Origin of the sequence: Methylobacterium sp. J-076, from assembly GCF_022829405.1 — a bacterium.
Taxonomy (GTDB): Bacteria; Pseudomonadota; Alphaproteobacteria; order Rhizobiales; family Beijerinckiaceae; genus Methylobacterium.
In genome coordinates this window covers 1-51,408 of record NZ_JAKSXW010000064.1, presented here as the reverse complement: position 1 = coordinate 51,408, position 51,408 = coordinate 1, and the positions used below count along the sequence as shown (strand labels likewise).

The 51,408-nt window shown below is 69.9% G+C and carries 45 protein-coding genes and 2 pseudogenes; 20 read left to right on the top strand and 27 right to left on the bottom strand.

The features are described from left to right. A pseudogene (locus MKK53_RS04875) lies at nucleotides 1-322 on the bottom strand (porin family protein); the annotation flags it as partial. A gap of 652 nt (nucleotides 323-974) precedes the next feature. On the opposite strand from MKK53_RS04875, the gene MKK53_RS04870 reads away from it, so the two are divergent. Together MKK53_RS04870 and MKK53_RS04865 are read left to right on the top strand one after the other, a co-directional pair. Further along, nucleotides 975-2,522 (top strand): DEAD/DEAH box helicase, encoded by a 1,548-nt coding sequence (locus tag MKK53_RS04870; RefSeq protein ID WP_243927405.1) that lies wholly within the window; start codon nucleotides 975-977, stop codon nucleotides 2,520-2,522. Between the two features lie 131 nt (nucleotides 2,523-2,653). Next, nucleotides 2,654-3,709: a sensor domain-containing diguanylate cyclase gene (locus tag MKK53_RS04865; RefSeq protein WP_243927404.1), complete on the top strand. Its 1,056-nt coding sequence runs from the start codon at nucleotides 2,654-2,656 to the stop codon at nucleotides 3,707-3,709. Nucleotides 3,710-3,733: 24 nt separating this feature from the next. On the opposite strand, the gene MKK53_RS04860 is transcribed toward MKK53_RS04865, so the two are convergent. Both MKK53_RS04860 and MKK53_RS04855 read right to left on the bottom strand, forming a co-directional pair. Continuing rightward, nucleotides 3,734-4,111, bottom strand: coding sequence for a HesB/IscA family protein (locus MKK53_RS04860; protein ID WP_243927401.1), 378 nt, complete (start codon nucleotides 4,109-4,111; stop codon nucleotides 3,734-3,736). Between the two features lie 100 nt (nucleotides 4,112-4,211). Next, nucleotides 4,212-5,201, bottom strand: a complete 990-nt coding sequence (locus tag MKK53_RS04855) for a threo-3-hydroxy-L-aspartate ammonia-lyase (protein WP_243927399.1) — start codon at nucleotides 5,199-5,201, stop codon at nucleotides 4,212-4,214. A 146-nt stretch (nucleotides 5,202-5,347) separates the two neighbouring features. Between MKK53_RS04855 and MKK53_RS04850 the strand changes: the two genes are divergently transcribed. After that, a complete protein-coding gene (locus MKK53_RS04850; protein ID WP_243927397.1) occupies nucleotides 5,348-5,554 on the top strand; it encodes a hypothetical protein in 207 nt (68 codons plus the stop codon). 464 nt (nucleotides 5,555-6,018) lie between these two features. Further along, entirely contained in the window at nucleotides 6,019-6,300 is a 282-nt protein-coding gene (locus MKK53_RS04845) for a hypothetical protein (protein WP_243927395.1), read from the top strand. 75 nt (nucleotides 6,301-6,375) lie between these two features. Here the strand turns inward: MKK53_RS04845 and lpdA are convergent, their stop codons facing one another. From lpdA to eno, 9 genes are all read right to left on the bottom strand, one after another. Further along, nucleotides 6,376-7,815: a dihydrolipoyl dehydrogenase gene (lpdA, locus tag MKK53_RS04840; protein WP_243927393.1), complete on the bottom strand. Its 1,440-nt coding sequence runs from the start codon at nucleotides 7,813-7,815 to the stop codon at nucleotides 6,376-6,378. 6 nt (nucleotides 7,816-7,821) lie between these two features. Further along, on the bottom strand, nucleotides 7,822-8,301 hold the full coding sequence (locus tag MKK53_RS04835) for an endonuclease domain-containing protein (RefSeq protein WP_243927391.1): 480 nt from the start codon (nucleotides 8,299-8,301) through the stop codon (nucleotides 7,822-7,824). A gap of 213 nt (nucleotides 8,302-8,514) precedes the next feature. Then, entirely contained in the window at nucleotides 8,515-9,948 is a 1,434-nt protein-coding gene (locus MKK53_RS04830) for a pyruvate dehydrogenase complex dihydrolipoamide acetyltransferase (protein ID WP_243927389.1), read from the bottom strand. Nucleotides 9,949-9,953: 5 nt separating this feature from the next. Continuing rightward, nucleotides 9,954-10,547, bottom strand: coding sequence for a Uma2 family endonuclease (locus MKK53_RS04825; RefSeq protein WP_243927387.1), 594 nt, complete (start codon nucleotides 10,545-10,547; stop codon nucleotides 9,954-9,956). 12 nt (nucleotides 10,548-10,559) lie between these two features. Continuing rightward, the gene (locus MKK53_RS04820) at nucleotides 10,560-10,835 is read right to left on the bottom strand and encodes a DUF5076 domain-containing protein (RefSeq protein ID WP_243927385.1); all 276 of its coding nucleotides are present in this window, start codon (nucleotides 10,833-10,835) and stop codon (nucleotides 10,560-10,562) included. A gap of 78 nt (nucleotides 10,836-10,913) precedes the next feature. Next, nucleotides 10,914-12,371, bottom strand: a complete 1,458-nt coding sequence (locus MKK53_RS04815; protein ID WP_243927383.1) for a pyruvate dehydrogenase complex E1 component subunit beta — start codon at nucleotides 12,369-12,371, stop codon at nucleotides 10,914-10,916. Between the two features lie 57 nt (nucleotides 12,372-12,428). Further along, the gene (gene pdhA / locus MKK53_RS04810; RefSeq protein WP_409564273.1) at nucleotides 12,429-13,490 is read right to left on the bottom strand and encodes a pyruvate dehydrogenase (acetyl-transferring) E1 component subunit alpha; all 1,062 of its coding nucleotides are present in this window, start codon (nucleotides 13,488-13,490) and stop codon (nucleotides 12,429-12,431) included. 166 nt (nucleotides 13,491-13,656) lie between these two features. After that, complete coding sequence (locus MKK53_RS04805; protein ID WP_243927381.1) at nucleotides 13,657-13,968, bottom strand: FtsB family cell division protein; 312 nt, start codon at nucleotides 13,966-13,968, stop codon at nucleotides 13,657-13,659. Between the two features lie 288 nt (nucleotides 13,969-14,256). After that, complete coding sequence (eno, locus tag MKK53_RS04800) at nucleotides 14,257-15,546, bottom strand: phosphopyruvate hydratase (protein WP_243927379.1); 1,290 nt, start codon at nucleotides 15,544-15,546, stop codon at nucleotides 14,257-14,259. Nucleotides 15,547-15,748: 202 nt separating this feature from the next. Here eno and queF point away from each other — a divergent pair, with 202 nt between their 5' ends. Continuing rightward, nucleotides 15,749-16,201 (top strand): preQ(1) synthase, encoded by a 453-nt coding sequence (gene queF, locus MKK53_RS04795; protein WP_243927377.1) that lies wholly within the window; start codon nucleotides 15,749-15,751, stop codon nucleotides 16,199-16,201. 70 nt (nucleotides 16,202-16,271) lie between these two features. Here queF and MKK53_RS04790 read toward each other — a convergent pair whose 3' ends face one another. Further along, complete coding sequence (locus MKK53_RS04790; protein WP_243927375.1) at nucleotides 16,272-16,595, bottom strand: hypothetical protein; 324 nt, start codon at nucleotides 16,593-16,595, stop codon at nucleotides 16,272-16,274. A 307-nt stretch (nucleotides 16,596-16,902) separates the two neighbouring features. Between MKK53_RS04790 and MKK53_RS04785 the strand changes: the two genes are divergently transcribed. Further along, nucleotides 16,903-17,145, top strand: coding sequence for a hypothetical protein (locus tag MKK53_RS04785; RefSeq protein ID WP_243927373.1), 243 nt, complete (start codon nucleotides 16,903-16,905; stop codon nucleotides 17,143-17,145). 74 nt (nucleotides 17,146-17,219) lie between these two features. Beyond that, on the top strand, nucleotides 17,220-17,891 hold the full coding sequence (locus MKK53_RS04780; RefSeq protein WP_243927371.1) for a class I SAM-dependent methyltransferase: 672 nt from the start codon (nucleotides 17,220-17,222) through the stop codon (nucleotides 17,889-17,891). A 69-nt stretch (nucleotides 17,892-17,960) separates the two neighbouring features. Here MKK53_RS04780 and kdsA read toward each other — a convergent pair whose 3' ends face one another. Next, the gene (gene kdsA / locus MKK53_RS04775; protein WP_243927369.1) at nucleotides 17,961-18,812 is read right to left on the bottom strand and encodes a 3-deoxy-8-phosphooctulonate synthase; all 852 of its coding nucleotides are present in this window, start codon (nucleotides 18,810-18,812) and stop codon (nucleotides 17,961-17,963) included. 9 nt (nucleotides 18,813-18,821) lie between these two features. Next, entirely contained in the window at nucleotides 18,822-19,316 is a 495-nt protein-coding gene (locus tag MKK53_RS04770) for a hypothetical protein (RefSeq protein WP_243927367.1), read from the bottom strand. A 98-nt stretch (nucleotides 19,317-19,414) separates the two neighbouring features. On the opposite strand from MKK53_RS04770, the gene MKK53_RS04765 reads away from it, so the two are divergent. Continuing rightward, nucleotides 19,415-20,449 (top strand): alpha/beta fold hydrolase, encoded by a 1,035-nt coding sequence (locus tag MKK53_RS04765; RefSeq protein ID WP_243927365.1) that lies wholly within the window; start codon nucleotides 19,415-19,417, stop codon nucleotides 20,447-20,449. 83 nt (nucleotides 20,450-20,532) lie between these two features. Here MKK53_RS04765 and MKK53_RS04760 read toward each other — a convergent pair whose 3' ends face one another. Next, complete coding sequence (locus MKK53_RS04760; protein WP_243927363.1) at nucleotides 20,533-21,708, bottom strand: amidinotransferase; 1,176 nt, start codon at nucleotides 21,706-21,708, stop codon at nucleotides 20,533-20,535. 213 nt (nucleotides 21,709-21,921) lie between these two features. On the opposite strand from MKK53_RS04760, the gene MKK53_RS04755 reads away from it, so the two are divergent. From MKK53_RS04755 to hpnK, 5 genes are all read left to right on the top strand, one after another. Then, nucleotides 21,922-23,043, top strand: a complete 1,122-nt coding sequence (locus MKK53_RS04755) for an HpnL family protein (protein ID WP_243927361.1) — start codon at nucleotides 21,922-21,924, stop codon at nucleotides 23,041-23,043. Then, on the top strand, nucleotides 23,034-23,687 hold the full coding sequence (locus MKK53_RS04750; RefSeq protein ID WP_243927359.1) for a phospholipid-binding protein MlaC: 654 nt from the start codon (nucleotides 23,034-23,036) through the stop codon (nucleotides 23,685-23,687). The genes MKK53_RS04755 and MKK53_RS04750 overlap by 10 nt, the downstream gene beginning before the upstream one ends. Before the next feature lie 53 nt (nucleotides 23,688-23,740). Beyond that, nucleotides 23,741-24,949: a bacteriohopanetetrol glucosamine biosynthesis glycosyltransferase HpnI gene (gene hpnI, locus MKK53_RS04745; protein WP_243927357.1), complete on the top strand. Its 1,209-nt coding sequence runs from the start codon at nucleotides 23,741-23,743 to the stop codon at nucleotides 24,947-24,949. A 47-nt stretch (nucleotides 24,950-24,996) separates the two neighbouring features. Further along, on the top strand, nucleotides 24,997-26,430 hold the full coding sequence (hpnJ, locus tag MKK53_RS04740) for a hopanoid biosynthesis associated radical SAM protein HpnJ (protein WP_243927355.1): 1,434 nt from the start codon (nucleotides 24,997-24,999) through the stop codon (nucleotides 26,428-26,430). Nucleotides 26,431-26,551: 121 nt separating this feature from the next. Beyond that, the gene (gene hpnK / locus MKK53_RS04735; protein WP_243927353.1) at nucleotides 26,552-27,388 is read left to right on the top strand and encodes a hopanoid biosynthesis-associated protein HpnK; all 837 of its coding nucleotides are present in this window, start codon (nucleotides 26,552-26,554) and stop codon (nucleotides 27,386-27,388) included. Here hpnK and MKK53_RS04730 read toward each other — a convergent pair. From MKK53_RS04730 to MKK53_RS04720, 3 genes are read right to left on the bottom strand one after another with little or no spacing between them, the layout of a single operon-like run. Next, the gene (locus MKK53_RS04730; protein WP_243927351.1) at nucleotides 27,378-27,779 is read right to left on the bottom strand and encodes a type II toxin-antitoxin system VapC family toxin; all 402 of its coding nucleotides are present in this window, start codon (nucleotides 27,777-27,779) and stop codon (nucleotides 27,378-27,380) included. The genes hpnK and MKK53_RS04730 overlap by 11 nt on opposite strands. Further along, a complete protein-coding gene (locus MKK53_RS04725) occupies nucleotides 27,776-28,045 on the bottom strand; it encodes a type II toxin-antitoxin system Phd/YefM family antitoxin (RefSeq protein ID WP_243927349.1) in 270 nt (89 codons plus the stop codon). Before MKK53_RS04725 ends, MKK53_RS04730 begins: the two co-directional genes overlap by 4 nt. A 45-nt stretch (nucleotides 28,046-28,090) precedes the next feature. Beyond that, nucleotides 28,091-30,754 carry an MMPL family transporter gene (locus MKK53_RS04720; RefSeq protein ID WP_243927347.1) on the bottom strand — a complete coding sequence of 888 codons (2,664 nt, stop codon included), beginning with the start codon at nucleotides 30,752-30,754 and terminating at the stop codon, nucleotides 28,091-28,093. Nucleotides 30,755-31,292: 538 nt separating this feature from the next. Here MKK53_RS04720 and hpnH point away from each other — a divergent pair. After that, nucleotides 31,293-32,456 carry an adenosyl-hopene transferase HpnH gene (gene hpnH / locus MKK53_RS04715; protein ID WP_243927345.1) on the top strand — a complete coding sequence of 388 codons (1,164 nt, stop codon included), beginning with the start codon at nucleotides 31,293-31,295 and terminating at the stop codon, nucleotides 32,454-32,456. Between the two features lie 336 nt (nucleotides 32,457-32,792). Here the strand turns inward: hpnH and MKK53_RS04710 are convergent, their stop codons facing one another. After that, nucleotides 32,793-32,993, bottom strand: a complete 201-nt coding sequence (locus MKK53_RS04710) for a hypothetical protein (RefSeq protein ID WP_243927343.1) — start codon at nucleotides 32,991-32,993, stop codon at nucleotides 32,793-32,795. Then, nucleotides 32,990-34,039 (bottom strand): hydantoinase/oxoprolinase family protein, encoded by a 1,050-nt coding sequence (locus tag MKK53_RS04705; RefSeq protein ID WP_243927340.1) that lies wholly within the window; start codon nucleotides 34,037-34,039, stop codon nucleotides 32,990-32,992. The genes MKK53_RS04710 and MKK53_RS04705 overlap by 4 nt, the downstream gene beginning before the upstream one ends. 6 nt (nucleotides 34,040-34,045) lie before the next feature. On the opposite strand from MKK53_RS04705, the gene MKK53_RS04700 reads away from it, so the two are divergent. From MKK53_RS04700 to MKK53_RS04690, 3 genes are all read left to right on the top strand, one after another. Beyond that, nucleotides 34,046-34,783, top strand: coding sequence for a HisA/HisF-related TIM barrel protein (locus MKK53_RS04700; protein ID WP_243927338.1), 738 nt, complete (start codon nucleotides 34,046-34,048; stop codon nucleotides 34,781-34,783). A gap of 71 nt (nucleotides 34,784-34,854) precedes the next feature. Next, nucleotides 34,855-35,457 (top strand): 3-isopropylmalate dehydratase small subunit, encoded by a 603-nt coding sequence (gene leuD / locus MKK53_RS04695; RefSeq protein ID WP_243927335.1) that lies wholly within the window; start codon nucleotides 34,855-34,857, stop codon nucleotides 35,455-35,457. Between the two features lie 139 nt (nucleotides 35,458-35,596). Further along, entirely contained in the window at nucleotides 35,597-36,790 is a 1,194-nt protein-coding gene (locus MKK53_RS04690) for a lytic murein transglycosylase (RefSeq protein WP_243927334.1), read from the top strand. A 13-nt stretch (nucleotides 36,791-36,803) separates the two neighbouring features. Here MKK53_RS04690 and MKK53_RS04685 read toward each other — a convergent pair whose 3' ends face one another. From MKK53_RS04685 to argB, 5 genes are all read right to left on the bottom strand, one after another. Then, the gene (locus MKK53_RS04685; protein WP_243927332.1) at nucleotides 36,804-37,502 is read right to left on the bottom strand and encodes a class I SAM-dependent methyltransferase; all 699 of its coding nucleotides are present in this window, start codon (nucleotides 37,500-37,502) and stop codon (nucleotides 36,804-36,806) included. 238 nt (nucleotides 37,503-37,740) lie between these two features. After that, on the bottom strand, nucleotides 37,741-38,148 hold the full coding sequence (gene rplS / locus MKK53_RS04680) for a 50S ribosomal protein L19 (RefSeq protein ID WP_243927330.1): 408 nt from the start codon (nucleotides 38,146-38,148) through the stop codon (nucleotides 37,741-37,743). A gap of 120 nt (nucleotides 38,149-38,268) precedes the next feature. Continuing rightward, nucleotides 38,269-38,679, bottom strand: coding sequence for a metallopeptidase family protein (locus MKK53_RS04675; protein WP_243927328.1), 411 nt, complete (start codon nucleotides 38,677-38,679; stop codon nucleotides 38,269-38,271). Further along, nucleotides 38,676-39,410 carry a pyrimidine 5'-nucleotidase gene (locus MKK53_RS04670; protein ID WP_243927326.1) on the bottom strand — a complete coding sequence of 245 codons (735 nt, stop codon included), beginning with the start codon at nucleotides 39,408-39,410 and terminating at the stop codon, nucleotides 38,676-38,678. The genes MKK53_RS04675 and MKK53_RS04670 overlap by 4 nt, the downstream gene beginning before the upstream one ends. A 70-nt stretch (nucleotides 39,411-39,480) precedes the next feature. Then, nucleotides 39,481-40,374: an acetylglutamate kinase gene (gene argB / locus MKK53_RS04665; RefSeq protein WP_243927324.1), complete on the bottom strand. Its 894-nt coding sequence runs from the start codon at nucleotides 40,372-40,374 to the stop codon at nucleotides 39,481-39,483. Nucleotides 40,375-40,639: 265 nt separating this feature from the next. Here argB and MKK53_RS04660 point away from each other — a divergent pair, with 265 nt between their 5' ends. From MKK53_RS04660 to MKK53_RS04650, 3 genes are all read left to right on the top strand, one after another. Next, nucleotides 40,640-41,971, top strand: coding sequence for a UDP-glucose dehydrogenase family protein (locus MKK53_RS04660; protein WP_243927322.1), 1,332 nt, complete (start codon nucleotides 40,640-40,642; stop codon nucleotides 41,969-41,971). A gap of 376 nt (nucleotides 41,972-42,347) precedes the next feature. Next, a complete protein-coding gene (locus MKK53_RS04655) occupies nucleotides 42,348-49,790 on the top strand; it encodes a type I polyketide synthase (RefSeq protein ID WP_243927320.1) in 7,443 nt (2,480 codons plus the stop codon). Next, nucleotides 49,787-51,151 carry an aminotransferase class I/II-fold pyridoxal phosphate-dependent enzyme gene (locus tag MKK53_RS04650; protein WP_243927318.1) on the top strand — a complete coding sequence of 455 codons (1,365 nt, stop codon included), beginning with the start codon at nucleotides 49,787-49,789 and terminating at the stop codon, nucleotides 51,149-51,151. Before MKK53_RS04655 ends, MKK53_RS04650 begins: the two co-directional genes overlap by 4 nt. A gap of 109 nt (nucleotides 51,152-51,260) precedes the next feature. Here the strand turns inward: MKK53_RS04650 and MKK53_RS04645 are convergent. Further along, nucleotides 51,261-51,408 (bottom strand): annotated as a pseudogene (locus MKK53_RS04645) (sugar transporter); the annotation flags it as partial.

Below are 51,408 nucleotides of genomic sequence, written 5' to 3'. Positions count from 1 at the left end.
AGTAGTAGTTGTAGCAGATCTGGCCGCCGCCGACGAAGCATTCGTTGTTGTTGCGGTTGGAGAAGAAGAGGAGGACGGTGGTCGGGCGGTCGTCGGCGGCGAAGATGCCGTTGGCCGGGGAGACGCCGACGACGGCCGTGGCGCGGCTGGTGGAGGAATCGAAGCCGTAGCCGGCGTTGAAGCCGGCGTAGAAGCCCGTCCAGGTGAAGAACGCAACAAGCGTGAAGACCGGCGGCGGCGCAGCGCGGCGCGGAAGGTCGGCGGCCGAAGCGGCCACGGTCATGCCGGCGAGAACGGTCGATGCAAGGAGAAGCTTATTCATTGGGGTACCAGATCCTGGAGTTGGCTTAGGCCAGCGGCTTTCTAGGCGCTTGCGGCGAACGGGTCTGTCGCTTTCCTGCAACAAGCAGGGTCAGATTAGCCAGATCGGGTCAACGAAAGGTGAAGGTTATGCCGGCCTAACGGGGTCGGCGGAGCGATGTGCTCTTCCGCACGCCGGCTCCCGGGGAAGTGATAGGGCCTGAACTGGTTTGCCGGGGAAGTCCTAATTGGGGCGAAACCGCGGCGCGACCGAGCGAACATTTGTTAAGTGGCAGGGGGCGGGACAGAGGGGCTGCGTTTTATTTTAGGACGCCGGCCCGCGACCCGGCCGATCGGCGATATCATTCACTTAACCCTGATCGCGGGTTTCCCGGCGGCACCGCCGGCCGAGCCTTCCTCCACGGCGCCACCGACCTGTGGCGCCTATGTCGCGCGGGGGCACATCGCGCCCGGCCGCCCGGCGGGAAAGCGTCGATGACGCCCGTCATCCCGCCCTTCCTGGCTCTGCGAGATTGACAAGCCGCCGCAAGGCTCTAGGTGAAGCGCTAATCGCTCGGCGGCCGCGGTTGCGTCCGTGTGTCCGCTCAATCCCGGATCGTTGCCGCGACGATGTCCATCGCGCCGGCCGGGTGCGTGAATGTTGCCGACACGAAATGCCGTTTTCAGATCTGGGACTGAGCGAGAAAGTCCTGCAGGCCGTCACATCGGCCGGTTACACCGAGCCGACGCCGATCCAGGCGCAGGCCATCCCGCATGTGCTCGCGCGTCAGGATGTCCTGGGCATTGCCCAGACCGGCACCGGCAAGACCGCGGCCTTCACGCTGCCGATGCTCACCCTGCTGGAGACCGGCCGCGCCCGTGCCCGGATGCCGCGGACGCTGATCCTCGAGCCGACCCGCGAACTCGCGGCGCAGGTGGAGGAGAGCTTCGAGCGCTACGGCACGAATCACAAACTCAACGTCGCGCTGATCATCGGCGGCGTCTCCTTCGCCGACCAGGACGCGAAGCTGACCCGCGGCACCGACGTCCTGATCGCCACCCCGGGCCGCCTGCTCGACCATTTCGAGCGCGGCAAGCTGCTGCTCACCGGCGTCGAGCTCCTCGTCATCGACGAGGCGGACCGCATGCTGGACATGGGCTTCATCCCCGACATCGAGCGCATCGTGAAGATGGTGCCGTTCACCCGGCAGACGCTGTTCTTCTCCGCCACCATGCCGCCGGAGATCGAGCGGCTGGCGGACATGTTCCTGCACAACCCGCAGCGGATCGAGGTGGCGCGGGCGTCCTCGGCCGCGACGACCATCACCCAGCGCCTCGTGGCGACGGGCGCGGAGGATCACGCCAAGCGCGACCGGCTGCGCACGCTGATCCGCGGCGAGGAGGCGCTGACCAACGGCATCATCTTCTGCAACCGCAAGCGCGATGTGGCGCTGCTGCAGAAGTCCCTCGTCAGCCACGGCTTCGACGCCGCCGCCCTGCACGGCGACATGGACCAGCGCTCGCGCACGGCCGCCCTCGACGCGTTCCGCAACGGTGAGACGGCCCTGCTCGTGGCGAGCGACGTGGCCGCCCGTGGCCTCGACATCCCGGCCGTGAGCCACGTCTTCAACTTCGACATCCCCCGCCACCCGGAGGATTACGTCCACCGCATCGGCCGCACGGGCCGGGCGGGCCGGGCGGGCGCCGCCTTCACCCTCGTCACCCCCGAGGACGAGCGCTCCCTCGGTGCCATCGAGGCGCTGCTCGGCCAGCCGATCCAGTGGTTCGACGGCGACCTCTCGACCGTGACGTCGTCCGATTCCGAGCCGCGCAGCCGCCATCGCGGTCGCTCGGGCGAGGGGCGCCGGAGCAGCCGGAGCGGCGAGCGCGGCACCGAGAAGAGCGGTGAGCGGAGCGCGGTCAGGTCCAGCGAGCGCGGCACTGACAAGAGCGGTGAGCGGAGCGCCGTCAGGACCAGTGAGCGCAGCGCCGAGAAGCCCGCGAGGGAGAGCCGTCCCCGGTCCGAAGCGCGCGAGCGTCCCGTGGCCCGCGCCGAGACCCCCGTCGCCCCGAAGCCCGAGCAGGCGCGGCGGGAAGCGCCCCGGCGGCAGAACCCGCGGGGCAACCGCGAGACGGATTCCGAGGGCGATACGCCCGTGGGCCTCGGCTCGCACGTGCCCGCCTTCCTCCTCCGCGCGCCGACCGTGAAGCGCGGCAGCTGAGGCGCTGGCGCGCCACGGCGCGCCAGTCCTTCGGGTCCGCGCCTTTAACTGCGCGTGTACAAAGTGTCGCTACAATCCAGGCTCTTGCGGCTGTGCCTGGTTAGGCAGGCTCGCCCCGCAGCGGGATGAGGATGAGCCAGGACGCTTTCCCGGATCGTGATCGTAGCTTCGCGTTGGCGAAGCGGGCGAACGAACTCATGCGCGACTATGGACCGTCGGCGACGCCGAGGGCCTACGCCGTCTGGTACGCCTACGTCTCGGGCGAGGTGCCGCTTCTCAACGATGCGGTCAAACGCCTGACCGCCGACAAGGGCCTCCTGACCGAGTTCGACATCGACCACCTGCATGAGAGCTACCTCGACGGGCAGCGCTATGCCGCCGATGCCAGCGTGGTCAGCCGGACGGTCCTCGCGGAGCTGGCGGCGGTGAGCGAGGTCCTCGACCTGTCGCTCGGCTCGACGCAGCAATACGGCGAATCCCTCTCCACCCTGACCCTCGACCTCGCCCAGGCACAGTTGAGCCGGGCCCGCCTGGCCGAGCTGGTCGCCTCCCTGGTCGCCGCGACCCGCGAGGTCGTCGCCGACAACCGCGTGCTGGAAGCCCGCATCCGCGAAAGTCGGATCGAGGTGGAGACCCTGCGGGAGAAGCTCGAGACGACCCGGACCGAAAGTCTCACCGACCCGCTGAGCGGCCTCGCGAACCGCAAACACTTCGAGGAGATGCTGCGGAGTTCCGTGGCCGAGGTCGCGCGGGGCGGGACGCTGAGCGTGATCGTGGTCGATATCGACTACTTCAAGCGGTTCAACGACCAGTTCGGCCATCTGACCGGCGATCAGGTCCTGCGGCTGGTGGCGGTGGTGATGCGCGAGAGCGTCGATCACAGCGCCTCCCTGGCCCGATTCGGCGGCGAGGAGTTCGGGATCATCCTCCCGGGCGCCAACCGCATCGATGCGGCACGCATCGCCGAGACAATCCGCACCAGCATGATCGGCCGGGAGCTGGTGAAGCGCTCGACGGGCGAATCCCTCGGCAAGGTGACGGTGTCGCTGGGCGTCGCTGAGTACCGGCGGGGGGACACGCCCGCCTCCCTGCTGGAGCGGGCGGACCTGTGCATGTTCGCCGCCAAGCGCGGCGGCCGGAACCGCGTCGTGGACGACGCCTCCATCGCCCCGTCCCAGGCCGCTTGACCCGCGGCCTGGAGGGCATTCGTCTCAGGCGGAGACCGGCATCCGCTCCGGCGAGACCGGGGTGATCGCCACCGACTCGCCGCAGCCGCAGGCCGAGGTCTGGTTCGGGTTGTTGAACACGAACTGCGACGCGAGCTTGCTGGTGGTGAAGTCCATCTCGGTCCCGAGCAGGAACAGGACCGCCTTCGGGTCGATGAAGACCTGGACGCCCCGGTCCTCCACCATGTCCTCGCCGGGCTTGCGCGCCTCGGCATATTCCATCGTGTAGGTCATGCCGGCACAGCCGCCGTTCTTGACGCCGACGCGCAGGCCCGCCACCGGCGTCTCGGCCTGCGCCATGATCGCCTTGATCCGCTCGGCCGCCCGATCGGTCAGGGAGAGGACTTTGAAACTGGATGACATCGACGCTCTCCGGCCCGGACGGGTTCAAGGCCCGCGGGACGTGGGTGGGGTTCCTGCAAGATAAGCATGCCGGGCCCCCGGGTCCACAAGGCCCGGAGCCTCACGTGGCCGGTGCGACGAGCCGCGCGAAGGAGGCGATGTCGACATTTCCTCCGCTGATCACGATGCCGACGCGCTTTCCGGCCACATCGAGCTTGCCGTGCAACACCGCCGCGGCGGCGAGGCAGCCGGTGGGCTCGACCACGAGCTTCATCCGGGAGGCGAAGAAGCGCATCGTCTCCACGAGTTCGGCATCGCTCACCGTGACGATGTCGGCCACGCGCCCGCGGATGATGGGGAAGGTGATCTGCCCGAGGTAGGTCGTCTGCGCCCCGTCCGCGATGGTGCGCGGCACGGGGATGGTCACCACCCGCCCCGCGTGGAACGACCTGCGCCCGTCGTCGCCCGCCTCCGGCTCGACGCCGTAGATCGCGACACCGGGGGAGCGTTCGGCCGCGGCGAGGGCACAGCCGGCGAGCTGCCCGCCGCCGCCGAGGCAGGCGACCAGCATGTCGAGGGGGCCCGTCTCCTCGATCAGCTCCAGGGCCAAGGTGCCCTGCCCCGCGATCACCTCGGGATGATCGTAGGGCGGGATCAGGGTCAGGCCCCGGGCCTGCGCGATCTCCCGCCCGAGGACCTCCCGGTCCTGGCTGTAGCGGTCGTAGGTCACCACCTCGGCGCCGTAGCCGCGGGTCACCTCGACCTTCACCTGCGGCGCGTCCTCCGGCATGACGATCACGGCGGGCACGCCGAGCAGGCGGCTCGCCAGGGCGATGGCCTGGGCATGGTTGCCGGAGGAGAAGGCGATGACGCCGTGCGCCCTCACCTCGTCCGGCAGAGCGGCGATCGCGTTGTAGGCTCCGCGGAACTTGAAGGCGCCGCCCCGCTGCAGGTTCTCGGCCTTGAAGAACAGGCTGGCGCCGGTCATCGCGTCGGCGGTGCGCGAGGTGAGCACGGGGGTGCGGTGGGCCACCCCTTCGATGCGCCGGGCGGCCGCGGCCACGTCGGCGAAGGTCGGGAGGGCGGGCGTCGCCGCGACAGGATCGGCCATTGCATCTGTCTCCGCACCATCCACTGGCCGGCGCCTGGGACGGCGCGTCCGAGCGGAGCCATTGGCGCTGCCGTGGATTAACTCCCGGTGGGGGAGCGGACAATGGCAAAGGACAACCGACCGATGACGGTCCGGCGGGCGCGGGCATGACACGGGACAAGGCGGTCGCCTCCGGGAACGCCGTGACCTTCCGTGGCCGGGGCCTGGGGCTGCGCCTCGGCACGCGCCTCGTCGTCCTCGTCTGTCCCCTTTGCTCGCAGCGCAACGCCCAGCGCGGGGCCGAGCGCGGCATCTGCGAATGGTGCGCCTACGTCCCCTCCCTGAGGGATGCCGAGCGGGTGGAAGAGACCTGACGGCACGGGCGAGCCGTTCCTGCGGTGCTTTTATCCTAAGCATTTGACTGGACGGGTCTGAAAGGGACGACCCATGGCGACCCAATCCCGTCTTTGCGAGCACAGCGAAGCAATCCAGGGCGGCGGGCCGTGTCCGGTCATGGCGTGCCCCTGGATTGCGTCGCGTGGCTCGCAATGACGGAGCGCGCGCCGACTCCCACTCAGACGGTTCAGGTCCGGTGAGGAACGGTCCTGAGGAGTCGTTCGCGGCATCGCTGAGCGGCGCCTCCCCTCAGGGCCGCACCTCACTCGAAATGGGGCCAGGGTGCCCGCCGCGGCCGGAATGAACGCCGATGGGCGGGCCGCGTTAGCCTCGGGCGCGTTCCACGGCACGCCCGCTGCCCCGTTGTGAGCGGCGGGACTCGGGCGAGGGCGTCTGACAACCGGCCCGAGAAGGGTTGGAGACACAGTCGAAGGAGACTGCCATGAGGAAGTCCACCCTGTTCGCCGCCGCCGGCCTGTTGGCCGTGGGAACGGCAGCCTACGCCGCCGAGGGCGGCCCGAGCACCCAGAGCCCGGCCGGCAACCCCGGGACCCGCATGCAGGGCTCGCCCAATGCGGCGGGTTTCGGGAAGGCCGACACCACCGGAAGCGCCGGGGCTTCGAGCGCCGCGCCGAACCGCGAGGTGAAGCCGGACGGAAAGATGCACGGCTCCCCGAACGCATCCGGCTTCAACAACGGTGCGGGCGCGGCGACCGGCAGGTAACGGCCACCGTCCCATGCGGAATCGATCAGGGGCGTCCCGTGAGGGGTGCCCCTTTCGCGTGGCCCTTGCCGGCTCTCAGGTGTGGATCACCTTGCCGTAGGCGTCGAGCACGCTCTCGTGCATCATTTCGCTGAGCGTCGGGTGCGGGAACACCGTGTGCATCAGCTCCTCCTCGGTGCTCTCGAGGTTCATCGCCACCACGTAGCCCTGGATCAGCTCGGTGACTTCGGCGCCGACCATGTGGGCGCCGAGCAACTGGCCGGTCTTGGCGTCGAACACGGTCTTGATCATCCCGTCCGGCTCGCCCAGCGCGATGGCCTTGCCGTTGCCCGCGAAGGGGAACCGGCCGACCTTCACCTGGAAGCCCTGCTCCTTGGCCTTGGCCTCGGTGAGCCCGACGCTCGCGATCTGCGGCTGGCAATAGGTGCAGCCGGGGATCTTGCCCTTGTCCATCGGGTGGGTGTGCAGGCCCTTGATGGTCTCGATGCAGATGACGCCCTCGTGCTCGGCCTTGTGGGCCAGCATCGGCGGGCCGGCGACGTCGCCGATGGCGTAGAGGCCCGGCACGTTGGTCCGGCCGAGCCCGTCGGTGACGACGCAGCCCCGGTCGGTCTTCACCCCGAGCTTTTCCAGGCCGAGATTCTCGACGTTGCCGACGACGCCCACCGCCGAGATCATCTTCTCCGCGGTGATCTGCTGGGTCTTGCCGTCGCCGCCCTCGATGGTGGCGGTGATCGAGCCGGTGCCCTTCTCGACCTTCGTCACCTTGGCGCCGGTGAGGATCTTGATGCCCTGCTTCTCGAACCGCTTGCGGGCCATGGCGGCGATCTCGGAATCCTCCACCGGCAGGATCTGCGGCAGCACCTCCACCACGGTCACCTCGGCGCCCATCGTCCGGTAGAACGAGGCGAACTCGATGCCGATGGCGCCCGAGCCCATCACCAGCAGGCTCTTGGGCATCGTCTCGGGGACCATGGCCTCGTAATAGGTCCAGATCAGCTTTTTATCCGGCTCGATCCCGGGCAACGCCCTCGGCCGGGCGCCGGTGGCGACGATGATGTGCTTGGCCTGATAGGTGCCCGCCCCCTTGGCGCCCTTCGGCGGCTCGGCGCGCGCCGAGTCCTTCACGGTGACCTGGCCGGGCTGGTTGCCCTTGGCGACGGAATCGACCGTCGCCTCGCCCCAGATCACGTCGACCTTGTTCTTCTTCAGCAGCATCCCGACGCCGCCATTGAGCTTCGCCGAGACGCCCCGGGAGCGCTTCACGATGGCCCCGACATCGAACCCGACCTTCTCGGCCGTCAGCCCGTAATCGCCCGGATGCTGGAAGTAGTGGAAGATCTCGGCCGAGCGCAGCAGCGCCTTGGTGGGGATGCAGCCCCAGTTGAGGCAGATGCCGCCGAGGTGTTCGCGGTCGACCACGGCGGTCTTGAAGCCGAGCTGCGCCGACCGGATCGCCGTGACGTAGCCGCCGGGCCCGGCACCGATGATGAGGACGTCGTAGGTGTCGGGCATTGGCGACTACTCCTGCGCGGGCTCTCCTCCCCCTTGCGGGGAGGAGATGGAGATGGGGGTGGTCCAACCGGATGCATCGGCGGCCGGGGCATTCGTCGCGGTCCTGGGTCGGGCGGACAGCGTTGCGAAGATCGTGTCGAGCACGCTGTCGATCGATCTCGTGACGTCGAGGTTGCTGAACCGAAGGACGCGAAACCCTTGGGCTTCGAGGGCGCGTGTCCGTCGCAGATCGTAGGCCGCATCAGCCTTGAAGCCGTGCTGGTCGCCATCGACCTCGACGATGAGACGCGCGGCAAGGCAGCAGAAGTCCGCCACATAAGACCCGAGCGGGACCTGCCTTCGGAAGTGCGAACCTTCGACCGGCAGGCGATGGCGCAGATGCCACCAGAGCCGTCGCTCAGCCTCGGTCTGCGAACGACGGAGGTTCGCAGCGTTCGTCTTAACCCGTGGCGATGCGGATCGAGGGGGCGGCTGCTGCCAAGTCATACAAGGGCCGGTCCAGTGTGAGCGTATCCCCTCCCCCCTGTGGGGAGGGGGAGGGGTGGGGGTGGTGCAGACGGCACCGCCGCGATCTCTCCGGCACCACCCCCACCTCCCGCTCCTCCCCACAAGGGGGAGGAGAGCCCGCCGGGCTGAGCGAAGCGGTGTTGGTCTGCCGATGACCGTTTCACCGAATTCCTCCCCGCGGGGAGAAGCGGCTTACACCAGCATTCCCATCGGGTTCTCGATCAGGCCCTTGAAAGCCTGGAGCAGCTCGGCCCCGAGTGCCCCATCCACCACCCGGTGATCGACCGAGAGCGTCACCGTCATCGCTTGGACCACGGCCGGCTGGCCGCCCTTGGCGACGATGCGGGCCTCGCCCGCGCCCACGGCCAGGATCGTGCCGTGGGGCGGGTTGATCACCGCCTGGAAGTTCTTGATCCCGAACATGCCGAGGTTCGACACGGCGGTGGAGCCACCGGAATACTCCTCCGGCTTCAGCTTGCGCGAGCGAGCCCGGCCAGCGAGGTCCTTCATCTCGGCGGAGATGGTGGAGAGCGTCTTCTGCTCCGCCTTGCGGATCACCGGGGTGAACAGCCCGCCGTCGATCGCCACGGCGACGCCGACATCCGAGTGGCGGAACTTCAGCACCCGGTCGCCCGCCCAGACGGCGTTGGCGTTCGGCACCCGCTGGAGGGCCAGCGCCAGGGCCTTGATGACGAAGTCGTTGACCGAGAGCTTGTAGGAGGGCTTGCCGTCCTTGTCCTTGGCGGCCCCGCCATTGACCTGCTCGCGCAGGGCCAGCAGCGCATCCAGCTCGACATCGAGCGAGAGATAGAAGTGCGGGACCGTCTGCTTCGACTCGACGAGGCGCTTGGCGATGGTCTTGCGCATCCCGTCGAGGGTGATCTCCTCGTAGGAGCCCGGCTCGAACATCGCCTTGACCTGCTCGGTGGTCATGCCGGTGGCCAGCGGGGCGGTGGCGGCCGGGGCCGCCTTCGGCGCGGGGGCGGCCTCCTGCGCCTGCGGCGCCGGAGCGGCGGCCGGGGTCGCCTTCTGGGCGCCGCCGGCCTTGGCCGCCTGCACGTCGCGGGCGATCACCCGGCCGTGCGGGCCGGAACCCTGGATCGTGCCGAGGTCGATGCCCTCCATCTTGGCGAGCCGTCTGGCGAGCGGCGAGGAGAACACCCGGCCCTCGCCACCCCCGGAGGCCGGCGGGGCGGCGGCCTGCCCCGCGGCGGGGTTCACCGCCTTGGCGGCGTCGGGGGCCTCGTTGGAGCGGGCATAGGACATCTGCGCGTCGCCCGACGTCGTCGCCGCATCGGCCGTCGGCGCCGTGGCGGGGGACGCCTTCGGGGCCTCGGCCGCCTTGCCGCCGCCGGCCGGGGCCTGGATGCTAGCGGGATCCTCGCCCTCGCCCGCGATCAGGGCGATCAGGTCGTTGACCGGCACGTCCGCCGTGCCCTCGGGCACGACGATCTTGGCGAGGACGCCCTCATCCACCGCCTCGACCTCCATGGTCGCCTTGTCGGTCTCGATCTCGGCCAGCACGTCGCCGGACTTGATCGGATCGCCCTCCTTCTTGAGCCACTTGGCGAGGTTGCCCTTCTCCATCGTCGGGGACAGGGCGGGCATCAGGACGTTGATCGGCATGGTCTTCAGGTCTCGGGCGTGGCCGGAGGGGCCGGATCGGCGAAGGGAAACAGATCGTCCAGGGGAAACGGAACGGCATCGAAGGGCGGCATCGCGACGGTCTCGCCGCGCACGACCGCGCCGAGCAATAGCCATTGGCCGCCGGTGAGTGAGAAGGCTTCAAGGGCCCCCTCGCCTGGGTCCAGAAGCCAAAGGTGAGGGATGCGGGCCTCGCCGTAGATCCGTCGCTTGGCGCCGCGGTCGAGCCGCGCCGTCGAGGGTGAGATGATCTCGCAGGCCCAATCCGGCGGCGTCTCGATGAACGCCGCGTCCGGCTCCGCCGGCATTCGCTCCCGGCGCCAGCCGGCAAGGTCGGGAACCACGACGTGGGACCCCAGATGAAGCTCCGGCTCCATCATGAAGATCCAGCCACCGGGGCCACCGCGTCCGTGGCGGAAGGGGGGCCCCAGCGCGGTGGAAAGGTCCGATGCCGCCATCGCATGCCGAGGCCGCGGGCGCGGATGCGTCTCCAGCACGCCGTCGATGATCTCGGCGACCAGATGGTCCGGCACGGCCACCAGATCGGCGTAGGTCGCCAGCCGGATCGCTGCCTCAGCCATGGCCGCCCGCCGTCAGTTGAAGTCGCCCGGAGCGAGGCATTCCGCCTCGATCGCGGCGCGGATGCGCTCGAAGGCCTCGTCCTCGGCCATGTCGGTGTCGACCGCGTAGGCGCGCGCCGCCTGCCGGGCGAGATCGACCAGCAGGCGTCCCCAGGTCGCCGGATCGTCGAAGGAGCGGCGCAGGGCGACGCTCACCGCCCCGTCGACCACCGCCGCACGCAGCACCTCGACGCCGCCCTGTTCCAGGGCGTCGGGCGGTGCGGCGAGTTCGGCGAAGTCCTGGCTCATCGGGTCCGGCCCGTCTGCGGCTCCCCGCCGGGGCGGCGGGGACGATGGGGGGGTGGCGAAGACCGGTCCAAGCGGTCCTTACTTGTAGCAGACCGCCTTGGCCGCCTGGATGACCTCGGCGACGTTCGGCAGAGCCAGCTTCTCGAGGTTGGCGGCGTAGGGCATCGGCACGTCCTTGCCGGTCACCCGCAGCACCGGGGCGTCGAGATAATCGAAGGCATCGACCATCAGCCGCGCCGAGATCTCGGCGCCGACGCCGGATTGCGGGAAGCCCTCCTCGATCGTCACGCAGCGGCCGGTCTTCTTCACCGATTCCAGGACCGTGTCGGTGTCCATCGGCCGGATGGTGCGCAGGTCGATCACCTCGGCCTCGATGCCCTCTTCGGCCAGGGCCTGGGCCGCCTTGAGGGCGTAGGTCATGCCGATGGAGAAGGAGACCAGGGTCACGTCCTTGCCCTCCCGGTGGATCCGCGCCTTGCCGATCGGCAGCACGAAATCGTCGAGCTTCGGCACCGGGAAGGTCTGGCCGTACAGGATCTCGTTCTCGAGGAAGATGATCGGGTTCGGGTCGCGGATCGCGGCCTTGAGCAGGCCCTTGGCGTCGCTGGCCGTATAGGGGGCGATGACCTTGAGGCCGGGCACGTTGGAGTACCACGCGGCGTAGTCGTGGCTGTGCTGGGCGGCGACGCGGGCGGCCGCGCCGTTGGGGCCGCGGAACACGATGGGGCAGCCGAGCTGGCCGCCGGACATGTAGAGGGTCTTGGCCGCCGAGTTGATGATCTGGTCGATCGCCTGCATGGCGAAGTTGAAGGTCATGAACTCCACGATGGGCTTCAGGCCGGCCAGCGCCGCGCCGACGCCGATCCCCGCGAAGCCGTGCTCGGTGATCGGCGTGTCGACCACGCGCTTGGCGCCGAACTCCTGCAGTAGGCCCTGGGTCACCTTGTAGGCGCCTTGGTATTCGGCGACCTCCTCGCCCATCACGAAGACGTCGCCGTCCCGGCGCATCTCCTCGGCCATGGCATCGCGCAGGGCCTCGCGCACGGTCATGGTGACCATGGGCGTGTCGGCGGGGAACTCCGCCATCACCGGCTCCCGCGCCTTGTTGGTGATGGTCGCCGGGGCGGCGGGCGCCACGGGCGCGTCGTCCCCGGTCTTGGAGGTGGCCGTCGGCTTGTCGGTCAGGCCCTCGGCCTGGGCGGTGGGCGTCGGCGCCTGCTGCCCGCCGGCATCGTGGCCGTTGGCCTTCGGGCCGCCCTTGCCGCCGGAGGCGGCGGCCTTCTCCACGTCCTCGCCCTCCTCCGCGATGATCGCGATGGGGGTGTTGACGGCGACGCCCTCCGTCCCCTCCTCGATGAGGATCTTGGCCAGCACGCCCTCATCGACGGCCTCGACCTCCATGGTCGCCTTGTCGGTCTCGATCTCGGCCAGCACGTCGCCGGACTTGACCGGGTCGCCGACCTTCTTGAGCCATTTCGCGAGCTTGCCCTCCTCCATGGTCGGAGACAGGGCGGGCATGAGGATATCGGTCGCCATGATGAGTTCTTCGCGTCGCTCTCGTGCGGGGGCGGCCTAGGGTTCAGGCGGGCGCGGTCAGGCGCTCGCCTCGAGCAGGATGTCGGTCCACAGCTCGGACGGATCCGGCTCGGGATCGTTGGTCGCGAACTCGGCCGCGGCGTTCACCGTCTCGCGCACCTTGGCGTCGGTGGCCTTGATGTCCGCCTCCGGCACGCCGTGCAGCTCCAGCAGGCGCTTGCGGACCATCTCGATCGGGTCGTGCTCGTCCCGCATCTTCGAGACCTCGTCCTTCGTCCGGTACTTGGCCGGGTCGGACATGGAGTGGCCGCGGTAGCGGTAGGTCTGCATCTCGAGGATGAAGGGGCCCTTGCCCGTGCGGGCATGGTCGATGGCCCGGCCGGCGGCCTCGCGCACGGTGCGCACATCCATGCCGTCCACCATCTCGCCGGGGATGCCGAAGGACAGGCCGCGCTTCGAGAAGTCCGTCTGTGCGGAGGCGCGGGCCACCGAGGTGCCCATGGCGTAGCGGTTGTTCTCGATGACGTAGACCACCGGCAGCTTCCACAGGGCCGCCATGTTGAAGCTCTCGTAGACCTGGCCCTGGTTGGCGGCGCCATCGCCCATATAGGTGAGGCTCACCTTGCCGTTGCCGCGGTAATGGTCGGCGAAGCCGAGGCCGGTGCCGAGGGAGACCTGCGCGCCGACGATGCCGTGGCCGCCGAAGAACTGCTTCTCGCGGCTGAACATGTGCATCGAGCCGCCCTTGCCGCGGCTGTAGCCGCCCCGGCGGCCGGTGAGCTCGGCCATCACGCCCTTCGGCTCCATGCCGGTGGCCAGCATGTGGCCATGGTCGCGGTATCCGGTGATGACCTGGTCGCCGTCCACGGATGCCATCTGCATGCCGACCACGACGGCCTCCTGGCCGATGTAGAGGTGGCAGAAGCCGCCGATCAGGCCCATCCCGTAGAGCTGGCCCGCCTTCTCCTCGAAGCGGCGGATCAACAGCATCTCGTGGTAGGCGTGGAGGTCTTCCTCGCGGGTGAACTGCGGCATGTTGGGAGCCGGCTTATGGACTTCGGCCGCCGACGACGACGGGCCGGCGGTGGGCTCGGTCTCGGCCGTCTTGCCAGCGTCCATGTCGTTACTCCCCGCTCGCGCTCTCGTCCGGCGGGTGTAGGCTAGGCGCCAGCCGAAAGCGAGGCCCGCCCCTCTGACAGGGACGCGCCGTTGTCAGAGCGCGGAGCCGCCGGTCCACAGCGCGCAGCCCGCTCCCGTGCGGGCACAGCTTGCGCGGGGAGGCTTTTCAGGGGCCGATGATGACTACGTCGTTGGCGTGGACCCGTCCGAGCACGATCCGTGCCCGCTCCTCCAGGAGGTCGCGGTCGATCTGGTCGCTCTTGAGCAGGGCGACCCGGTGCTCCCAGACGGCACGGTCCGCCTTCACCGCCGCCAGTTCCCTGTTGAGGGCGTAGGCCCTGATCTTGAGGGCCCGCTTGGCCTCCAGGCCGCGGTTGCCGCTCTCCGCCTGCACGATGAAGTAGCCGCAGACGAGGGCCGACAGGGTCCAGAGACCCAGCGGCAGGACGATCATTCTGACGCGGCGACGGACGACCATGCCGGCACCCTGGCGCGGGAAGGTTAACGGAGGGTTTCCGGGCGGCTCCGCGACCGCCGCCGTCATTGCGAGCGCAGCGAAGCAACCCAGGGACGGGCCTCGTTCGAAAACGTCCCGCTGCCCTGGGTTGCTTCGCGTTGCTCGCAATGACGGTGAGGGTGTGACGGCTCGCGGGTGGCGTCCTGAGGTGGCTCGCCGCCCTGGATTGCTGTGCTCGCAACGGCGGCGAGGGTGTTGCCCTCGCCCCCCTCTCGCAACGCCCCCCGGTCCGGGGGGGCGCGGGAACCCTTACGCGCGGGCGAGCTGCTTGATCGCGCCCGGGCCGGCGTAGAGCGCCTGCGGACCGAGGCCTTCCTCGATGCGGATCAGCTGGTTGTACTTCGCCAGTCTGTCCGAGCGGGCGAGCGAGCCGGTCTTGATCTGCCCACAATTCGTCGCGACCGCGAGGTCGGCGATGGTCGAATCCTCGGTCTCGCCCGAGCGATGGGACATCACCGCCGTGTAGCCCGCGCGCTGGGCCATATCGACCGCCGCCAGGGTCTCGGTGAGCGAACCGATCTGGTTCACCTTGATCAGGATCGAGTTGGCGGTGCCGGTGGAGATGCCCCGCGACAGGCGCTGCACGTTCGTCACGAACAGGTCGTCACCCACGAGCTGGCACAGGTGGCCGGCCTTGTCGGTCAGGAGCTTCCAGCCCTCCCAGTCGTCCTCGGACATGCCGTCTTCGATGGAGATGATCGGGTACTTGCCGACGAGTTCGGCGAGGTAATCGACCTGCGCCGCGATGTCCCGGGTGCGGCCCTCGCCCTCGTAGCGGTAGGCGCCGTCCTTGAAGAACTCGGTGGCGGCGCAATCGAGCGCCAGGGCGATCTCGGATCCCGGCTTGAAGCCGGCCGCCTGGATCGCCTCCATCACGAAGTCGAGCGCGGCCTCGGCGGAGGGGAGATTCGGGGCGAAGCCGCCCTCGTCGCCGACGTTGGTGTTGTGGCCGGCCTTCTTGAGGGCGCCCTTCAGGGTGTGGAACACCTCGGAGCCCATCCGCACCGCCTCGGCGAGCGAGTCGGCGCCGACCGGCATGATCATGAATTCCTGGAAGTCGATCGGGTTGTCGGCATGGGCGCCGCCGTTGATGATGTTCATCATCGGCACCGGCAGCACCCGGCCCTGCACGCCGCCGACATAGCGGTAGAGCGGCAGGCCCGACGCCTCGGCGGCGGCCTTCGCCACCGCGAGCGACACGCCGAGGATGGCGTTGGCGCCGAGGCGGCTCTTGTTCTCCGTGCCGTCGAGCTCGATCATCGCCTCATCGACGGCGACCTGATCCTCGGCATCCATGCCGCCGATGGCGTCGAGGATCTCGGTCTGGGCCGCCTCGACCGCCTTCAGCACGCCCTTGCCGAGGAAGCGGGACTTGTCGCCGTCGCGCAGCTCCACCGCCTCGTGCGCGCCGGTCGAGGCGCCCGACGGGACGGCGGCGCGGCCGAAGGACCCGTCCTCCAGCAGCACATCGACCTCGACGGTCGGGTTGCCGCGGCTGTCGAGGATTTCACGGGCGCTGATATTGGTGATCGCCGTCATGGTTGTCTCCCGAGGGCCGCGGGCCGTTCGTGCGCGTCGACCGCTCGGCCGCGCGTCGCGGGGCGGCTTATCCGCCATGCATCGGCCCCCGGCAACCCGGACTCGCCCGGCATCCCGGCGAAATCTTCGCGAAGGCGGGACAAGGTTTTCCGACAGGCGCGGGGGCCGTGCGACGGCGACGGAGCCGCGCTATACGGGCCGGATGAACAGCACATCCGATCTCCAGCTGGGGCAGGCGACGCCCCTCCCCCAATCCCCCGACGAAGCCAAGCTCGACCGGGTGCCCAATCCCCACGCCGACACGGATTACGTCGCCCGGTTCACGGCGCCGGAATTCACCTCGATCTGCCCGGTCACCGGCCAGCCCGACTTCGCCATCCTCGTGATCGACTACGTGCCGGACCGCTGGCTCGTCGAATCGAAGTCGCTGAAGCTGTACCTCGGGTCGTTCCGCAACCACGGCGCCTTCCACGAGGATTGCACCGTCACCGTCGGCAAGCGCCTGACGGCGTTGCTGGAACCGCGCTACCTGCGGATCGGCGGGTACTGGTACCCCCGCGGCGGCATCCCCATCGACGTGTTCTGGCAGACCGGGACCCCGCCCGGCACGATCTGGCTGCCCGACACCGGCGTCGCGCCCTATCGCGGCCGCTGACCCGATCGGCCCACGAAAAAGGGGCGGCCGGCTCGCGCCGACCGCCCCCTGGAAGCCCTAGGGCCTCGTATCAGTAGCCGTAGCCGTAGGCCGGCGCACCGTAGCCGTAGCCATAGGCCGGGGCGCCGTAACCGCCGCCATACCCGTAGCCGTAGGCCGGGCGGCCGTAACCGTAGGAGTCGCGGGCGACGCCGGCGGCGATGGCGCCCGCCGCGAGGCCGGCGATGCCCAGGCCGACAGCCGCACCGGTGCCGATGCCGCGACGGCCGCCGTAGTAGCCGTGATGCCCGTAACCGCCATGGAAGCCGTAGGGGCGCGCCTCGGCGCCAGTGGTGGCGGCGACGCTGCCGACAGTCAGAGCGGCGGCGGCGGTGATGAGAGCAAACTTGCGCATGGTATCCTTTCTCGATCTTAGATCGATCATGGTCCAACAACGTGACCCCCCACGTGCTGGTTCCAAAGGATTCGCGCCGCGTTTCTCGCCGTTCCTGCATGATGAACGCTGGTTCAGTCTCTGCGCGGTCTACTGTTCTCGTGTGTGCAGCGGCGCATGCCTGCCGAAGCGGCTTGGGAAGCTGTGCCGTTCCGCACAGAGTCTTGGGAACCAATCCGTTCCTGGGCCGGATGCTGACACGCAATTTAATCGACGGATCCTCCGCATGGCCCTCTGATCGCGGCCCCGACGGTCCACGAACTCCCCCATGCGGCCTGCGCGCCTGTTTCCCCTGCTCCTCTTCTGTGCGGCTCCGGCCGCCGCTCTGCCCCTGCGCGGTCCCGCGGTCACCGATGCGGTCTATGTCCGGCCGCTCTACGGGGGGCCCTACCGGCATTGTGGCGGGGAGTGCGTGAAGAGCGGATCCCTGTCGTGGTTCTGCGCCGCCCGGGCGCAATGCGTGCTGAACTGCGCCATCGCCCCGCCCTCACGGAAATGCGCGACGCCCTGAGGAGGGTGCGCCGCCGGCCGAACCGGCGCATAGGTTGGCCGGCGCCGGCCGAGGCGCTGCCGGAGCCCGGTTCGATGGACGCCCTCACCCTCATCCGAGAGACCTTCGCCCCCCTCGCCGGCAAGGCCGTGCTGGATATCGGCTGCGGAACGGGGGCGCTGGCCCGGCCCCTCGCCGAGGCGGGGGCTGCGGTGACGGGGATCGACCCCGGCGAAAAGGCCCTGGCCAAGGCGCGGCACGCGGTCCCCGGCGCCCGCTTCGAGGAAGCCTCCGGCGAGGCGCTTCCCTTCCCCGACGGCAGTTTCGACGGGGCGGTGATGCTGAATTCCCTGCACCATGTCCCCGATCCGGCCCGGGCGCTCGTCGAGGCCGCGCGGGTGCTGCGCCCGGGATGCCGCCTCGTGGTGGTGGAGCCCCTGGCGTCCGGCACCTTCTTCGACGCGCTGAAGCCGATCGAGGACGAGACCGAGATCCGCGCGGCGGCGCAGGCGGCGATCGCCGAGGCCGTCGCGGGCGGGGGCCTCACCTGCGAGCGCGACGTCATCCTCGACCGGTGGGAGAGTTTCGCGGATCGGGAGGCGTTCTTCGCCCGCGTCACCGCGGTCGATCCGGCCCGCGCCGGGGCGATCCGGGACCGGCGGGCGACCGTGGAAGCCGCCTTCGCGGCGGCGGCCGAGACGAGGGAGGACGGGCGCTTCGCCCTCGTCCAGCCCCTGCGGATCCACGTGCTGACCCCCGCCCGTTGAGGCTTCCTCGCCTCGTTGCGGCGCACCGGTCGCGATGACCGGGAGGGGCCGGGACGGCGGAGGGCCTCCCTACGCCGGGCGCGCCTTGGCGAGGCGGTCGAAGGCGATCAGCTCCGCAAGGAGGGCGGGCATGTCCTTCAGGGCGACCATGTTCGGCCCGTCCGAGGGGGCCCGGTCGGGGTCGGGGTGCGTCTCGATGAACACGCCCGCCACGCCGACCGCCACCGCCGCCCGGGCGAGGACCGCCACGAACTCGCGCTGGCCACCGGAGCTTCCCCCCTGCCCGCCCGGCTGCTGCACGGAATGGGTGGCGTCGAACACCACGGGGGCGCCCCCCGTGACTTCGGCCATGATCGGCAGGCTGCGCATGTCGGAGACGAGGGTGTTGTAGCCGAAGGAGGCGCCACGCTCGGTGACGATGACGTTCGGGTTGCCGGCCTGCGTCACCTTCGCGGCCACGTGCTTCATGTCCCAAGGGGCGAGGAACTGGCCCTTCTTCACGTTCACCACCCGCCCGGTGGCGGCGGCGGCGAGGAGCAGGTCGGTCTGGCGGCAGAGGAAGGCCGGGATCTGCAGGACATCCACCGCCTCGGCCACGGGGGCGCACTGGGCCGCGTCATGGACGTCGGTGAGGACGGGCAGGCCCAGGGTCTCGCGGATCTCCGCGAAGACCGGGAGGGCGCCATCCAGCCCCATGCCCCGGGCCGCACCGCCGGAGGTGCGGTTGGCCTTGTCGAAGGACGCCTTGAACACGAGGCCGATGCCGAGCCTGCCCGCCAACTCCTTGAGGGCGGCGGCGATCTCGAGCCCGTGGCTCCGGCTTTCGAGCTGGCAGGGCCCCGCGATCAGCGACAGGGGCAGGTGGTTGGCGAAGGCGGTGTCGCGGGCGCGGACCACGGGGCCGGATTGGGCGTTCGACATGGCGACGGTCTAGCCGGCATGGCGCCGGCGCGAAAGCCCGGGGGCGCCCGTGGCGGGGGCGATCCGGCAGACGGTGAGGTCGCCGGCCAGGACGTCCGTCCGGGGGCTGGTCTCGCACAGCATCAGCGCCCGGCCGGTGGCGCCCCGGCGAGGGGCGTCGGCCAGCAGGCTGTCCTGGTGGAGGTTCAGCGCCAGCACCTCGGCGCGCTCGGCGTCGGCGCCGGTCAGCGCCCGCGCCGCGAGCCCCACCAGGGCGAAGTACGCTCGGCCCGGTTCGCGATCCAGGGAGGCGAGGGTGATCCGCGCCGGGGCCCGGCAATCGAGGCTCATCCGCTCGGCATCCTGCGCCCGGAACACCGCGTAGGCCCCGTCCCGGCCGGCGAGGGAGGCCCCGGTGCCGCGGATGATCTTGGCCGTGAGGGCATCGCACGCATCGGCCGCCTGGGCGGGGACGGCGGCGAGCAATCCGGCCAGGAGGCCGGCGGCGGCGGAAATATGTGGCATCCAGGGCTTCCGGGGCGGCACGACGGACGGTTCACCCCTTACAATAGGGCGATCGCGCGCTCCGCCGGAAGCCTACCGCCCTCCACCACGAGATGCCCATGCGCCGCACCGCCCTCGTCCCGGCCCTCCTCGCCCTCACCCTCGGTGCGACCCTTCCCGGCCGGGCCGACCCCCTCCCCGCCCCCGCCTACGGGCCGGAGCTCGAGGGCTTCGACTACCCGTTCCCGGTGGAGCGCTTCACCTTCACCTCGCAGCGCCAGCCGCTGCAGATGGCCTACCTCGACGTGGCGCCCGCGCATCCCAACGGGCGCACGGCGGTGCTGCTCCACGGCAAGAACTTCTGCGCCGCCACCTGGGACAGCCAGATCCGCGCCCTCACCGGGGCGGGCTACCGGGTCGTGGCGCCGGACCAGATCGGCTTCTGCAAGTCGAGCAAGCCCGCGGCCTACCAGTTCACCTTCCGGCAGCTCGCCGAGAACACCCACGCCCTGCTCACCAAGCTCGGCGTGGAGCGGCCCGTCATCGTGGGCCACTCGACGGGGGGGATGCTCGCCGCCCACTACGCCCTCCTCTACCCGAAGGAGGTCGCGCAGCTGGTGATGGTGAACCCGATCGGCCTGGAGGATTGGGCCGCCAAGGGGCTGCCGCCGGTCTCCGTCGAGCAATGGTACCAGCGCGATCTCAAGACCAGCGCGGAGACGATCCGCGCCTACGAGACGGCCACCTACTACGCCGGCCAGTGGGAGGCGCGCTACGAGCCCTGGGTGGAGATGCTGGCGGGCCTGTACCGGGGGCCGGGCAAGGAGGCGGTCGCCTGGGATTCGGCGCTCCTCTACGACATGATCGTCACGCAGCCGGTGGTCTACCGCTTCCCGCAGATCGGGGTGCCGACGCTGCTGATGATCGGCCAGAAGGACAACACCGCCATCGGCAAGGACCTCGTCCCGCCGGAGATGCGCGGTCAGCTCGGCCGGTATCCGGAGCTCGGCCGGGCGGCGGCGAAGGCGATCCCCGGCGCCCGCCTCGTGGAATTCCCCGATTCGGGCCACGCCCCGCAGATGAGCGAGCCGGAGGCCTTCAACCGGGCGCTGATCGAGGGCCTGGACAGCGCACCGTCATCGCGAACGAAGTGAGGCGCCCCCGGGCGCGCCACGGTGGTGACCGTGGCGCGCCCGGATCGCTTCCCTGACCCTCGCGACGACGAAGACCCGCCCGACTAGAAGTACGACTGCAGCGTCCCGCGGCGGCGCACGTCGAGCGTGGCGCAGTGGAACGAGCCGCCGAACGGGCCGTAGCTCAGGAACGGCGCCGGGATCGGATCGAAGCCCCAGTCCTTCAGGGCCTTGATGAGCGTCGGCTGGCTCTGGTCCACGACGATCTTCTTCTCGGTGATCGCCAGCACGTTGATCGAGGTCCAGGGCGAGCACATCGAGATCTTGCTCATGAAGCCCTCCACCGGGTCGGGGCGCGGGGCGATGAGCACGTCCCACTTCTTGAGCACCGCCGGGAGCCTGTCCACATCGACGTAGTCCGGGTTCACCAGCACCTTGCCGGGGGCGAGGGGCATGAACGACGAGTCGATGTGCATCGGCTGCGGGCAGCGGCTCTCGATCTCGTGGATGCGGAAGCCCGGGCCGAGGTGGCGCCGCAGCCACTCGATGCCCATCAGGTTCGTCACGTTGGAGCGGGTGACGAACAGGTCCCGGCCGCAGCGCACGAAGTCGGCCGCGTCGAAGACCGGCTCGAACTCGTTGACCGTGAACTGCATGGGCTCGCCGGCCTTCAGGTTCGGCACCCGGTAGTCGTAGTTGTAGAGGTCGTCCGTCAGCTGCGGGCGCGGGGCCGAGGTCCAGCGGGCGCCGTTGCGGAAGTACTCCTTGAACAGCGAGCGGTAGGCGTCGCCCTCGAAGTAGCGCGAGCGCCAGCACATCGGGCTCTCGATGATCTCGTCACCGATCACGAGGTACGGGTCGCGCGGGCAGGCGACGCAGAACCCGCGCGAGGTCCAGAGCGGCGCCTTGAACTTGCGGGAGAAGTCCACCGTGTCCGGCCGGCGCACCTTCACGCCCTCGCCCGCGAGGATGGTGATGAAGTTGTCGAGCTCGGCCTGGGCGAGCTTCTTCATGAACTTCGGATACTTCCACCCGGACGCGAGCCGGTAGAACGGCTGCGCGGCCCGCGGCAGGTTGAAGATGACGGTGAGGTGGTGGGTCGGGATCGTGGCCCCGTCGAGGGAGCCGACGATCACCTCCTCCAGCGGGTCCCACTCGTTCCAGGCCATGACCGGCGAGTGCGGCGCAGGCGCGGCGGGCTCCCGGTGGCCGGAAAGACCCTCGACTCGTGCGTCCTCGTTCACGGCCTCGACGGCCGTGATGGATGATTCGCGGTCCATGACGTGTGCCTCTTCTGTGACGTCTCGCGGTCTCATGTCCGGGACACCTAGCCCGGCCGCCGCTTTGCCCCTCGGTGTAGCAAACGGGTGATAGACACGGCTCATCCATGCTGCAACGTGACGGAATAACTAGTCGGGGCCGCTTGGACCTATTTCCGCCGCGACCGTGACCGATTTCCCGCATCAAGCCTTTTGCGAGCTTGAAAGACGAAGATGAAGCGTCTCACGACACTGGCCTCGATCGCCGGTCTCTGCACGGTCGTGGGCCTGTTCGCGTCCTCGGGCCTCGAGGACGTGTCGGCCGCGGTTGCGAGCGCCGGATGGGGCGCGCTCCTCGTCGTCCTCGCCCGGATCCTGGCGGTGGCCTGGGCGGGGCTGGGCTGGCACGTCGTCTTCCCGAGGAACGACCGGCCCCGCCTGCGCGACTGCATCACCCTGCGGTTCGTGCGGGAGGGCATCAACACCCTCCTGCCCGTGGCGACGGTGGGCGGCGACTTCGTCGGCGCGCGCCTTCTGGCCAAGCGCGGCGTGAGCGGCGCCCTGGCCGGCGCCAGCATGTTCGTCGACCTGATGACCCAGGCCGTCACCCAGCTCCTCTTCACGGTGCTCGGCCTCGGCCTGCTGATCTGGCTCGACGGCGACGGGCCGGTGGCCCGCACGGTCGCCGGGGGCGTGGCCCTCGCCGTGCCCGCACTCGCGGCCTTCTACCTGATCCAGCGCCGGGCCGGTCACCGGGTGATCCAGGCCCTCCTCAACCGGTTCGCCTCCGGGCGGGAGTGGCGGGCGCTGGGCGCGGTGGACCATCTCTATGACGGCCTGCGCCGCCTCTACGGGGCGCCGGGCCGGGTGTTCGCGGCGATCGTCGTGCATTTCGGCGGCTGGATCATCGGCACCTTCGAAGTCTACCTGTGCCTGCATTTCATGGGCTACCCGGTGGACTTCATGCAGGCCCTGGTGATCGAGAGCCTCGCCCAGGCGGTGCGCGGTGCGGCCTTCGCTGTGCCGGGGGCGCTCGGGGCGCAGGAGGGCGGCCTGATCGCCCTGTGCGGCCTGTTCAACATCCCCGCCGAGGCGGCCCTCGCCCTCTCCCTGGTGAAGCGCTTCGCCGATCTCGGCGTCGGCCTGCCGAGCCTGCTGGCGTGGCACCGGATCGAGGCGCGGCTGCGCGCCACGGGCGAGGCGGACGAGGCCGAGCCGGAGCCGGACGAGGCGGCCCGCTTCGCCCGCCGGCCGAAAGCTTCGCCGCCGCCGGCCACCCTCGGCCCGTTCTACAGCTATGCTCCGCCGCGGATGGTCTCCCGGCTGGACGAGAAGGAACTGAAGAAGTGCGCCTGAACCGCCGCATCGCCGCGGCGCTCGCCGCCGCGGTCGTCCTGGTGCCGTTCGCCGCCGCCCCCGCCGCGGCGGGGGACGAGGCTGCGGTGCAGACCGTGCGCGACCTCTACGCGTCGTTCTCCGCCGCCGTGAAGGACGGGCCCGGCGCCCTCCCCGCCCGCGTCGCCGCCGTGACCCCGGCCATCGACAAGGCGTTCGACTTTCCGGCCATGGCCCGCATCGCCGTCGGATCCAAATGGTCGGGCTTCACCCCCGAGCAGCGGGAGTCTCTGACGAAGGCGTTCAAGCGCAGCCTGACCGTCACCTACGCGAACCGCCTGAGCCAAGCCGCGGGCGGCAAGTTCGAGGTGACGCCGAAGGTCGAGATGCGCGGCGCGCAGCGGGTGGTGCCGACCAAGGTCACGACTGCGGGCGGCGACGATTCCGCGGTCGACTTCGTCGTCAATGCGGACGATAGGGTCCAGGACGTCCTTCTCAACGGCGACGTGAGCGAGATCGCGGCCCAGCGCACCATGCTGTCGAAGCCGCTCGCCAGCGGCGGCGCAGAGGGGGCCGTGAAGTTCCTGACCGAGCGTGCCGACGGCATGCTCGCCGCCGCCAAACCAGCCTCCGACAAGCCTGCGCCCGCCAAGGCGGCCCAGTAGGCCGACGCCCGCAACGCCGCAGCCGGCGGCCGGACACCTCACGGACCCGACGGATGGATCTGACTCCCCTGGCGTCGCAGGCGCTGCTCTGGCTGTCGCCGCTCTGCCTCGTGATCGCCGGGGCGGGCTGCCTCTACGGGCTCGCGGCGGCGTTCTTCGTCGGCCGCTACGGCGCCCGGCGGATCCCCGCCCTGCCGGACGGGGCGGAGCGCCCGGCGGTGACGGTGCTGAAGCCCCTCTGCGGGCTGGAGCCGAACCTCTACGAGAACCTGGAGACGGTGCTGCGCCAGGATTATGCCGGCGCGGTGCAGGTCGTGTTCGGCGTGCAGAGCGCGGGCGATCCCGCCATCGGCGTGGTCCGCGCCCTGTGCGACGCCTATCCGCAGGCGCGGATCGACCTCGTCATCGATGCCCGGCAGCACGGTTCGAACCGCAAGGTGTCGAACCTCATCAACATGGCCGAGAAGATCGCCCATCCGGTGATCGTCCTGGCCGACAGCGACATGGTGGTGGCGCCCGACTATCTGGAGCGGATCGTCGCCGAACTGTCCCAGCCGGGCGTGACGGGCGTGACCTGCCTCTACCACGGCGTCTCGGCCTTCCCCGGCGCCATGGGCCAGCTCTCGGCGCTCGCCATCGACGTCCAGTTCCTGCCGAACGTGGTGATGGGGCTGAGCCTCGGGCTCGCCAAGCCGTGCTTCGGCTCCACCGTCGCCTTCACCCGGGCGGGCCTCGAGGCGGTGGGCGGCTTCCGCCGGTTCCGCAACGACCTCGCGGACGACTACGCCATCGGCGCGGCCCTGCGCGGCCTCGGCGGCCGGGTGGCGATCCCGAGCTTCACCATCGGCCATACCTGCGTCGACACGGAGCTTCCGGGCCTGTGGCGGCACGAGCTGCGCTGGAACCGCACGATCCGCACCGTCGATCCGGCGGGCTATGCCGGCTCCGTGGTCACCCACGCCTTCCCCCTCGCCCTCATCGCCGCCTTCCTGCCCGGCGCCGGCACCCTGGCGCTGGTTGCCGCGGCGAGCGCGCTGGCCTGCCGCATCGTCCTGTGCCGGCAGGTGGAGCGGGCCTTCGGCCTGCCGCCGCACGCCTACTGGCTGTTGCCGATTCGCGACATCCTCTCCTTCATGAACTTCTCCTGTGCCTTCCTGTCGGGGTCGGTGACATGGAAAGGTCACGATTATCACGTGGTTGCGGACGGTACGCTGATCCCCGACGCGGACCTCGGCCGAGATGCCGGGGCCCCCACCGCCTGATCCGCCCGAACCCGACCCCCTTGCCCAGCATCGAGGCCTTGAACCCCATGCGCACGCTTTTCCTCCAGGCCCCCACCTTCGACGGGTTCGACGGGGGCGCGGGCTCCCGATATCAGGCCAAGCGCGAGATCAAGTCGTTCTGGTACCCGACATGGCTGGCCCAGCCGGCCGCCCTGGTGCCGAACTCCAAGCTGATCGACGCCCCCCCGCACAACATCAAGCTCGATGAGATCGTGGCCCAGGCCAACGACTTCGACCTCGTGGTGCTGCACACCTCCGTCCCGTCCTTCAAGTCGGACGTGAAGACCATCGAGGCGCTGAAGGCCGCCAACCCGAAGCTGATCGCCGGCCTGATCGGCGCCAAGGTGGCCGTGGACGCCGCCGGCGCCATGGCCCAGGCCCCGGTGGTCGACTTCTGCGCCCGCAACGAGTTCGACTTCACGGTCAAGGACGTCGCCGACGGCGTGCCGATGTCGCAGATCAAGGGTCTGTCCTATCGCGATGCCAACGGCACCGTGGTCCATAACGAGGACCGCGAGATCATGACCGATATGGACCAGCTGCCCTTCGTCACCAGCGTCTACAAGCGCGACCTGGAGATGGAGAAGTACTTCATCGGGTACCTGAAGCACCCCTACATCTCGTTCTACTCGGGCCGCGGCTGCAAGAGCCGCTGCACCTTCTGCCTGTGGCCGCAGACGGTCGGCGGGCACACCTACCGCACCCGCTCGGTCGCGCACGTGATCGAGGAGATCAAGTACTGCCTGAAGGAGTTCCCTCAGACGAAGGAGTTCTTCTTCGACGACGACACCTTCACCGACAACCTGCCGCGCGCCGAGGAGATCGCCCGCGAGCTCGGCAAGCTCGGCGTCACGTGGTCGTGCAACGCCAAGGCGAACGTGCCCCGCGAGACCCTGAAGGTGCTCAAGGAGAACGGCCTGCGCCTGCTCCTCGTCGGCTACGAGTCCGGCAACCAGCAGATCCTTCACAACATCAAGAAGGGGATGCGCGTCGAGGTCGCCGAGAAGTTCACCCAGGATTGCCACGAGCTCGGCATCGCCATCCACGGCACCTTCATCCTCGGCCTGCCGGGCGAGACGAAGGAGACGATCCAGGAGACGATCGCCTTCGCCAAGCGGATCAACCCGCACACCATCCAGGTGTCCCTCGCCGCCCCCTACCCCGGCACCTTCCTCTACAAGCAGGCGGTGGAGAACGGCTGGCTCGACGTCGAGAACGCCGAACTGGTCGATGAGAACGGCGTGCAGGTCGCGCCGCTGCACTACCCGCACCTGTCCCACACCGAGATCTTCACCTCGGTGGAGGAGTTCTACAAGAAGTTCTACTTCCGCGCGCCGAAGATCGCCTCCATCGTCAGCGAGATGGTGCGCTCGCCCGACATGATGAAGCGCCGCCTGCGCGAGGGCGTGGAGTTCTACCGCTTCCTCAAGGAGCGCCAGGGCACCGCCAAGGCGGCGTAAGACCGGGGGTCCGGGGCCTCAGGCCCCGGCGGGGCGTGCGGGGCGGAGCCCCGCATATCCCAGGGCTCCGCCCTGGACCCGCGAGGGGGCTCGCCCTCTCGACACCGTTTACGAGGTGAGTGTGAAGCGTCTCGTCGTCACGGCTGATGATTTTGGGCTGAGCCTTGAGGTCAACGAGGCCGTCGAGCAGGCGCACCGGGAGGGGATCCTCACGGCCGCGAGCCTCATGGTGTCCGCCCCCGCCGCCGCCGACGCGGTGGCGCGGGCCAAGCGGTTGCCATCCCTGCGGGTGGGGTTGCACCTCGTGCTGGTGGAGGCGTGGCCGACCCTGCCGGCCGCCGACCTGCCCGACCTCGCCGGCCCTGACGGGCTGCTCCGAGCGGACATGGCCGGCCTCGGGCTCGACCTCGCCCGCCATCCCGCCGCGCGCCGCCAGATGGCCGCGGAGATCACGGCGCAGTGCGAGGCGTACAGGGCCACCGGCCTGCCCCTCGACCACGTGAACGCCCACAAGCATTTCCACGTCCACCCGCTCATCGCGGGCGCGGTGCTGCGCATCGGCCGCCGCTACGGCATGCGCGCCCTCCGGGTGCCCCGGGAGCCGCGGGAGATCCTCCGCCGGACCGAGCCGGGCGCCCGCCCCCGCATGGCCCTCGACATCGCCCCCTGGGCCGCCCTGCTGGCCGTGCGCGCCCGGCAGGCGGGCCTGCTGATCCCGGATCGGACGCTCGGCCTCGCGTGGTCCGGCGCCATGACTCCGCCGCGCGTGGCCGGGCTTCTCGCCCATCTGCCCGACGGCTTGACCGAGCTCTACACCCACCCCGCCACCGGGGGCGGCTTCCCCTGCGAGGCGCCGGGCTACCTCTACGCGCAGGAGCGCGACGCGCTGATCGCCCCGGCCACGCTCGCCGCGGCGCAGGGCATCGCAAGGGGCGGGTTCTCGGATTTCATTCGATGATTGGTGTGAGCCGCGCCGCAAACGGATGATCCGCGAGAGCGTGATCCAGCGTCACAAGACGCCGATCCTCGACGATGCATTGCGCCAGCAAGAGCCGGTCGAATGGGTCTCGTGTGGCGGGGAGCGGCGAGATCTCCGCGAGTGCATGCGATGCCGTGATCGGCAGCAGCGTGAACCCCATGGCCGTGATTGCCTGAGGAAGGAGATTGAGAGGCATACCCGGCTCTAGTTTCCCCAGGCGGGTCTTGATCGCGATCTCCCAGAGGCTGGCCGCGCTCACGCAGACATCGATATCTGGCCGAGCCATCGCTGCAGCGACCGAGGGAGCCGTTGCTTCGAGCGTCTCCTTCAAGAGTCCCAGCAGGATATGGGTGTCGAGAAGTAGCCTCACGGCCCGGGTGAGGGCCGCAGCAGGAAATCTTCAGGAAGCGGATCGTCGAAATCGTCCGCGATGTATCCGAAGGGCTTGTCGACACCCCGCGAGCGAAGGAAAGCAGCGCCCGCCGCTAGATCGATCCGGCGCGCTGGCTGCGGGTGCGGGACGAGGTCGGCCACGGGTGCCCCGTCGCGGGTGAGGACGATATGCTCGCCCCTTTCCACACGCGCAACGAGGTTCGCGAAGTCGAGATCCGCTTTATCGAGCTCCACCGATTCCATGGCCCGCAAGGTAGGCGCCCCCAAAGGAGGCGTCCAGCCTGCCGGCTACTTCGCCGGCACCGGCTCCTCACGCCGCTTGCCGAGGATCGGGCTTTTGGCCGCGCTGTCGCCCTCGGGGCGGTTGCGGTCGGGCTGGGCCGGGGGCTCGCCGAGGGTGGCGGGCACCACGAAGAACGCCGCGAGCAGCGTGAAGAACAGGGACAGGGCCAGCAGCTCGCCCATGCTCGCCGTCCCCGGATGGCTCGACAGGACCAGCGAGCCGAAGGCGCTGCCCGTGGTCATCGCCGAGAAGAAGATCGCCCGGGTCAGGCTGGAGGCCAGCATGTCGGTCACGCCGGCCCGCCACGCGATCACGTAGTAGATGTGGAAGGCCACACCCACCGCGAGCATCAACGGCAAGGCGATGATGTTGGCGAAGTTGAGCGGCATGCCGATGATCCGCATCGCCATCAGCGTCCATAGCGTCGCGATCACCAGCGGGCCGAGCGTCATCGCCACGTCCCACGGCTTGCGCAGGGCGACCGAGAGGATGACGAAGATCAGCACCAGGGCGGTGATGGCCGCCTGCACGAAGGCGCCGAGGATCGTGTAGGTCGAGCGCGTGGTGGAGACCGGCGCGCCGGTGGCGTGCGGGGCCACCTTCAGCACCGCGTCGGCGAAGTTGCGCAGCACCTTGTCGTCGTTCGAATCCCCCTTGGGATGGACCTCGACCCGCGCGCGGCCGTCGGCGGCGACCCAATCGGCCTTCAGCTGCGGCGGCAGGTTCTCCAGGGTGATCTTCTCGGGGTGCAACAGGTCGCGCAGCCCCGTCAGCAGGGGCGTGAGATCCTTGGTGAGGGCGACCGAGGCCGCCTCGCGCTTCTGCACCGGGCCGTCGGCCAGGGTGTCGAGGGTGCCCGACAGGGCCTTGGCGGTGCCGGCGCCCGGCGTGCCGGCCTTCGCCTCGTCGGCCACGCCCTTCAGCGCGACGGCCGCATCCTTGAGCGCCTTCACGTTGTCGGCGTCGGTCGGCGGTGCCGGCTTCCGCGCGGGGTTGAGCACGGGGTCGAGGAGCTGCGCCGTGTCGGCGATCTGGGCGAGCTTCTTGTCCTGGTCCGGCGGGACGAAGGTGTTGATGCTCGTGATCGAGTCGGCGACGGGCAGGGCCGCCAGCGTCTTGGTCACCTCGGGCACGGCCGCCACGCTGGGGGCCAGCACGTCGATGACGTTCGGGCTGGTCTCGGGGTTCTTGATCAGGTCGAGATAGGTGGCGATCGACTCCACCTTCGGGCTGCGCAGGTGCATCGGGTTCGAATCGAACGGCAGCGACCACAGCAGCGGGGTTCCCGCCAGCGTCACCAGACCCACCGCGATCAGGATCGGCTTGCGGTTGCGGATGATCCAGGGATCGACGCCCACGAGCCAGCGGGTCTCGACGGCCGCCTTCTCGCCCTTCGGCCGGAACACGGCGATCAGCGCCGGCAGCAGGGTCAGGGAGAACAGGTAGGCCACGATCATGCCGACGCCGGCGATCAGGCCGAGCTCGGACACGCCGCGGAAGGCGGTCGGCAAAAAGGCGAAGAACCCGGCGAGGAGGGAGACGGCCGCCAGGGTCAGGGACCAGCCCACCCCGCGGGCGGCGCCCCGGATCGCGCCCTGGAGGGTCGGCTGCGTGTAGCGGTCGGCCCGGTAGCGGACGGAGAACTGGATGCCGAAATCGATGCCGAGCCCGACGAACAGGGCCGCGAAGGCCACCGAGATCGGGTTCAGTTCGCCGACGAGCAGAAGGCCGAGGGCGGCCGTCACGATCAGGCCGGCGAAGGTGGTGATGATCACCGCGATCACCAGCGGGCCGGAGCGCAGGGCGAGCCACAGGAACAGCACGATCGCGCCGACGATGATGCTGTTGTTGAGCAGCGCATCCTCGGACAGGGTCGCGAACTCCTCGTCGGACACGGCGACCGGGCCGGTGAGGCGCATGCGCAGCCCGTTCGCCGCGTCGATCTTCAGGTCCCTGGCGACCTCGCGGATCATCCGCGTCGCCTCGTAGCCCGGCTCCAGGGCGTTGAAGTCCAGCACCGGCTGGATCATCACGAACTTGAGCCTGTCGGTGACGCGGGTCTCCCCGTTGGCGAGCAGCGCCTGCCACGAGAGGCGCGCCGGCTCACCGGCGATCACCTTCCGCAGCGTGCCGTCGATCTGCGCCATCGGCTTGTCGAGATCCTCGAGCTTGGCATCGCCCGATTTCACCCCGCGGGCGCCGAGCGTCAGCACCCGCATCACGCCGCGCAGGGACGGGTCGGCCGCCAGCGGCCCGAGCAGGCCCTGCTGCTGGGTGAGCTGGTCGAGGGTCTTGTCGAGTTCGGCCTGCGGCATCAGCAGGAGGCCGTCCTTCTGGAAGAACGGGCCGCCGTCCGGCCGGTAGACGGTCTCGATGAGGTTCTTGCGCTCGGAGAGGGCGCGGGTGAGGGAGGCGGCGGCCTCCTCGGTCTCCTCGGGGGTCTGCCCGTCGATCACCGCGACGATCAGGTTCGACCGCTGTGGGAAGGCCTTCTCGAAGGCGATCTCGTCCTGGCGCCAGGGCTCCTTCGGATCGATCAGGCGCTCCACATCCGTGTTGATCCGGAAGAGGTGAACGGCGACACCGACGCTCGCCACCGTCATCGCCGCGACAAGGGCGATGACGATCCAGCGGAAGCGGACGGAAGACGCGACGAGACCTTCGATCACGAGTACCCTGCCAGTTCGTCCGGCCCGAGGGGCCGATCCTCTCGTTCCGGGAACGCATTCCGGGCCGATCCGGTCACAGGACCGTCGGGACCCAGGGGCGTCGGAGGACCACGCACGGGCCAAGGCGGCCGCCGGCACGAGGTTCCCCGCAACCGGCGCCGACTTGCGGCGCAGTCGCTTGGCTCAGTAAAGAGGAGGGCTCCGGATTGCAACGCGAGACCCCCTGGGCGTCACTTCCGGGAGACAGGCGTGTGCTGTCGCACCGCAATCCGGCATCCCGCCCCGCGATGCGCCGCCCTCGGCCGTAATGCCGTCGCATTGTGCGCATGGTAGTCGCGCCATCGTCCGGGCTACCGCGACTTGGCATCTGCCATGCGTCAGCCTGTGGCGCCGATGCGTCAGCCCCGGACTAAAGAGTTTGTTTAAGTCCTTCAGCCCGTAGTTTGAGAGCCATTCTAAGCTACGTCGCTGGAAATCGACAACTTATCACGTTAAGCACCCCGATCATCCGGGGCCGACGAAACTAAGGAGCCGCAACTTGGGTATCCCCCTCCGGTACGTCGCGAAGATCGGCGGCTACATCCTGAAGCAGCACCTGACGGGCCGTAAGCGCTACCCGCTCGTCATGATGATGGAGCCGCTGTTCCGCTGCAATCTGGCCTGCGCCGGCTGCGGTAAGATCGACTACCCCGAGGAGATCCTCAACAAGCGGCTCCCCGTGGCCGAGGCCCTCGAGTCCGTCCGCGAATGCGGCGCACCCATGGTGGTGATCGCCGGCGGCGAGCCGCTTCTCCACAAGGATCTTCCGCAGATCGTCGAAGGCATCATCGCGCAGAAGAAATTCGCGATCGTCTGCACCAACGCGCTGCTCCTCGAGAAGAAGATCAAGGAGTACAAGCCGAGCCCGTACTTCACCTGGTCGATCCATCTCGATGGCGACGAGGAGATGCACGATCACTCGGTGTGCCAGCGCGGCGTCTACGACAAGGCCGTGGCGGCGATCGCGAAGGCCAAGGAGCTCGGCTTCCGCGTCACCATCAACTGCACCTTCTTCAACAATTCCCAGCCGGAGAAGATCGCCAACTTCTTCGACAGCGTGACCCGGATGGGCATCGACGGCATCACCGTCTCCCCCGGCTACGCCTACGAGCGCGCCCCCGACCAGCAGCACTTCCTCAACCGCAAGGCGACGAAGGACCTGTTCCGCGGCGTGTTCCGGCACGGCAAGGAGAAGGGCCGCGAGAAGTGGACCTTCCAGCAGTCGGGGCTGTTCCTCGACTTCCTGGCCGGCAACCAGACCTACCATTGCACCCCGTGGGGCAACCCGACCCGCACCGTGTTCGGCTGGCAGAAGCCCTGCTACCTGCTCGGCGAGGGCTACGCGGCGACCTTCAAGGAGCTGATGGAGTCCACGGACTGGGATTCCTACGGCACCGGCAACTACGAGAAGTGCGCCGACTGCATGGTCCATTCGGGCTACGAGGCGTCCTCGGTGGTCGATTCGGTCCGCAAGCCGTGGAAGCCGGTGATCCAGATGCTCCGCGGCATCAAGACCGAGGGCGACATGGCCCCGGACGTGAGCCTGGAGAACCAGCGCCCGGCGGAGTTCGTGTTCTCGCGCAACGTCGCCCAGAAGCTGTCCGAGATCAAAGCCTCCGGCGTCGACACCAAGCAGGAAGCCCGCAAGCGCACCGCCGCGTAAGGCGCGTCCACCGCACCAGACAGGAGGCCGCCGCGATCATGTCGCGGCGGCCTTTTTCGTGGTCGTCGCCGGCGCGCGCGTTCTCACGCGATTTCTCGACGACCTGGATCGTGAGGTGCGACGCGCTCCCCTCCCCCCTTGTGGGGAGGCGGGTGGTTCAGGAGGCACCGGGGAGCGCTCTCCGGCACCACCCCCACCCCTGCCCCTCCCCATTATGGGGACGGGATCCGGGCGGAGCCGTGGGAACACCCGATCCACGGTTTACGGAAGGCGCCACGGCGGGCGGCGGGGGGCGCCCTGGGTCGCGTCACGGCATTCGGCGATGACAGGCCCCGTTCAAGCGGCCTCGGGCGGCTCGTCGTCCCCGGAATCGGTGGGCGAATTGAGAAGGTCCTCCAGCTCGTCCACCAGCCGGTCGGCCTGATCCTCGGTGGCCAGCACTTTCAGCACTTCGCCGGTCTCGGTCTCGACGGCCAGCTCGATATGCGGGCCGACGCGGGTCGCGAGGATGCGGGCGAGAATCCGGATGGCGCTCATCGAACATGGTCCTCCGCGATGAGGCCGACCGCCACGGCCGGCCCACAGATTGAAATCCAGGATGATGCGGCGGCCTCGCCGCTCGCCCGCGGGGCGAGGAGGTCGGCGAGACCCATCCGCGGCCGGCCGAGCCGGGCGGCGAGCCGGTCGGCCACGAACGCCCCCGCCCCGCAGGTCACCAGGGGCGCCGACGCCGGCATGTCGGGGCGCGACAGCTGCACCGCCGCCGCATCGTGCAGGAGCCGCAGCTGCGCCTCGGCGAAATGGCGGGCGAGGGCGCTCCAGGCTTCGGCGTCGCCCTCCCCCCGGTCGCGGCCGACGATCCGGGCGAGCCGGGTCTCGCTCTCGGCGACCGACTTGCCCTTGCGGTCGCCCGTGCCCTGCTGGTCGGCCTCCGGCGGCAGGTCTCCGAGGATGCGGTAGGCGTCGGCGATATGGGCGAAGGTCTCGGTCATCAGCCGGGTGCGCCGCCCGCGGAACGGGGCGTGGTCGCAGAGCCCGATGAGGGGCGTGCGGACGACGCCCGTATAGACGAGTTCCCCCGTCTCCAGACGCTCGGCATCGCTGTAGCCGAGGGCGGCCGGGCGGCCTGCGGCGATGGGGATCAGGTCCGCGGTGGTCGAGCCGACATCGACGAGGAGCGCGTCGGGCACGATGCCGCCGATCAGGGCCGCCGTGGCGTACCAGTTGGCCGAGGCGATGTCGGCGGAGGCCGCCGCCGCCGCCTCCGGGGCGACGAAGCCGGAGCGTCCCGCGAAGATCCGGACCGGGCCGGCGAGCCGGGTGGAGGCCCAGCCCGCCAGGGCGGCAACGCCCGCCCCCCGGTCTTCGAAGCAATCCGTGAGTTCCCCGGTCATGGTGACCGCGTGAACGGCCTCGTCCCGCGCCCAGTCCGGCAGGGCCTTCAGGGCGGCGTCCAGGGCGGGCAGGCCCTGCCAGAGGGGACATGGCACCTGCACGGCCGCCACGACCCGCCGGTCGCGAATCAGAGCGGCCTTGACGTGGACCCCGCCGAGGTCCCACCCGATGGTTTTTGGGATCGACATGCGCGAATGACGGGCTTCGACGTCTCAGGGAGCGGGGCCGGCAGGGCCGGCTTCGCGGTGATTCCGGTGCTGGACCTGCGCGGGGGCTGCGTGGTCCGGGCGCGCCGGGGCGAGCGCGCCTCCTATGCCCCGATCGAGACGCCCTTGGCAAAGGGCTCCGCACCGGCCGCCGTCGCGGCCGGGCTGCTCCGGGCATGGCCCGCCCGCCTCCTCTACGTCGCCGACCTCGACGCCATCATCGACGGCAGCGCCCCCGACATCGCATCGCTGCGCACCATCGCCGCCGCCTGCCCCGGCATCGGCCTCTGGGTCGATGCGGGATTCGCGGCGGCGGCCGCGGTGGAGGCGTTCCTGGCGGAAGGGCTCGGCCGACCGGTCATCGGCTCCGAGAGCCAGGACGATGCCGCCCTCGTCACCGCCCTCGGGGACGGGGCCGTGCTGTCCCTCGATACGCGGGGCGGCGAGCGGCTCGGGCCTGCCAGCCTGCACGACGACCCCACCCTCTGGCCGCCGGACGTGATCGCCATGACTCTGGCCCAGGTCGGCGCGGGGGCCGGGCCGGACCTCCCCGCACTCGCCGCCGTGCGGGCGCGGGCGGGGGCGCGTCGGGTCTACGCGGCGGGGGGCGTGCGCGGCCCCGGGGATCTGCGCGCCCTCGCGGAGGGCGGCCTCGCCGGCGCCCTCGTCGCCTCGGCGCTCCACGACGGCACCCTGCGCCGGGAGCACGCGGCCGGTTTGGCCTGAACCTTCCGGGCCGAGCGCAGGGCTGCTACACCGGAGCGATTCCAGACACACGGTCAGCTCCCGAAGAGACGATGGACAAGTTCACGACCCTGGAGGGCGTCGCGGCGCCCATGCGGACGATCAATGTCGACACCGACAGGATCATCCCGGCGAAATACCTCAAGACGATCAAGCGGACGGGGCTCGGCAAGAGCCTGTTCGCCGAGATGCGCTACCGGGAGGACGGCTCCGAGAACCCGGACTTCATCCTCAACCAGCCGGCCTATCGCCAGTCCAAGATCCTCGTGGTCGGCGACAATTTCGGCTGCGGCTCGTCGCGGGAGCACGCCCCCTGGGCGTTGGCCGATTTCGGCATCCGCTGCGTCATCTCCACCAGCTTCGCCGACATCTTCTTCAACAATTGCGGGAAGAACGGCATCCTGGCGATCCGGGTCGCCCCGGAGGATCTGGAGAAGCTGTTCGAGGATGCCGAGCGCGGCGCCAACGCCACCCTCACCGTCGATCTCGACGCCCAGACCATCCGCGGCCCGGACGGCGGGACGCTGCATTTCGACATCGAGCCCGGCCGGAAGCACAACTTGCTGAACGGGCTCGACGAGATCGGCACCACGCTGGAGCGTGGCACCGCGATCGACGCGTATGAGAAGAAGCTCGCCGAGCGCGAATGGGCGTGAACCCCGGGACCCCGGCGGGCGCCGCGCCCGTGCGGGGGCCTGAGACGGTCCTTCGGGGGCCATCTCTAAAGCTTCGTTAACCCTCATGTCGCCTGAATCCCGGCCGAGATTCAGAAACACCGGCCCGAGGATCGTCAGAATGCAGCACTCGCCCGCACCAGGGATCGCCCTCGCGCTCGGTCTGCTGACGGGACTGGCGAGCCTGCCGGCGCGGGCCGATTTTGACGGCTGCCTCGCCGGTATCCGCGCGCAGGCGGCTGTGGCGGGCGTGTCCGGCAGGGCCTTCGAGGCGGCGACCTCGGGTATCACCTACGACGACAAGGTGATCGAGCTGTCGCAGGCGCAGCCCGAGTTCAAGACGCCGATCTGGGATTACATGGCCGCCCTCGTGGACGACGAGCGGGTGGAGGACGGGCGCGCCGCCATGCGGCAGCACGGGGATGCCCTCGCCCGGGCCGAGGCCCGCTACGGGGTCGATCGCTACACCATCGCGGCGGTCTGGGGGGTCGAGTCGAACTTCGGCAAGAACCTCGGCAAGACGCCGCTGGTGCAGTCGCTGGCCACCCTCGCCTGCTCCGGCAACCGCCGCCGGGACTTCTTCCGGGGTGAGCTGATCGCCACCCTGAAGATCATCGACCGGGGCGACATCGCCCCCGAGCGGCTGACGGGCTCCTGGGCCGGTGCCTTCGGCCAGACGCAGTTCATGCCCACCACCTATCAGCGCCTCGCCGTCGATGGTGACGGCGACGGCCGGCGCGACGTGGTCGATTCGGTGGCCGACGCGGTCGCCTCCACGGCGAACTTCCTGCACGTCGCCAAATGGCAGCACGGGCAGGTCTGGGGCTACGAGGTCCGCCTGCCCGCGGGCTTCAACACCTCCGCCGCCGGCCGCCGCAACAAGAAGCCGCTCACCCATTGGGCGTCCCTCGGCGTCACCCGCATCGACGGGCGCCCGCTGTCCGGCGAAGGCCCGGCCGGGATCATCGCCCCCGCGGGGGTGGACGGTCCGGCGTTCCTCGTGACGAAGAACTTCGACGCGATCTACTCGTACAACGCCGCCGAGTCGTACGGGCTCGCCATCGCCGTCCTGTCGGACCGCCTGCGCGGCAAGCCGGGCGTCCAGGCCGCATGGCCGACGGACGATCCGCCCCTGTCCCGGGCCGAGCGCCGGGACCTCCAGGTGCGGTTGACCAGCATGGGCTACGACGTGGGCGAGGCCGACGGTAAGGTCGGCCAGAAGACCCGTGACGCCATCAAGGACATCGAGCGCAAGCTCGGCATGCCCGCCACCGGCCGCCCCGGTGGAAAGGTGCTGGAAGCCCTCCGCCGCTGAGCGGCGCCGACGGTCAGGCCTCCGGCTGCGCCGCCCCGGCGTCGGGGATGGGGTGTGCACCGAAATACCCGGTGGAGCCGACCAACAGCGATCGCTTCGGCAGGGGCAGGCCGCGTTCGAGGACGACGATGCTGTTGTAGACGCAGATGGCGTTCGTCGTCCGCGTGAACTCGGTGGGCTCCAGCGCGCCCTCGGAGAGGTCGGCGTTCAGCTCGTCGATCAGGTTCTTCGTCATCTCGATGAAGGTCCCCTGCCGCCGGAGACCGCCGCCGTATTGCGGCCAGTAGGCGGTGTGGAGGTCCTCGACCAGATACACCCCCGTGCTGCGCATCTGCCGGTAGAGGTGGGAGAAGGTCGTGCAGACGTCGCTCATCGCGTGCGAGCCGTCGTCCACGATGATGTCCGGAACGCCAAATTCAGCGATGATTCCGTCGAGGAACGCCGTGTCCGCCTGGTTGCCGATCCTCACCTGGATCTGGTCGCCTTCGAAATTCTTGCACTCCGGCCGAATGTCGAGGCCGACGAACTGGGCGTAGGGTCCGAGATACCGTCTCCACATCTGCAGCGAACCCCCGTCGCCGCATCCGATCTCCAGAAAAGTGATCGGGCGATTGATGAAGGAGGAGAAGTGCCGCTCGTAGACCGGAAAGTAATGGCTCCACTTATGGATGGTGCGGCCGGTATTGCACTGAAAGTCGCGCCACAGGCCCATCTTCGTGCTCCCCATCCGTCGCACGCACCACTGCGCGTGGTCATCGCACGGGTTCGGTCGCACAATCAAATACTTCACCGGTAGTATTTGCTGCGGTGCTGCTACCTTCAATTGTTTGGCGGCCCGTGCCGCTCCTGGGCGCCCCGTCCTGTTCGCGCAAGAAAAAACCCGCCGCGGCGGAGCCGGGCGGGCGATGCGTGGGAGGCCGCTCAAGCGGCCCCCCGTGATGCCGGTGCGATCACTCGGCGGCGGTGGGGGCCTTCGTGGCGGCGCCCTTGGCGGGCTTGGCCGTCCGGTCGACACGCTCCACGATACGGGCCGACTTCCCGCGACGGTCGCGCAGGTAGTACAGCTTGGCGCGGCGCACCTTGCCCCGGCGGACCACCTTGATCGAATCGATCATCGGGGAGTGGACCGGGAACACGCGCTCGACGCCCTCGCCGTAGGAGATCTTGCGGACGGTGAAGCTCTCATTGAGCCCGCCGCCGGACCGGGCGATGCAGACGCCCTCGTAGGCCTGGACGCGGCTGCGCTCGCCTTCCTTGACGCGCACGTTCACGATGACCGTGTCGCCCGGCTCGAAATCGGGAATGGTCTTGGCAAGGCGCGCGACTTCCTCGCGCTCCAGCTGCTCGATGATGTTCATGGCAATGCTCCAGCCGTTGTGCCGCACCGCCCCGTATGGGTGGCAGGCACCAGGATTTCGGCGATCCCGTTGTGAGTTGGCCGGCTCCCTACACGAGAGCGGGGCGCTTGTCGATGCCCGTCAGCCCGGGCCCGCCGCCGCTTCGATGCGGGCCATGTCGTCGTCGGACAGGCCGAAATGATGGCCGATCTCGTGGACCAGCACGTGGGTGACGACGTCGCCCAGGGTCTCGTCGTGCTCGGCCCAGTAATCGAGGATCGGCCGGCGGTAGAGCCAGACGGCGTTGGGCATCTGCCCGGTCCCCACCTCGCCGGACTGGGCGAGGCCGACGCCGCGGAACAGGCCGAGCAGGTCGAACTCGGTCTCGCAACCCATGTCCAGGAGGGTCGCGTCGTCGGGGAAGTCCTCGACGTGGATCGTCACCCCGGCGCACCGGGCCTTGAAGGCCTCCGGCAGGGCGGCGAAGGCCGTGTGGGCCAGGGCCTCGACCTCCGCGAGGTCCGGGGCGCGCAGGGATCCGATGTCGCTCACGCGGTGCCGACCTCCGGCTGCACGCAGGTGCCGAGGAAGCCGGCGAGGTCGTCGGTGATGTGGTCGATGTGCGGCTCGCGCACCGCCTCCTGCTCGAACGCCTCCCGGTAGGGGTCCGCGATCCGGGGCACGACGAGCACCGTCGCCATGCCGAGGTCGTGGGGCACGGCGAGGTTGCGGGCGATGTCCTCGAACAGGGCGGCCCGGTTCGGCGCGACGCCGTGGGCCTTCAGGAACCGCTCGTAGGTGGCGCGCTCCGGCTTGGGCACGAAATCGGCCGCCGCGATGTCGAACACGTCCTCGAAATGGTCGAGGATGCCGAGCTTGGCCGCCACGTTCTCCGCGTGGCGGCGCGAGCCGTTGGTGAGGATCAGCTTGCGCCCCGGCAGCTTCTCGATCGCCGCGCCCAGGGGCACGTCGAGCTTGATGGTCGAGTGGTCGATGTCGTGGGCGAAGTCGAGGAACTCGTGGGGGTCCACCTGCTCCTCGACCATCAGCGCCTTCAGGGTCGTCCCGTAGCGGTGGTAGAAATACTTCTGGAGGGCCCGCGCCGAGATCGCGTCGAGCCCGTACAGCCGCATGACGTACAGGGTGATGCGCTCATCGACCTGCGGCCAGACCCGGGCGTCGCTCGGGTACAGCGTGTTGTCGAGGTCGAACACCCAGGTATCCACCCCGGCGAAGCCGCGGGACTCGGGGGCGGTGAAGTGGTCTTGCGCGGGGCGGTACAACGGACCCTTCGTGGGCTGAGAGGGCGGCCGGGGCCGGACGACGACAATGCGCCGGAATTGCCGAGGTTGCCTAACCCCGGCGAATCAGGGTGCCCGCGCCGTAATTCGTGAAGAGCTCCAGCAGCACGGCGTGGTTCACCTTGCCGTCGAGGATCACGACCGCCTCCACGCCCCGGTCGAGGGCGTACATGCAGGTCTCGATCTTCGGGATCATGCCGCCGGTGATGGTGCCGTCGGCGATGAGCCGGCGGCAATCCTCCACGGTCAGTTCCGGGATGAGCTTCTTGTCCTTGTCGAGCACGCCCGGCACGTCGGTGAGCAGCAGGAGCCGCTTGGCCCGCAGCGCCCCCGCGATGGCGCCCGCGAAGGTGTCCGCGTTGACGTTGTAGGTCTGGCCGTCGGCGCCGTAGGCCACGGGGGCGAGGACCGGGATCAGCTCCGCCTTCAGCACCGCGTCGAGGACGCCGCGCTCGACGTGGTCCGGCTCGCCCACGAGGCCGAGGTCGAGCACCTGCTCGACGTTGCTCTCGGGATCGCGGTACGTCTTCATGGCGCGGCGGGCGCGGACCATGTTGCCGTCCTTGCCGCACAGGCCGATGGCCCGGCCGCCCTGCCCCGAGATCCACCCGACGAGCTGTTTGTTGATCGAGCCCGCCAGCACCATCTCCACCACCTCGACGGTGGCGGCATCGGTGACGCGCAGGCCGCCGCGGAACTCGGACTGGATGCCGAGTCGGTCGAGCATCTTGCCGATCTGCGGGCCGCCGCCGTGGACGACGAGGGGCTTCAGGCCCGATTGCTCCAGCAGCACCACGTCCTGCGCGAAGGTCTGGGCGGCCTCGGGGTCGCCCATCGCATGGCCGCCATACTTGATGAGCACGATCTCCTGATCGTAGCGCTGCATGTGCGGCAGCGCCTGGGCGAGGATCTCGGCGCGCACGTGCACGTTCGGCAGTTCGGTCATCGCGGTCCTTTGCCGGGAACCCCACCGGCGGTCCGGCGGGGTGAAGGCTGCGGGGCGGGGTGCTTCTACAGGACTTGCCCGAGGCTTAGAAGCGCCGATCGCCGCCGGGCGGGCCAGTTCCCGCCGTCAAAAAACCGTCGTGTTTTCGCGGTGTTGCTGCGCGGCTACAGAACGGATCGCGATCACGCGATCCGGTTGCGCCAGCGCCGTTCACGGCTCATGCTGCGATGCAGCGCGCCGCCCGGCCGGCTGCCGGGAGATCCGCATGCGTATCGCGATGATTGGGGCTGGTTACGTCGGGCTCGTGTCCGGTGCCTGCCTTGCCGATTTCGGACACGACGTCGTCTGTATCGACCGCGACCCTGCCAAGATCTCGGCCCTGGAAGCGGGCCGGATGCCGATCTACGAGCCGGGGCTCGAAGCGCTCGTCAACGACAACGTCCGCCAGGGGCGGCTCTCGTTCGGCACCGAACTGCGCGAGGCGGTGGCCGGGGCCGACGCGGTGTTCATCGCGGTGGGCACGCCCTCCCGCCGGGGCGATGGCTTCGCCGACCTGTCCTTCGTTCACGACGCGGCGCGCGACATCGCGGCGGCGCTGTCGGGCTACACGGTCGTCGTCACCAAATCGACGGTGCCGGTGGGCACCGGGGACGAGGTGGAGCGGATCATCCGCGAAACCGCCCCGCAGGCCGAGTTCGCCGTGGTGTCGAACCCCGAGTTCCTGCGCGAGGGCGCCGCCATCGGCGACTTCAAGCGGCCCGACCGGATCGTCGTCGGCACCGAGGATCCCCGCGCCGAGGCGGTGATGCGGGAGGTGTACCGCCCGCTCTACCTCAACGCGTCGCCGATCCTCGTGACCGGACGCCGCACGGCGGAGCTGACCAAGTACGCCGCCAACGCGTTCCTGGCGGTCAAGATCACCTTCATCAACGAGATGGCGGACCTGTGCGAGGCGGTGGGCGCCGACGTGCAGGCCGTGGCCCGGGGCATCGGGCTCGACGGGCGCATCGGCACGAAGTTCCTGCATGCGGGGCCGGGCTACGGCGGCTCCTGCTTCCCCAAGGACACCCTGGCGCTGGCCAAGACGGCGCAGGACCACGGCATGCCCCTGCGGATCGTGGAGACCGTCGTGGCGGTCAACGACCAGCGCAAGCGGGCCATGGCGCGCAAGGTGATCCGCGCCTGCGGCGGCTCCGTCCGCGGCAAGACGGTCGCCCTCCTCGGCCTCACCTTCAAGCCCGATACCGACGACATGCGCGAGGCGCCCTCCCTCGCCATCGCCGCCGGGCTCCAGGATGCCGGGGCGCGGGTGCGGGCCTACGATCCCGAGGGAATGGAGCAGGCCCGGCCGCTGCTTCCGGCGGTCTCCTTCGCCGAGGATGCGTATTCCTGCGCTCAGGAGGCGGACGCCCTCGTGATCGTGACCGAATGGAACGCGTTCCGCGCCCTGGATCTCAAGCGTCTCCGCGCCTCCATGCGCAGCCCTGTCCTGGTCGATCTGCGCAACATCTACGACCCTGCTGCCGCATTGCAGCATGGATTCACGTATCACGGTGTCGGCCGCGCCGGAGAGAGCGTATCGCCGTCCGAGGCCTGACGAAGACCGACTGCGCCCGAGAGCGGATCTACTGTCCTGGACCTTCGGGCAGCGATGCCCAAGTTCATGTATGCATTCCGCACCACTGTGGATTTGCAGTGTTTCAGGACGATGCCTCGACATCGACGAGGCACCTTTCGATGTTGAGTTCATCGCCTCCCGCTAGTGGGGGATCATCAAAATTGGCTTTTCTGCGGCAGCCATTGTCGATGTCCCTGATGAATACATGTCACATTGCCAAGCAAATTCCCTGTAAGCCAATGTCCTGCGGCAGTGCGTGGTTGGACACCGCATTGACGCCATACTAAGGGACCAGATGGTCCTCACTCGTCGAGAGCCGAGCCACATTCCACTCACGAGCGCCCGCGAACCGAACGTGACACAACGCACAGACATCGCGATCGTCGGACGCGCCTGCCGACTGCCCGGGGCCCCGAGCGTCGAGGGGTTGTGGCAGCTCCTTTCGGAGGGCCGTTGCGCCGTCGGGCGGATGCCGGCCGACCGATTCTCCCTGGAGCGGTTCCTCCACCCCCGCGCCCATGAGCGCGGCAAGAGCTACACCTTCGCGGCGGGCACGCTGGACGACGTCTGGTCCTTCGACCCGGCGGTGTTCGGCATCTCGCCCCGCGAGGCCGAGCAGATGGATCCGCAGCAGCGGATGCTGCTGGAGCTGACCTGGGAAGCCCTGGAGGATGCGGGCCTGCGCCCCTCCGCCGTGGCGGGGAGCCAGATCGGCGTGTTCGTGGGCGCCTCCTCGCTCGATTACGGCAACCTGCGCATCATGGATGCGCCCTCGGGCGATGCCTACACGGCCACCGGCAACACGCTCTCGATCCTCTCGAACCGCATCTCCTACATCTACGACCTGAAGGGCCCGAGCTTCACGGTCGACACCGCCTGCTCGTCCTCGCTCGTGGCGTTCGACAACGCGGTCCACGCGATCCGCTCCGGACGGATCGACACCGCCGTCGTGGCGGGCGTGAACGTGCTGGCGAGCCCGTTCAACTTCATCTGCTTCTCGGCCGCGCAGATGCTCTCGCGCACCGGCCTGTGCCAGGCGTTCTCGAAGAACGCGGACGGCTACGTCCGCTCCGAGGGCGGCGTGGTGCTCGTGCTGCGCTCCGCCGAGGCGGCCCGCCGGGCCGGCTCGACGGTGCGGGCCGTGGTCGCGGCCAGCGGCGTGAACTCCGACGGGCGCACCACCGGCATCTCCCTGCCCTCCGGCTACGCCCAGGCGGCGCTGCTGGAGCAGGTCTACCGCGATGCGGAGATCCCGCTGGACGACCTCGCCTTCATGGAGGCGCACGGCACCGGCACGCCGGTCGGCGACCCCATCGAGGCCTCGGCCATCGGCACGAAGCTCGGCAAGGGGCGCAAGGCCCCCCTGCCCATGGGCTCGATCAAGACCAACATCGGCCATACCGAGCCGGTCTCGGGCCTCGCCGGCCTGATCAAGGCGACGCTGGCCCTCGAGCACAACCTCGTGCCGCCCTCGCTGCATGCGGCCGAGCTGAACCCGGACATCCCCTTCGACGACCTGAACCTGCAGGTGGTGCGGGAGGGTCTGCCGATCGCCCGCGGCCCCCGCCAGCGCTTCGCCGGGGTGAACTCCTTCGGCTTCGGCGGCACCAACGCCCACGTCGTCCTCACCGACCCCGATCCGGTCCCAGCCTCCGCCGCGGTTCCGGTGCGGGCGCCGCAGGTGCTGATCATCTCGGCCCAGAGCCGCGCCGCGCTGAACGAGCTCGCCCTCGACTACGCCGAGCGGTTCGAGGCCGAGCCGGAGACGGTGGCGGACGTGGCCGCCGCGGTGGCCCACCGCCGCGAGCGGATGCCGGCCCGCCTCGCCATCTCCCTCGACGGGGCCACCGATGTCGCCGCCGCCCTGCGGGCGGTGGGCGAAGGCGAGGATTCGGAGGCCGCCCATACCGGCACCGCCGTGGACCGCGCCGCCGAGGTGGCCTTCGTCTATTCGGGCAACGGCAGCCAGTGGGCCGGGATGGGCCGGGAGGCCTATGAGCAGAACGCCCCGTTCCGCGCCGCCTTCGACCGAATCGACACGCTGTTCCAGACCCATGCCGACTGGTCGCTGAAGGATGCCCTCTACGCCGAAGACCTGGACGAGCGGCTCGCCCTCACCAGCGTCTCGCAGCCGCTGATCTTCGCCATCGAGAGCGCCTCGACGGCCTCCCTGCGGGCCAAGGGCCTGAAGCCGGCCTACGTCCTCGGCCACAGCGTCGGCGAGATCGCCGCGGCGGAAGCCGCCGGGATCCTGACCCTCGAGGACGCGGTCAAGGTCATCTACTACCGGAGCCACCACCAGGAGACGACCCACGGCCAGGGCACCATGGCGGTGCTGCTGATGCCGGCGGACGAGGTGCCGGCCTTCCTGAAGGACTACCCGAGCCTCGACCTCGCGGCCACCAACAGCCCGAAGGCGGTGACCGTCGCCGGGCCGGTGGCCGACATCGACGCCGCCCTCAAGGCGCTGTCGCGCAAGCGCCGCCGGGGCCGGAAGCTCGACCTCGCCTACGCCTTCCACGGAAGGCTGATGGACCCGACCGAAAAGCCGCTGCTGCGCGACCTCGCGGGCCTGCGGCCGCAGGCGGGCACCGTGCCGATGATGTCCACCGTCACCGGGGCCCGCCTCGAAGGCGCGGCCTTCGGCGCGACCTACTGGTGGCGCAACATCCGCGAGCCGGTGCGCTTCAGCGACGCGGTGCAGGAGGCGACCCGCCAGGGCGCCCGGCTGTTCGTGGAAGTCGGCCCGCGGGCGACGCTGATGTCCCATGTGGGCGACGCCGTCGAGCCGCTCGGCATCGAGATCGCCACCGTGGGCGTGATGCACCGCAAGGCCTCGGGGGCCGACCCCATCGCCAAGGCCGTGAACGCGGCCCTCGTGCTCGGCGCCTCCGTGGACGAGGACAAGCTGTTCGGCACGGCGCCGCAGGGAGACGTGCGCCTGCCGACCTATCCGTGGCAGCGGCGGCCCTTCCGGCTGCACGACACCACCGAGAGCGTCGGCGCGCTGAGCCCCCGCCCCTACCACCCGCTGATCGGCTCCCGGGCCGGGGCGGACGGCCTGGAATGGCATGGCTACGTCGATCCCGACACGGTGCCCGAGCTCGAGGACCACAGGGTCGACGGGCAGGTGATCATGCCCGGCGCGGGCTTCGTGGAGATGGCCCTATCCGCCGCGCAGGCGGCCCTCCGGGACGATTCGGTCATCCTCTCCGAGTTCGAGATCGTCGCGCCGATGATCTTCGCCGAGGACGCCCTGCGCGAGGTGACGGTGCGCCTCTCGGGCTCCGGCAACGGGATCCAGGTGCTGAGCCGCCCCCGCCTGACCCAGACGCCCTGGCAGCTCCACGCCCAGGCGAAGGTCGTGGAGGGAGAGTTCTCCCCCGCCCGCAAGCCCGACCTGAACGGGTTCGATTTCGACACGGCGGGAGACCACGTCCTGTCCGGCGAGGCGCTCTACGCCCGGGCCGCGGCCTCCGGCCTCGGCTTCGGCCCGAGCTTCCGGCAGGTGGCCATGGCGGCCCGCCTCGACGAGACGACCATCGTCTCCGACCTCGTGCCCGCCGAGGCCGATCCGCGCTACGCCCTGGCGCCGCCGCGGCTCGATGCCTGCTTCCACGGCCTGATCCTGCTCTTCGCCGATCTCCTCGGCGAGGGCGGCGGCAAGGCCTACATCCCCGTGCGCTTCGGCGAGATCCGCCTCGTGCAGCCGGGCGCCGTCATCGCCCGTTCGGTGATTCGCACCCGGCGCTGCAACGAGCGGTCGATCCTCGCGGACTTCACCCTCCTGGACGCGGCCGGCGAAGTCGTGGCGACGATCCGCGAGGGCCGGTTCCAGGCCCTGCGCACCAGGGGCGGCGACGAACTCGCGGCTTACGCGATCTCGCAGGTGGCCGAACTCGCCACCGAGCCGACGGCGATCCCGATGGAGCGTCGCCCGAGCGTGGCGGTGCGCCTGCGCCCGCTCACCGCCGCCGGGAAGGGCCCGGCGGATGCCGCCCTCTCGCCGGGGCACCTGCTCCTCGAGGGCTGGGCGACCTCCCTCGCCTTCCGCCTCGCCAAGGGCCTGTCCGACGCGTCGCGGGCCGTGGTCCTGACCGATCCCCGCCTGCCCGCGGCCCTGCGGCCCTGGCTGCTCAACGCCCTCTACGCCCTGGAGAGCAGCGGCCTCGCCGAGCACGACAACGACGCCTGGCACCTCGGTGACGGTTCGGCCCTGCCGTCCCCCGACGAGATCATGCGCTGGATCGCGGCCGACCACCCCGACCTGTCGGCGGAACTCGTCCTGGTGGCCGATGTCGGCGCCACCGTGGACCGGATCCTGGCGGGCAACGTCGCGGACGTGCCGAACCTGCCCAACAGCGCGGTCGATGCCTTCGTCCTGCGGTCGGCCACGTCGCGCCATTCGGCGAACGCCCTCGCGGGGCTGCTCGACAAGGCCCAGGCCCAGCTACCGAAGGAGCGGGCGCTTCGGGTCCTGCAGGTCGGCTACGGTCCGCTCTCGGCCCAGGCCGCCGCCTTCGCCGCCGCGGCCGAGGCGCGCTTCACCATCTTCGAGACCGACCGGCGGCTCGCCGAGCGAGCCCGCCTCTCCTTCGGCCGTGCGGCCGCGGTGGTGGAAGCCGCCGCCGACCTCGCGCCGGGCGGTTTCGACCTGATCGTCGCGGCCGGCAGCCTCCACCGGGGCGAACGCGGGCTGATGGGCGACCTGTCCACCGCTCTGGCGACCGGCGGCCTGATGGTCGCCATCGAGCCCGGCATCTCCCTGTTCCGCGACCTCGTCTTCGGCCTCACGCCGGACTGGTTCGAGGACGGCGTCGGCGGCCTGCCGATCGGCCGCCTGGACGATATCGGCGGCTGGCAGCGGACGCTGAGCGCAGCGGGTCTCGTCTCCGTCTCGGTGGACCGGGCGACCTCCGGCAACGGCGACGACCTGCTCCTCGTGGCCGAGGCGCCGATTCGGCCGACCCCGGCCGCGGCCCAGACCTTCGCCTTCATCATCGGCTCGGACGACGACTTCGCCGCCGAGACGGCCTCCTCCCTCGCCACGCTCCTGGTGGCGGGCGGCGTCCACGTCTCGATCATCCTCGATTCCGAGACCTCCCTGATGGAGCTGGAGAAGGAGACGCCGGACACGGTGGTGTTCCTGGCCGGCGCCTTCTCCCGGGGCGGCGAGGCGGCCGAGCGCCTGCGCGACCGGTGCATGAGCCTGAAGCGCTGCGTCGAGCATCTCGGCGCCCGGCAGACCTGCCTCTGGGTCGTGGCGCCCGGCGCCACCCGCGACCGCGGCGGGCAGATGACCAACATCGAGGCCGGCGTGTGGGCCTTCACCCGCACCCTGGCCAACGAGGTGCCGAACCTCGACATCCGGCGCATCGACCTCTCGCCCGAGATGTCCTCCAAGCGCGCCTCCGAGCGCCTGCGCGACCTGATCCTCTCCGGCACGCCGGAGACCGAGATCGTGCTGGACGACGAGCGCACGCAGGTGGTGCGCTTCCATTCCGGCCGTCCCCGTCACCGGGATCCGGCCGACCTCGTGCCCGCCGCGGCGGCGCGGCTGGAGCGCAGCAACACCGGCGGCCTCAACGAGATGGTCTGGGGCCCGGCCGAGCGCCGCACCCCCGGCCGCGGGGAGATGGAGATCGCCGTCGAGGCGACCGGCCTCAACTTCCGCGACGTGCTGTGGGCGCTCTCGATGCTGCCCGAGGAGATCCTGGAGGACGGCTTCGCCGGCCCCCGCCTCGGCCTCGAATGCGCCGGCCGGGTGACCGCCGTGGGGCCGGGCGTAAAGGGCTTCAAGGTGGGCGATCCCGTCGTCGCCTTCGCCCAGTCCGGCTTCTCCACCCACATCGTGGTGCCCGACCTCGTCGTCGCGCCGATGCCGCAGGGCATCGATCCGATGGCGGCGGCGACCGTGCCGGTGGCGTTCCTCACGGCGTACTACGCCCTCGTCTCCTGCGCCCGGATGCGGCGCGGCGAGTGGGTGCTGGTCCATGGCGGTGCGGGCGGCGTCGGCCTCGCGGCGCTCCAGATCGCCAAGCTCAAGGGCGCCCGCGTCATCGCCACGGCCGGGTCCCGGGAGAAGCGCGCCCTGGTCAAGGCGCTCGGCGCCGAGCACGTCCTCGATTCCCGCTCGCTCGCCTTCGTGGACGACGTCCGGGCGATCACCGGGGACGGTGTCGACATCGTCCTGAACAGCCTATTCGGCGAGGCGATGGAGCGGTCGCTCAACGCCCTGCGGCCGTTCGGGCGGTTCGTGGAGCTGGGCAAGCGCGACTATGTCGCCAACACCCATATCGGCCTGCGGCCGTTCCGGCGGAACCTCAGCTACTTCGGCGTCGATCTCGATCAGGTGATCCAGCACCAGGGCGACGACGGGGCGCGGATGTTCCGCGAGGTGATGGCGCTGTTCAACGACGGCGGCCTGAAGCCCCTGCCCTACCAGCCCTTCACCGCGGCCGAGACCTCGGACGCGTTCCGGCTGATGCAGCAATCGGGTCACATCGGAAAGATCGTGATCAGCCCGCCCAAGGCCGGCTCGGTCCTCAAGGACGTGGCCAAGCCCTTCACCGTCTCGGACGAGGGCGTCCACCTCGTCACCGGCGGCCTCGGCGGCTTCGGGCTGGAGACGGCCCGCTGGCTCGCGGATCGCGGCGCCAAGCACATCGTCCTGTCCGGCCGCAAGGGCGCGACCACCGACGAGGCGAAGGCCCTCCTCGCTGAGCTGACGGAGCGGGGTGTGAAGGTCGAGGCCAAGGCGGTGGACATCACCAGCCGTTCGGCCGTCGATCGGATGCTCGCCGAGATCGAGCGCGGCGGCGCCAAGCTCGCGGGCGTGATCCACGCGGCGGCGGTGCTCCAGGACGGGTTGATCACCAACCTTGAGGTCGCGGCGCTGGACGCGGTGATCGGCCCGAAGGTGATCGGCGCCCAGCACCTCGACGCGGCGACCCGCGACCGGGCGCTCGACTACTTCGTGCTGTTCTCCTCGGCCACGACCTTCATCGGCAACCCGGGCCAGGGTTCCTACGTGGCCGCCAACGGCTTCATGGAAGGCCTCGCCCGCCAGCGCCGCCGCCGGGGTCTCCCGGCGCTGGCGGTGGCCTGGGGTGCCATCGGCGACGTGGGCATGCTCGCCCGCAACAAAGCGGTGCTGGAGACGCTCGCCGGGCGCGTCGGCGTGACGCCGATGGAGGCCCGCCGCTGCCTCGACCTGATGGCCGACGCCCTCACGGGCCAGGGCACCGCCCCCGACGAGGCCGTCATCGCCATCGCGGCGATGCATTGGGGCAAGGCGCGCGAGCGCCTCGCCACCATGCGCTCCCCGAGCTACGCGGAACTCGGCTCCGATCAGGTGGCCGAGGCCGGCGCGGTCCAGACGATCAACATCGCCGCCCTCCTCAAGGCGTCGGACGTCGATACGGTGCGCAAGACCGTCTCGGACGCGATCGTCGAGGACATCGCCCGCATCCTGCGTCTGCCGAAGGACGACATCAGCCGGGTGCGCCAGCTCTCGGAGATCGGCCTCGACTCGCTCATGGGCGTCGAACTCGGGGCGAGCCTGCAGGAACGGTTCGGTCTCGAATCGCCCCCCGCCGGCCTGTCTTCGGGCATGACCGTCAGCGAGCTGTCGGAATCCTTAATTCAGGCGGTTTCCGCCCCCATGGACGACACGGCCGGCGTGGCGATGAGCCTGATGGCCAAGCACATCGGGGGTGAAGTGAGCGCCAGCGTGATGGCCCCATTGCGCGACCTCATCGAAGCCCGCGAGAACGAGAGCAAAGAGATTCAACAATGACGCAATCGGCGCGGCCTGATGGCGGGCGTGCGGCCCTTGCCGGCTTCGTGACGAACCGCCTGGGGCGCGCGACCCCGCGTCCGGCCCCGGCCAAGGCGCCAGAGGCGTCGCGCTCCAGCGCGGCGCAGAACTTCGAGAACCTGCCCGGCTACCGGGAGCTGAAGCTCCAGCGCTCGGCGGCCGAGCTGATCGGCCTCGGCAACCCGTTCTTCCGGGTCCACGATGCCAAGGCCGGCGCCACGACCCGGATCGACCAGAAGACCTTCACCAACTTTTCGTCCTACGACTATCTCGGCCTGAACGGGCATCCGAAGGTGAGCGGCGCCGCCCGCGAGGCCATCGAATCCTACGGCACCTCGGCCTCCGCGAGCCGCGTCGTCGCGGGGGAGCGGCCCGGCCACATCAGCCTGGAACAGGTCCTGGCCTCCCACTACCGGACGGAGGGCTGCGTGGTGATGGTGAGCGGGCACGCAACCAACGTCACCACCATCGGCGCCCTTCTGGAGGCCGGCGACGTGGTGTTCCACGACGCCCTCTCCCACAACAGCATCGTCACGGGCGTGCAGCTCTCGGGTGCGCAGCGGCGCTCCTTCCCCCATAACGACCTCGACGCGCTGGAGACCATGCTCCAGGCGACCCGTCACGAGCACCGCCGGGCGCTGATCGTGATCGAGGGCCTGTACAGCATGGATGGGGACGCGCCGGACCTCGCCGGGTTCGTCGCGCTGAAGAAGCGCTACGATGCGTGGCTGATGGTGGACGAGGCGCACGGCCTCGGCGTCACCGGCCGCACGGGCGCGGGCCTGTTCGAGCATTGCGGTGTCGACCCGAAGGATGTCGACATCTGGATGGGTACCCTGTCGAAGACGCTCTCGGCCTGCGGCGGCTACATCTGCGGGCCGACCGCGCTGATCGAGTACCTGAAGCACTCGGCCGGCGGCTTCGTCTACAGCGTGGGCATGTCGCCGCCGCTGGCCGCTGCCGCCGAGGCCGCCCTGGCGGTGATGCAGGCCGAGCCGGAGCGGGTCGAGCGCCTGCGCCGCAACGGCAACCTGTTCCTCGCCACGGCCCGGAAGCTCGGCCTCGACACCGGGTTCAGCCTCGGCCTGGCGGTGATCCCGGTGATCGTCGGCGACTCGCTGAAGGCGGTGACGCTGTCCGACCGCCTGTTCAAGCGCGGCATCAACGTGCAGCCGATCATCCACCCGGCGGTGCCGGAGCGGGGATCGCGCCTGCGGTTCTTCCTGACCTCCGAGCACACGCCGGAGCAGATCACCGACACCGTCACGGCGGTGGCCGAGGAGATGGCGGCGATCGACAAGGGCGGTTCGCTGATCGAGCAGCTTCTCGCCAAGCGCTGATCCGAACGGCACGACGGAACAGACAAAAGGGGCGCGGACCGCACGGGTCCGCGCCCCTTTTGTCGTGTGACGGGGCCCGCCGCTCCGTGGCGCGGGGGTGATCCCGTCCCTACCGGGCGTAGCTGTAGACGGCGGCGGCGGAGGCGACGGGCCCTGCGACGGTGGAGAAGACGCCGAGGACCTTCTGGACCTCGGTGAAGGGGGCGTTGGAGACGTAGAGCAGGTCGCGGTTGCGCATGCGGAAGGCCTGGGAGGTG

Bases quoted from the DNA above. Each gene is read 5' to 3' on its own strand.
- MKK53_RS04870 (WP_243927405.1), top strand. From the start codon at position 975: ATGCCGTTTTCAGATCTGGGACTGAGCGAGAAAGTCCTGCAGGCCGTC.
- MKK53_RS04865 (WP_243927404.1), top strand. From the start codon at position 2,654: ATGAGCCAGGACGCTTTCCCGGATCGTGATCGTAGCTTCGCGTTGGCG.
- MKK53_RS04860 (WP_243927401.1), bottom strand. From the start codon at position 4,111: ATGTCATCCAGTTTCAAAGTCCTCTCCCTGACCGATCGGGCGGCCGAG.
- MKK53_RS04855 (WP_243927399.1), bottom strand. From the start codon at position 5,201: ATGGCCGATCCTGTCGCGGCGACGCCCGCCCTCCCGACCTTCGCCGAC.
- MKK53_RS04850 (WP_243927397.1), top strand. From the start codon at position 5,348: ATGACACGGGACAAGGCGGTCGCCTCCGGGAACGCCGTGACCTTCCGT.
- MKK53_RS04845 (WP_243927395.1), top strand. From the start codon at position 6,019: ATGAGGAAGTCCACCCTGTTCGCCGCCGCCGGCCTGTTGGCCGTGGGA.
- lpdA (WP_243927393.1), bottom strand. From the start codon at position 7,815: ATGCCCGACACCTACGACGTCCTCATCATCGGTGCCGGGCCCGGCGGC.
- MKK53_RS04835 (WP_243927391.1), bottom strand. From the start codon at position 8,301: ATGACTTGGCAGCAGCCGCCCCCTCGATCCGCATCGCCACGGGTTAAG.
- MKK53_RS04830 (WP_243927389.1), bottom strand. From the start codon at position 9,948: ATGCCGATCAACGTCCTGATGCCCGCCCTGTCCCCGACGATGGAGAAG.
- MKK53_RS04825 (WP_243927387.1), bottom strand. From the start codon at position 10,547: ATGGCTGAGGCAGCGATCCGGCTGGCGACCTACGCCGATCTGGTGGCC.
- MKK53_RS04820 (WP_243927385.1), bottom strand. From the start codon at position 10,835: ATGAGCCAGGACTTCGCCGAACTCGCCGCACCGCCCGACGCCCTGGAA.
- MKK53_RS04815 (WP_243927383.1), bottom strand. From the start codon at position 12,371: ATGGCGACCGATATCCTCATGCCCGCCCTGTCTCCGACCATGGAGGAG.
- pdhA (WP_409564273.1), bottom strand. From the start codon at position 13,490: ATGGACGCTGGCAAGACGGCCGAGACCGAGCCCACCGCCGGCCCGTCG.
- MKK53_RS04805 (WP_243927381.1), bottom strand. From the start codon at position 13,968: ATGGTCGTCCGTCGCCGCGTCAGAATGATCGTCCTGCCGCTGGGTCTC.
- eno (WP_243927379.1), bottom strand. From the start codon at position 15,546: ATGACGGCGATCACCAATATCAGCGCCCGTGAAATCCTCGACAGCCGC.
- queF (WP_243927377.1), top strand. From the start codon at position 15,749: ATGAACAGCACATCCGATCTCCAGCTGGGGCAGGCGACGCCCCTCCCC.
- MKK53_RS04790 (WP_243927375.1), bottom strand. From the start codon at position 16,595: ATGCGCAAGTTTGCTCTCATCACCGCCGCCGCCGCTCTGACTGTCGGC.
- MKK53_RS04785 (WP_243927373.1), top strand. From the start codon at position 16,903: ATGCGGCCTGCGCGCCTGTTTCCCCTGCTCCTCTTCTGTGCGGCTCCG.
- MKK53_RS04780 (WP_243927371.1), top strand. From the start codon at position 17,220: ATGGACGCCCTCACCCTCATCCGAGAGACCTTCGCCCCCCTCGCCGGC.
- kdsA (WP_243927369.1), bottom strand. From the start codon at position 18,812: ATGTCGAACGCCCAATCCGGCCCCGTGGTCCGCGCCCGCGACACCGCC.
- MKK53_RS04770 (WP_243927367.1), bottom strand. From the start codon at position 19,316: ATGCCACATATTTCCGCCGCCGCCGGCCTCCTGGCCGGATTGCTCGCC.
- MKK53_RS04765 (WP_243927365.1), top strand. From the start codon at position 19,415: ATGCGCCGCACCGCCCTCGTCCCGGCCCTCCTCGCCCTCACCCTCGGT.
- MKK53_RS04760 (WP_243927363.1), bottom strand. From the start codon at position 21,708: ATGGACCGCGAATCATCCATCACGGCCGTCGAGGCCGTGAACGAGGAC.
- MKK53_RS04755 (WP_243927361.1), top strand. From the start codon at position 21,922: ATGAAGCGTCTCACGACACTGGCCTCGATCGCCGGTCTCTGCACGGTC.
- hpnI (WP_243927357.1), top strand. From the start codon at position 23,741: ATGGATCTGACTCCCCTGGCGTCGCAGGCGCTGCTCTGGCTGTCGCCG.
- hpnJ (WP_243927355.1), top strand. From the start codon at position 24,997: ATGCGCACGCTTTTCCTCCAGGCCCCCACCTTCGACGGGTTCGACGGG.
- MKK53_RS04725 (WP_243927349.1), bottom strand. From the start codon at position 28,045: ATGGAATCGGTGGAGCTCGATAAAGCGGATCTCGACTTCGCGAACCTC.
- MKK53_RS04710 (WP_243927343.1), bottom strand. From the start codon at position 32,993: ATGAGCGCCATCCGGATTCTCGCCCGCATCCTCGCGACCCGCGTCGGC.
- MKK53_RS04705 (WP_243927340.1), bottom strand. From the start codon at position 34,039: ATGTCGATCCCAAAAACCATCGGGTGGGACCTCGGCGGGGTCCACGTC.
- MKK53_RS04700 (WP_243927338.1), top strand. From the start codon at position 34,046: ATGACGGGCTTCGACGTCTCAGGGAGCGGGGCCGGCAGGGCCGGCTTC.
- leuD (WP_243927335.1), top strand. From the start codon at position 34,855: ATGGACAAGTTCACGACCCTGGAGGGCGTCGCGGCGCCCATGCGGACG.
- MKK53_RS04690 (WP_243927334.1), top strand. From the start codon at position 35,597: ATGCAGCACTCGCCCGCACCAGGGATCGCCCTCGCGCTCGGTCTGCTG.
- MKK53_RS04685 (WP_243927332.1), bottom strand. From the start codon at position 37,502: ATGGGCCTGTGGCGCGACTTTCAGTGCAATACCGGCCGCACCATCCAT.
- rplS (WP_243927330.1), bottom strand. From the start codon at position 38,148: ATGAACATCATCGAGCAGCTGGAGCGCGAGGAAGTCGCGCGCCTTGCC.
- argB (WP_243927324.1), bottom strand. From the start codon at position 40,374: ATGACCGAACTGCCGAACGTGCACGTGCGCGCCGAGATCCTCGCCCAG.
- MKK53_RS04660 (WP_243927322.1), top strand. From the start codon at position 40,640: ATGCGTATCGCGATGATTGGGGCTGGTTACGTCGGGCTCGTGTCCGGT.
- MKK53_RS04650 (WP_243927318.1), top strand. From the start codon at position 49,787: ATGACGCAATCGGCGCGGCCTGATGGCGGGCGTGCGGCCCTTGCCGGC.